This window comes from Variovorax sp. Root318D1 (assembly GCF_001424835.1).
Classification (GTDB): Bacteria; Pseudomonadota; Gammaproteobacteria; order Burkholderiales; family Burkholderiaceae_C; genus Variovorax.
Map to the genome: position 1 here is coordinate 394387 of NZ_LMCQ01000001.1, position 56194 is coordinate 450580.

54 protein-coding genes and 6 pseudogenes (1 of these 60 cut by a window edge) are annotated in these 56194 nt (G+C 63.4%); 29 read left to right on the plus strand and 31 right to left on the minus strand.

The window, feature by feature from the left end; translation table 11 throughout:
• The 5 genes from ASC78_RS01820 to ASC78_RS01840 form a co-directional block, all read right to left on the minus strand.
• Positions 1-901 carry the 5' portion of a tripartite tricarboxylate transporter substrate binding protein gene (locus tag ASC78_RS01820; protein WP_055795559.1) on the minus strand. It extends 71 nt beyond the left edge of the window, so only the first 901 of its 972 coding nucleotides appear in the window; the start codon lies at positions 899-901; its stop codon lies beyond the left edge, outside the window.
• A 247-nt stretch (positions 902-1148) separates the two neighbouring features.
• Positions 1149-1559: a nuclear transport factor 2 family protein gene (locus ASC78_RS01825; RefSeq protein ID WP_055795560.1), complete on the minus strand. Its 411-nt coding sequence runs from the start codon at positions 1557-1559 to the stop codon at positions 1149-1151.
• A 47-nt stretch (positions 1560-1606) separates the two neighbouring features.
• Positions 1607-3220, minus strand: a complete 1614-nt coding sequence (gene ggt, locus ASC78_RS01830) for a gamma-glutamyltransferase (protein WP_055795562.1) — start codon at positions 3218-3220, stop codon at positions 1607-1609.
• Positions 3221-3299: 79 nt separating this feature from the next.
• Entirely contained in the window at positions 3300-3995 is a 696-nt protein-coding gene (locus tag ASC78_RS01835) for a pyridoxamine 5'-phosphate oxidase family protein (RefSeq protein WP_082517403.1), read from the minus strand.
• Positions 3996-4147: 152 nt separating this feature from the next.
• Complete coding sequence (locus tag ASC78_RS01840) at positions 4148-5599, minus strand: amidase (RefSeq protein ID WP_235504952.1); 1452 nt, start codon at positions 5597-5599, stop codon at positions 4148-4150.
• A gap of 210 nt (positions 5600-5809) precedes the next feature.
• On the opposite strand from ASC78_RS01840, the gene pdxR reads away from it, so the two are divergent.
• The 4 genes from pdxR (at position 5810) to proC (ending at position 10824) form a co-directional block, all read left to right on the plus strand.
• A complete protein-coding gene (gene pdxR / locus ASC78_RS01845; protein ID WP_162246074.1) occupies positions 5810-7384 on the plus strand; it encodes a MocR-like pyridoxine biosynthesis transcription factor PdxR in 1575 nt (524 codons plus the stop codon).
• An 83-nt stretch (positions 7385-7467) separates the two neighbouring features.
• Positions 7468-8229 (plus strand): maleate cis-trans isomerase family protein, encoded by a 762-nt coding sequence (locus tag ASC78_RS01850; protein WP_055795566.1) that lies wholly within the window; start codon positions 7468-7470, stop codon positions 8227-8229.
• A gap of 86 nt (positions 8230-8315) precedes the next feature.
• A complete protein-coding gene (gene ilvA, locus ASC78_RS01855) occupies positions 8316-9857 on the plus strand; it encodes a threonine ammonia-lyase, biosynthetic (RefSeq protein ID WP_055795568.1) in 1542 nt (513 codons plus the stop codon).
• A gap of 88 nt (positions 9858-9945) precedes the next feature.
• Positions 9946-10824: a pyrroline-5-carboxylate reductase gene (proC, locus tag ASC78_RS26755; RefSeq protein ID WP_157634348.1), complete on the plus strand. Its 879-nt coding sequence runs from the start codon at positions 9946-9948 to the stop codon at positions 10822-10824.
• A 170-nt stretch (positions 10825-10994) separates the two neighbouring features.
• On the opposite strand, the pseudogene ASC78_RS28215 reads toward proC, so the two are convergent.
• Together ASC78_RS28215 and ASC78_RS01860 are read right to left on the minus strand one after the other, a co-directional pair.
• Positions 10995-11144: pseudogene (locus ASC78_RS28215) on the minus strand (type IV secretory system conjugative DNA transfer family protein); the annotation flags it as partial.
• A 302-nt stretch (positions 11145-11446) separates the two neighbouring features.
• A complete protein-coding gene (locus ASC78_RS01860; protein ID WP_055795570.1) occupies positions 11447-12430 on the minus strand; it encodes a LysR family transcriptional regulator in 984 nt (327 codons plus the stop codon).
• Positions 12431-12531: 101 nt separating this feature from the next.
• On the opposite strand from ASC78_RS01860, the gene ASC78_RS01865 reads away from it, so the two are divergent.
• The 5 genes and pseudogenes from ASC78_RS01865 to ASC78_RS28310 all read left to right on the plus strand — a co-directional run.
• A complete protein-coding gene (locus ASC78_RS01865; protein ID WP_055795572.1) occupies positions 12532-13761 on the plus strand; it encodes a pyridoxal phosphate-dependent aminotransferase in 1230 nt (409 codons plus the stop codon).
• On the plus strand, positions 13758-14744 hold the full coding sequence (locus ASC78_RS01870) for a Bug family tripartite tricarboxylate transporter substrate binding protein (protein WP_055795574.1): 987 nt from the start codon (positions 13758-13760) through the stop codon (positions 14742-14744). The genes ASC78_RS01865 and ASC78_RS01870 overlap by 4 nt, the downstream gene beginning before the upstream one ends.
• An 11-nt stretch (positions 14745-14755) precedes the next feature.
• On the plus strand, positions 14756-15445 hold the full coding sequence (locus ASC78_RS01875) for an RraA family protein (RefSeq protein WP_055795576.1): 690 nt from the start codon (positions 14756-14758) through the stop codon (positions 15443-15445).
• Positions 15446-15618: 173 nt separating this feature from the next.
• Positions 15619-16117: pseudogene (locus ASC78_RS27315) on the plus strand (DDE-type integrase/transposase/recombinase); the annotation flags it as partial.
• Between the two features lie 41 nt (positions 16118-16158).
• Positions 16159-16305: pseudogene (locus ASC78_RS28310) on the plus strand (uroporphyrinogen decarboxylase); the annotation flags it as partial.
• Between the two features lie 82 nt (positions 16306-16387).
• Here ASC78_RS28310 and ASC78_RS26770 read toward each other — a convergent pair.
• The 6 genes and pseudogenes from ASC78_RS26770 to ASC78_RS01900 form a co-directional block, all read right to left on the minus strand.
• Positions 16388-16709: pseudogene (locus ASC78_RS26770) on the minus strand (DUF4337 family protein).
• Between the two features lie 9 nt (positions 16710-16718).
• Complete coding sequence (locus tag ASC78_RS01880; protein ID WP_055795578.1) at positions 16719-17558, minus strand: amidohydrolase family protein; 840 nt, start codon at positions 17556-17558, stop codon at positions 16719-16721.
• Positions 17559-17682: 124 nt separating this feature from the next.
• On the minus strand, positions 17683-18642 hold the full coding sequence (locus tag ASC78_RS01885; protein ID WP_055795581.1) for a Bug family tripartite tricarboxylate transporter substrate binding protein: 960 nt from the start codon (positions 18640-18642) through the stop codon (positions 17683-17685).
• A gap of 139 nt (positions 18643-18781) precedes the next feature.
• Complete coding sequence (locus ASC78_RS01890) at positions 18782-19753, minus strand: Bug family tripartite tricarboxylate transporter substrate binding protein (protein ID WP_235504953.1); 972 nt, start codon at positions 19751-19753, stop codon at positions 18782-18784.
• A gap of 45 nt (positions 19754-19798) precedes the next feature.
• Complete coding sequence (locus ASC78_RS01895; RefSeq protein WP_055795585.1) at positions 19799-20980, minus strand: M24 family metallopeptidase; 1182 nt, start codon at positions 20978-20980, stop codon at positions 19799-19801.
• A 37-nt stretch (positions 20981-21017) separates the two neighbouring features.
• Positions 21018-22082 (minus strand): threonine aldolase family protein, encoded by a 1065-nt coding sequence (locus ASC78_RS01900; RefSeq protein WP_055795587.1) that lies wholly within the window; start codon positions 22080-22082, stop codon positions 21018-21020.
• Between the two features lie 119 nt (positions 22083-22201).
• Here ASC78_RS01900 and ASC78_RS01905 point away from each other — a divergent pair, with 119 nt between their 5' ends.
• Positions 22202-23080 (plus strand): LysR family transcriptional regulator, encoded by an 879-nt coding sequence (locus ASC78_RS01905; RefSeq protein WP_055795589.1) that lies wholly within the window; start codon positions 22202-22204, stop codon positions 23078-23080.
• A 167-nt stretch (positions 23081-23247) separates the two neighbouring features.
• Here ASC78_RS01905 and ASC78_RS01910 read toward each other — a convergent pair whose 3' ends face one another.
• A complete protein-coding gene (locus ASC78_RS01910; protein ID WP_055795591.1) occupies positions 23248-24186 on the minus strand; it encodes a LysR family transcriptional regulator in 939 nt (312 codons plus the stop codon).
• A gap of 109 nt (positions 24187-24295) precedes the next feature.
• Here ASC78_RS01910 and ASC78_RS01915 point away from each other — a divergent pair, with 109 nt between their 5' ends.
• Both ASC78_RS01915 and ASC78_RS01920 read left to right on the plus strand, forming a co-directional pair.
• On the plus strand, positions 24296-25270 hold the full coding sequence (locus ASC78_RS01915) for a Bug family tripartite tricarboxylate transporter substrate binding protein (RefSeq protein WP_055795593.1): 975 nt from the start codon (positions 24296-24298) through the stop codon (positions 25268-25270).
• Positions 25271-25272: 2 nt separating this feature from the next.
• A complete protein-coding gene (locus ASC78_RS01920; protein WP_055795595.1) occupies positions 25273-26076 on the plus strand; it encodes an alpha/beta fold hydrolase in 804 nt (267 codons plus the stop codon).
• On the opposite strand, the gene ASC78_RS26775 is transcribed toward ASC78_RS01920, so the two are convergent.
• From ASC78_RS26775 to ASC78_RS01935, 4 genes and pseudogenes are all read right to left on the minus strand, one after another.
• Positions 26051-26344 (minus strand): transposase, encoded by a 294-nt coding sequence (locus ASC78_RS26775; protein ID WP_200934239.1) that lies wholly within the window; start codon positions 26342-26344, stop codon positions 26051-26053. The two genes, ASC78_RS01920 and ASC78_RS26775, sit on opposite strands and share 26 nt — an antisense overlap.
• 111 nt (positions 26345-26455) lie before the next feature.
• Positions 26456-26627: pseudogene (locus tag ASC78_RS27830) on the minus strand (IS3 family transposase); the annotation flags it as partial.
• A 28-nt stretch (positions 26628-26655) separates the two neighbouring features.
• Positions 26656-27702: an MBL fold metallo-hydrolase gene (locus tag ASC78_RS01930; RefSeq protein ID WP_162246075.1), complete on the minus strand. Its 1047-nt coding sequence runs from the start codon at positions 27700-27702 to the stop codon at positions 26656-26658.
• A gap of 129 nt (positions 27703-27831) precedes the next feature.
• Entirely contained in the window at positions 27832-28464 is a 633-nt protein-coding gene (locus ASC78_RS01935; RefSeq protein WP_235504954.1) for a TetR/AcrR family transcriptional regulator, read from the minus strand.
• A gap of 146 nt (positions 28465-28610) precedes the next feature.
• On the opposite strand from ASC78_RS01935, the gene ASC78_RS01940 reads away from it, so the two are divergent.
• The 3 genes from ASC78_RS01940 (at position 28611) to ASC78_RS28315 (ending at position 30927) form a co-directional block, all read left to right on the plus strand.
• A complete protein-coding gene (locus ASC78_RS01940) occupies positions 28611-28931 on the plus strand; it encodes a hypothetical protein (protein ID WP_055795603.1) in 321 nt (106 codons plus the stop codon).
• 66 nt (positions 28932-28997) lie between these two features.
• Positions 28998-30419 (plus strand): coniferyl aldehyde dehydrogenase, encoded by a 1422-nt coding sequence (locus tag ASC78_RS01945; RefSeq protein ID WP_055795605.1) that lies wholly within the window; start codon positions 28998-29000, stop codon positions 30417-30419.
• A 115-nt stretch (positions 30420-30534) separates the two neighbouring features.
• Entirely contained in the window at positions 30535-30927 is a 393-nt protein-coding gene (locus tag ASC78_RS28315; RefSeq protein ID WP_082517382.1) for a fumarylacetoacetate hydrolase family protein, read from the plus strand.
• A 7-nt stretch (positions 30928-30934) separates the two neighbouring features.
• Here ASC78_RS28315 and ASC78_RS01950 read toward each other — a convergent pair whose 3' ends face one another.
• Positions 30935-31882 carry a GlxA family transcriptional regulator gene (locus tag ASC78_RS01950; protein WP_055795607.1) on the minus strand — a complete coding sequence of 316 codons (948 nt, stop codon included), beginning with the start codon at positions 31880-31882 and terminating at the stop codon, positions 30935-30937.
• Between the two features lie 108 nt (positions 31883-31990).
• On the opposite strand from ASC78_RS01950, the gene ASC78_RS01955 reads away from it, so the two are divergent.
• The 5 genes and pseudogenes from ASC78_RS01955 to ASC78_RS27840 form a co-directional block, all read left to right on the plus strand.
• Positions 31991-32791 (plus strand): SDR family NAD(P)-dependent oxidoreductase, encoded by an 801-nt coding sequence (locus tag ASC78_RS01955; RefSeq protein ID WP_055795609.1) that lies wholly within the window; start codon positions 31991-31993, stop codon positions 32789-32791.
• Between the two features lie 101 nt (positions 32792-32892).
• Positions 32893-33828, plus strand: a complete 936-nt coding sequence (locus tag ASC78_RS01960; protein ID WP_235504955.1) for an alpha/beta fold hydrolase — start codon at positions 32893-32895, stop codon at positions 33826-33828.
• A 39-nt stretch (positions 33829-33867) separates the two neighbouring features.
• On the plus strand, positions 33868-34854 hold the full coding sequence (acuI, locus tag ASC78_RS01965; RefSeq protein ID WP_055795611.1) for an acrylyl-CoA reductase (NADPH): 987 nt from the start codon (positions 33868-33870) through the stop codon (positions 34852-34854).
• Positions 34855-34936: 82 nt separating this feature from the next.
• On the plus strand, positions 34937-35941 hold the full coding sequence (locus ASC78_RS01970) for an NADP-dependent oxidoreductase (protein ID WP_055795613.1): 1005 nt from the start codon (positions 34937-34939) through the stop codon (positions 35939-35941).
• Positions 35942-36018: 77 nt separating this feature from the next.
• A pseudogene (locus tag ASC78_RS27840) lies at positions 36019-36108 on the plus strand (acetyl-CoA acetyltransferase); the annotation flags it as partial.
• A 102-nt stretch (positions 36109-36210) separates the two neighbouring features.
• On the opposite strand, the gene ASC78_RS01975 reads toward ASC78_RS27840, so the two are convergent.
• The 9 genes from ASC78_RS01975 to ASC78_RS02015 all read right to left on the minus strand — a co-directional run bounded on the left by ASC78_RS01975 (position 36211) and on the right by ASC78_RS02015 (position 44516).
• Complete coding sequence (locus tag ASC78_RS01975; protein WP_157634350.1) at positions 36211-36765, minus strand: carboxymuconolactone decarboxylase family protein; 555 nt, start codon at positions 36763-36765, stop codon at positions 36211-36213.
• Positions 36758-37747 carry a tripartite tricarboxylate transporter substrate binding protein gene (locus ASC78_RS01980; RefSeq protein ID WP_235504956.1) on the minus strand — a complete coding sequence of 330 codons (990 nt, stop codon included), beginning with the start codon at positions 37745-37747 and terminating at the stop codon, positions 36758-36760. The genes ASC78_RS01975 and ASC78_RS01980 overlap by 8 nt, the downstream gene beginning before the upstream one ends.
• A gap of 22 nt (positions 37748-37769) precedes the next feature.
• Complete coding sequence (locus tag ASC78_RS01985) at positions 37770-38873, minus strand: mandelate racemase/muconate lactonizing enzyme family protein (protein WP_055795617.1); 1104 nt, start codon at positions 38871-38873, stop codon at positions 37770-37772.
• Positions 38874-38971: 98 nt separating this feature from the next.
• Positions 38972-39400, minus strand: coding sequence for a cupin domain-containing protein (locus ASC78_RS01990; RefSeq protein ID WP_055795619.1), 429 nt, complete (start codon positions 39398-39400; stop codon positions 38972-38974).
• 57 nt (positions 39401-39457) lie between these two features.
• On the minus strand, positions 39458-40477 hold the full coding sequence (locus tag ASC78_RS01995) for a Gfo/Idh/MocA family protein (protein ID WP_055795966.1): 1020 nt from the start codon (positions 40475-40477) through the stop codon (positions 39458-39460).
• Between the two features lie 77 nt (positions 40478-40554).
• Positions 40555-41412 (minus strand): shikimate dehydrogenase family protein, encoded by an 858-nt coding sequence (locus tag ASC78_RS26785; protein ID WP_082517383.1) that lies wholly within the window; start codon positions 41410-41412, stop codon positions 40555-40557.
• Positions 41409-42731, minus strand: a complete 1323-nt coding sequence (locus ASC78_RS02005; RefSeq protein ID WP_082517384.1) for an ABC transporter substrate-binding protein — start codon at positions 42729-42731, stop codon at positions 41409-41411. Before ASC78_RS02005 ends, ASC78_RS26785 begins: the two co-directional genes overlap by 4 nt.
• Before the next feature lie 34 nt (positions 42732-42765).
• Positions 42766-43599, minus strand: a complete 834-nt coding sequence (locus ASC78_RS02010) for a carbohydrate ABC transporter permease (protein WP_082517385.1) — start codon at positions 43597-43599, stop codon at positions 42766-42768.
• 5 nt (positions 43600-43604) lie between these two features.
• The gene (locus ASC78_RS02015) at positions 43605-44516 is read right to left on the minus strand and encodes a carbohydrate ABC transporter permease (protein WP_055795627.1); all 912 of its coding nucleotides are present in this window, start codon (positions 44514-44516) and stop codon (positions 43605-43607) included.
• A 133-nt stretch (positions 44517-44649) separates the two neighbouring features.
• On the opposite strand from ASC78_RS02015, the gene ASC78_RS02020 reads away from it, so the two are divergent.
• The 9 genes from ASC78_RS02020 to ASC78_RS02055 all read left to right on the plus strand — a co-directional run bounded on the left by ASC78_RS02020 (position 44650) and on the right by ASC78_RS02055 (position 53805).
• Positions 44650-45471, plus strand: a complete 822-nt coding sequence (locus ASC78_RS02020; protein ID WP_200934240.1) for an IclR family transcriptional regulator — start codon at positions 44650-44652, stop codon at positions 45469-45471.
• Between the two features lie 131 nt (positions 45472-45602).
• Positions 45603-46280 carry a hypothetical protein gene (locus ASC78_RS02025; RefSeq protein WP_055795631.1) on the plus strand — a complete coding sequence of 226 codons (678 nt, stop codon included), beginning with the start codon at positions 45603-45605 and terminating at the stop codon, positions 46278-46280.
• Between the two features lie 96 nt (positions 46281-46376).
• On the plus strand, positions 46377-47438 hold the full coding sequence (locus ASC78_RS02030) for an ABC transporter ATP-binding protein (protein ID WP_055795633.1): 1062 nt from the start codon (positions 46377-46379) through the stop codon (positions 47436-47438).
• A gap of 54 nt (positions 47439-47492) precedes the next feature.
• Positions 47493-47633: a hypothetical protein gene (locus tag ASC78_RS27320; protein ID WP_157634351.1), complete on the plus strand. Its 141-nt coding sequence runs from the start codon at positions 47493-47495 to the stop codon at positions 47631-47633.
• Positions 47630-48409, plus strand: coding sequence for a hypothetical protein (locus ASC78_RS02035; RefSeq protein WP_055795635.1), 780 nt, complete (start codon positions 47630-47632; stop codon positions 48407-48409). The genes ASC78_RS27320 and ASC78_RS02035 overlap by 4 nt, the downstream gene beginning before the upstream one ends.
• Positions 48410-48427: 18 nt before the next feature.
• Positions 48428-49276 (plus strand): fumarylacetoacetate hydrolase family protein, encoded by an 849-nt coding sequence (locus tag ASC78_RS02040; protein WP_055795637.1) that lies wholly within the window; start codon positions 48428-48430, stop codon positions 49274-49276.
• Between the two features lie 889 nt (positions 49277-50165).
• Positions 50166-51158: a tripartite tricarboxylate transporter substrate binding protein gene (locus ASC78_RS02045; protein ID WP_055795639.1), complete on the plus strand. Its 993-nt coding sequence runs from the start codon at positions 50166-50168 to the stop codon at positions 51156-51158.
• 24 nt (positions 51159-51182) lie between these two features.
• The gene (locus ASC78_RS02050) at positions 51183-51839 is read left to right on the plus strand and encodes a flavin reductase family protein (RefSeq protein WP_055795641.1); all 657 of its coding nucleotides are present in this window, start codon (positions 51183-51185) and stop codon (positions 51837-51839) included.
• Between the two features lie 259 nt (positions 51840-52098).
• The gene (locus ASC78_RS02055) at positions 52099-53805 is read left to right on the plus strand and encodes a phage integrase family protein (RefSeq protein WP_055795642.1); all 1707 of its coding nucleotides are present in this window, start codon (positions 52099-52101) and stop codon (positions 53803-53805) included.
• 164 nt (positions 53806-53969) lie between these two features.
• Here the strand turns inward: ASC78_RS02055 and ASC78_RS02060 are convergent, their stop codons facing one another.
• The 3 genes from ASC78_RS02060 to ASC78_RS02070 all read right to left on the minus strand — a co-directional run bounded on the left by ASC78_RS02060 (position 53970) and on the right by ASC78_RS02070 (position 56048).
• Entirely contained in the window at positions 53970-54488 is a 519-nt protein-coding gene (locus ASC78_RS02060) for a M23 family metallopeptidase (protein ID WP_055795645.1), read from the minus strand.
• Positions 54489-54520: 32 nt separating this feature from the next.
• Complete coding sequence (locus ASC78_RS02065) at positions 54521-55561, minus strand: L,D-transpeptidase family protein (RefSeq protein WP_082517388.1); 1041 nt, start codon at positions 55559-55561, stop codon at positions 54521-54523.
• 121 nt (positions 55562-55682) lie between these two features.
• Positions 55683-56048, minus strand: a complete 366-nt coding sequence (locus ASC78_RS02070; protein ID WP_055795648.1) for a Bug family tripartite tricarboxylate transporter substrate binding protein — start codon at positions 56046-56048, stop codon at positions 55683-55685.
• Positions 56049-56194 lie beyond the last annotated feature (146 nt).

Sequence of the window (56194 nt, forward strand, 5' to 3'; positions counted from 1 at the left end):
GAGAGAACTCGCCGGCATTCCGGGGTTGGACCACCATGCCCCGGCCTCGCAGGTCTTGCAGCACCGCGGGGTCCTTGAGGACTTCTAGGATTTCCTTCGAAAGGTAATCCTTGATGGCAGAGGGCGTCTTGGCGGGCGCCGCGATGCCGTACCAGAGTGAAACGTCGATTCCAGGGAGGCCCTGTTCTGCAAGGGTTGGGACGTCAGGGAAAGAGTCCATCCGCTTGTCCACGGTGACTCCGAGTATCTTCACCTTGCCCGATTTTGCGAGCTCAGTGGCACTCAGCGCCGACAGGAACATGAGATCGATCTGTCCGCTGAACACTTGGGTCAGCGCAGGAGCGGTACCCGGAAAGGGAACGTGCAAGAGTTCCACGTGTGCGGCCTGCTCCATCAATGCGATAGCGGCGTGCGCGGTGCTTCCAACCCCCCAGCTTGCTGCGGAGACCGAGCCGGGCTGTTGCTTTGCCACGCGAACGAGATCCGGAACACTGGCAGCCTTCGAGCTCGGGTTGGCAACAAGCGCAAAAGGCATGATGCCCATGAATGCCACCGGGTCCAGATCCTTCGAGGTATAGCTGATGTTCTTGTACACCATCGGGTTCAGCACGTTTGTCTCCGGCAGTGCCAACATGAGGGTATAGCCGTCAGGCTGCGCACGAGCGACGGCCGTCGTGCCGACGATTCCGTTCGCGCCGGGCTTGTTGTCCACCACCACCTGTTGGTTTATTCGCTCCGAAAGCTTCAAGGCCATCAGCCGCGCAATACCGTCCGTGTTGCCCCCTGCGCTCCAAGGCACGACCAGCCTGATCGGTCGGGATGGGAACTTGTCAGGCTGTGCTGAAGCCGGCAGAAGGATGGCCGCCAGCAGGGCACCAAATGCGAGATTGCGGAAAGACATGGTAGCGTTCCTAGATGGTGAAAACCTTAATCTAGTTAGAACGATTTCTGTCTCACGTGCCACTTTGTCGGAAAGGGAAAGACCGGTTGCGGGTTTTCGGATGAACTACTCATCGCGGGGCAAAAGGTGACGCGCCGATGCGCCAGGCAGGACACGCAGGTCCGGGTTTTCTCAAACCGCAAGGTCAGGGGAGGGCAGGCGTGCGCAAGGTCACGCGGCTGCGTCGTCAGGTGCCAGGCGAAGACGCTCAACCCTCAGTGGCAGACCACGACGAACTCGCATTGTCCCAGCGTGCAATTCGGCCATCACGGACTTGAAGAATCTCGATGGCTCGAGTGTGCTGCAGCGTCGAGTGTTCAGTCGACTTCCAGCTCAATCGTGCGTCGGAGATAACGAGATCGCCGGCGACTGCGCGAACAGTCTTGCGAAGGTCGTAGTGGGTGTATCTTGAGTACCGCTCACGGACGAAGGGGCGCAGTTGCTCTTTCCCGGTCAGGACGACGGCACCGAGGTCGGCGATCACGTCGTCCGTGAAGATATCCAGAATGCGATCAGTATCCAAGCTGCTGACGGCCGCCACCACTTGATCCAGCCAAATCTGTGCGGTCTCCGCATCGAGGGCTGCACTGCCTTTTTGATAGCTCTTCCAATCGGTCATGGGGTGTATCTCCAGTAAACAAAGGTGGAATGGGGATGCCGTGGCGATCAAGCCTCGTAAGCCACACCGTCGCGGCCAGGGTCGGCGCCACCCTCGATGCGTTCGCCGTTGATGCGGATCCCGTGCACAGAAGCAATCGTGTACCCGAACGGATTGCGAACCACTTCGTAGCCCAGACTCTCAAGCGGCCGGGACACGGAGCGTGGAATCCGATTCGAAATATCGATGATGTTGCTCGTGGACGAGAAGCGCGGCGCAGACACGGCCTCTTGCATGCTCATCTCATAATCCGCGACGTTCAGGATCGCTTGCAGCACGCCCATCGCGATTTGCGTTCCGCCCGGCGCACCAAGCACAATTTCGGGCTCGTCTCCGCGGAATACGATGGTGGGACAGGCCGAAGTGAACCTTGCCTTTCCGGGGGCGATGCTGCCCGTTCTGCCTGGTCGCGGGTCGAACACGCCCATGCAACCGTTGTACATGAAGCCGAGGCCGGGCGTCATCACACCGGACGGCATCGCGAGCGAATGCGTGATGGCAACACAGTTGCGTTCACCATCCACCACGGACAGGTGCGTCGTGTCCTTTGGAACAGGGGCCCCCAATTTGAGACGGGGCACGTCGGCCTTCTCGCCGGCATTGATCGCGGCAGCAGCCTGCGCCGCGTAAGCCTTGGAGAGCAGGCGATCCAGCGGCATCTCTAGAAAAGCCGGGTCACCGAGATGCCGGTCTTTGTCGATGGTGGCGCGCTTCATGGCCTCACACACGATGCGGATGTATTCCGGCGTGTTGTGCCCGAGCGCCGTCAGGTCGAACTGCTCCAGGATGTTGAGCATCTGGAGCAGCATCGCGCCACCGCCGGGAGGCTGGTTGGTGGTGATGCGTCGGTCCCTGTAGCTTCCTACCAGCGGAGCGTTCTCGCGTGGTGCGTAGGTCGCGAGATCTTGCAAGGACAGCAGGCCGCCGTGGGCGGCCAGGTCCTCCACCATGCGATGGGCGAGTTCACCTCGGTAGAAGGACACTGCGCCATCACGCGAGATCGTTTCCAGCGTGTTCGCATAGTCCGGATTTCGCAGCGGTGTGCCGATGGTCTTGGGCGTGCCGTCCGGCCGGCAGAAAAGTTCGCGACCAGCGGCCGAGTACAGGAGCCGCTCAATGTTGCTTGCTCGACCGGCGAGCGGCTCGTCGATCCAGAACGCATACATCGCCGGCCGTACCATGAATCCGTTCCGGGCCCATGCAATGGCAGGTGCGACCACTTCTTTCCATGGGAGGCGGCCATGCCGCGCGTGCAGGCGCGCTAGCCCGCTGAGCGTTCCTGGAACGGCGATGGCTTGGTAGCCGATGTCGTTCAAGCGGCCCTTGATCCTGAACCCAAAGCCGTCGCGCGTCTCGCCCTCCAGCAAGTGCTCCCACATGTCTGATCGAGCGCTAAGCGGCGCGGGAGCGTGGAAGTCCACATACTCATGGATGCCGGCTTTTGGGCGGTATACGGCGGCCGTGCCGAAGCCGCCAATGCTGCACATCAGCGGATCCACCACGGTCTGCACAAGGGCGCAGGCGACTGCCGCGTCGACCGCGCTTCCGCCTGCGCGCAGAATCTCAACGCCGGACTCGGCCGCTTCAGGCTGCGGACAGCTCACCATTCCTTTGCTGCTCATGTCGACTCCTGTAGCAAGTTAAGCCCACGGCACCACTGGCACGCTGCCGCTAAGCCGGGCGACGTAAGCTATGGGAACGTCATGCGTCCGGAGTGTTGTTGACCTCTTGCCGTTCCACACTGGGCAGCTTCTCGTACTCCTCGATATACCGCGGCACGGGGACGTCCTGCCGACCGTGCGGATCGCGGATGGCACCCGCGAAGACCTGCTTGATCAGCAGTTCGCCGGCCCAGCAATCGCGGTCCAGATCGAACTCAAAATCCGTTGGCGGCCCCGACCGCATCTTTGCAACTGCCTCGACGATGGGAATGCGCATCACCGTCGTGCTGTTCAACTCCTTGGAGTTCGGAGGCCTCACATCGGCGAAACGGCCTTTGAGGACGTGGCGCGCGTAGGCCTCGAAAGAGGCGATTTTCTCCTGTGTATCCGTCACTTCTTCTGGCCGCCCCAACACCACGACCGAACGGTAGTTGACGGAGTGGTTGTAGAGCGCACGTGCCAGAACCAGTCCATCCACATGAGTGACGAGGACGCACACCTCCCCGCTCAGCGCCGCGCTGAGCATGGTGCTCTGGTTGGAGCCGTGAATGTAGATGTAGTCACCCATCCGGCCATAGCCGGTCGGCAGCACGCGCGGTGCTCCTTCATGGACATAGGCCACATTGCACATGAAACCCTCGTCAAGAATGGCCCGAATAGCATCCTTGTCGTAGATCCCACGGTGAGGGCGCCGGGTCAGCGTGGTCCGGTCAGTCGCTTCGTACTTGTCACTCATCTGTTTTCCTTCGGATTGCGGGCCTTTGTTGCCCTGAACGGTGCGAAAGATGCTCCCGTACCACGCCATTTTTGACGGACCTGAATTGCAGCATCAGGCCACTTCACCGCTTCGGTGCAGGCCACTTCGTACAGCGCCAGCAAGGGTCGCGCTCAAGCTTCATTCGGGGGCGTCCTGTCGGTAGGTCGCTGCGCAATGAAGTCAGCGCGGATCTGCTCGTATGCCGCTCCTGCACGCAGTACCTTGGCGTCGCCGCCGTACGGGCCGATCAGCTGGATACCCATCGGCCAACGGCCGTTCGGATGGAAGCCCGCGGGCACCACCAAGGCAGGCAAGCCGCCCAGAGTGGCATAGATTGCGGACTCCATCCAGCGGTGGTAGGTGTCCATCTCGCGTCCCGCGATCTGTTTGGGCCAGCGCTCCTTCGCGTTAAACGGCCAACACTGCGCGGAGGGCAGCACGAGCAGGTCCCACTGATCCAGCATGGTGCGCATGTGCTGGTAGTAATTCGTGCGAACCTGGCTTGCCTGACGGAAATCGGTGAAGCTCATGCCGCGCGAGCACTCGTACTCCCACTGAGCCTCCGGCTTGATCTTCTCCTTGGCACCTGGCAGTTGCATGAGCGCCCCGACACGTGGCCCCGTGCCTGCGCGGCGCCAAGTCAGCCAGCATTCCCACAGCTGCTTGGGATCGAACCCCAATGGCACCTCCTCGACCACGGCGCCCGCCGCTTCGAGGTGACGCAGCGCTTCGCGACAGGCGTCCAGCACACCGGTTTCCATAGCGAGGTGGCCGCCCAGGTCGCCCAGCCAGCCTATGCGCATGCCGCGGAGAATCCCCGGATCGACGGCCTCGTTTTCCTTCCAGCCCAAAGGCATCTGCATGGAGAGCGGCGAGCGTGGATCGAAACCGCTTTGTGTGGTCAAAAGCCGCCCGACATCGCGGATGCTACGGCCCATGGGACCCTCGTTCGAGAGCAGGTCGATCCACACGTCCGACATTCCAGCCTGGGGTACTCTTCCTTGTGACGGGCGCATACCGAAGACGTGGTTCCAGCCTGCCGGGTTCCGCAGTGAACCCATTCCATCTGAGCCGTCCGCGACCGGGAGCATGCGCTGCGCCAGGGAAACGGCCGCCCCTCCGCTGCTGCCGCCGGCGCTCACTGCCGGATCCCATGCATTGCGGGTCACACCCCACAGAGTGCTGAACGTATGCGAGCCCAGCCCGAACTCAGGCGTCGTCGTCTTGCCAATCACGATGCAGCCTGCGGCCTTCATGCGTGCGGTCAGGATGGAGTCGCTCGTCGGCATATTGCTGGCCAGTAGCTCGCAACCTTTGGTGGTGGGGAAGCCAACGACGTCTGCGAAATCCTTAACGGCCATGGGGATGCCATGCAGCCAGCCCCGCACCTTGCCGCTGGCCAGGTCGGCGTCAGCAGCATCGGCTTCAGCCAATAGCTTCTCGACCGGAGCCATGTTGACGATAGTGTTGAAGATGGGGTTGAGCGCATGAATGCGATCGACCGTGGCCTGCATCAGCTCGCGGCAAGAGAACGACCGGCGCCGCAGGCCATCGGCGAGTTCGGAAGCCGTCAGGTCGGTCAAGGCAGGCCTCACGGAGGCGGTTTCACTCATCATTTCTCCTTGGGCTGCGGCAGGGCTCGTAGCGGAATCCGCCCGCATCGAGCCACTTAGCGCCGTCTGTCATATAAGTGGCCCGCCCGAATGCATCTTCAGCGGGCCATACTCGGCTCCATGCCGAGGCTTCTTGGCGCATTCTTGACGGTGAACAGCGCGATGGACGGGCCACTTCCAATGGATGAATCGAACCACTTCGGTGCACAGCCCAAGCCCCGGCGACGGCGAGCGCGGGTGTCCAGGGCACGCCTGCTTGAGTTCCTGGTGATCAACCGGCAAAGCCCGGTGACCGTGGTGGACCAGGTTGCCACCGGGATTGAACATCTGATCGTCACCGGCGGCCTGAAATCAGGCGACCTCCTGCCGTCCACGCGCGAGCTCGCCCGAACGCTCGACATCGGCAGGGCCACTGCGCTCAGTGTCATCGCTAGGCTCAGCGCGGAAGGATTCGTCGAGACCCGCGTCGGCTCTGGCTCGAGAGTGCGCGAGCGATCAGCCGACTTGTTGACCGGGAGTGCCGCGCCCGCGCCAAGCTCGCTCAAACGCAGCCAGGTGCCGGGCGCTGTGGCCATTCAGCAGCAGGTTGCCTTGCTGGACAACTTGCCAAAGCATGTCTCGCGCAGTACCAGTTTGATGGATTTGCAGAGCCTGTCGGTGGCTACGCCTTTCGCACCAGGGATGCCGGCAATCGATCAGTTCCCCTATCACTCCTGGAGCGACTTCTGTGCAAAGTCCTGGAAGCACGCGACGGCCGCCATGCTGGAAACTCGCGACCCGGCCGGCTACAGGCCGCTTCGGGAGGCACTTGCTGGCTACCTGGCGAGTGCACGTGGGGTACGTTGCACGGCGGACCAGATCATCATTGTCTCTGGCGCTCAGCACGCGTTCGATCTCACCTTGCGCGTGCTGACGCAGCCGGGTGACCAGGTGTTAATTGAGGATCCGGGCTTCCTTGGCGCCAGGAATGCCATGCTGTCGGCGGGATTGAATCTGAGGGGGGTCCCGTTAGATGAAGAAGGTGTCGTGGTGCCGGACGACAACGGCGGCGCCAAGCTGCTCTACACCACCCCGTCGCACCAGTATCCGATGGGTAGAACCATGAGCCTGGCGCGCCGCCGGGCACTCCTGGAGTGGGCGCACCGGACATCCTGCTTCATCTTCGAAGACGACTACAGCAGCGAATTTCGGTATGACGGCAAGCCTTTGCCCTCCCTGCAGGGGTCTGACGAGTACAGCCGGGTGATCTACGCGGGAACGTTCAACAAGATCATGTTCCCGTCCTTGAGGCTGGGTTACCTCGTCGTCCCGGAAGAACTCGTTGATGTTTTCCTGAGTATCCGAACCTGGTCGGACGGCTGTCCTCCGGGCGTGATCCAGGCAGCCATGCTCCAGTTCATCGAACGGGGAGCTTTTTACTCGCACATCCGCCGGTTGCGAGAGATCTACGCAGCACGCCACTCGCTGCTGTGCGAGCTGATCTCCCAGAGGATGGGCCTGATGCTGTCGGTCATCTCGGATCCGGCTGGACTGAACCTCGCGGCGGTCGCGAAGCGCCCGATGGACGACGTGGCCCTCTCACGCCGTGCTCGCAATGCGAATATCGTCTGTCCGCCCCTGTCTCAGTACTTCGTCCATGTGGAACCGCAATGTGGGTTCCAGTTTGGCTTCGCTTCGAGCAACGAGGCTCAGATGAAGGCGGCCATCGATCGACTCGAAGTGGTCTGGGGCCAAGGCGCGTCGACTGCTACTTAACTGGTCTGAGGAACTGGCGCGAAGTGGCATGCAGCAGGAGACCTTCGATGCTTACGCTTGTCGCATCACGAAGGGAACAGCTTATGCTTCAGACTCGAATTGGCTACGAACTTGCTCAAGATGACACAGAGGCACGCCGCCTAGCGCTGATCGTGCTACGCACGGACCGCACCATCGAGGGCGAGGTGCGATCGAGCCTTCCAACCTCGCAGCCGGTCTCCCTGTACCACAGTCGCATCTTCAACGACTTCGAGATCTCCGCCGCGACCTTGGAAGCCATGTCGGACCTGCTGCAGCCGACGGCGGCCTTGATCCCTGCCGAGTTCAAGCCGCATGTGGTGGGATACGGCTGCACGTCTGCCACGATGCTCCTCGGCGAGGAGCGGATCGCAAGCATCATCCGCCAGGCACATCCCGACGTGCAAGTGACCGAACCGGTCACTGCCTGCGTTGCGGCATGCAAGTCGCTGGGGATGAAGAAAATCAGGCTGGTCACTCCCTACGAGAACGCGGTGAACCGGAAAATCGTGGACGGACTTCGTGCCCGCGGGCTGGACGTAGAGTCCGTGGTTTCGTTCGAGGAGCCCGACGACCTGAAAGTGGGCGTGATCTCCACGAACAGCGTGGTCGAGGCCGCCGTCCATGCGGGCGGTGGAGTGAAGCCGGACGTCGATGGTGTCTTCATCTCATGCACCACGCTGCCGACCTTCAGTGCCATTCCGATCATCGAGCGCCTCACGGGCAAGCCCGCGACTTCAAGCAATCATGCGCTGGCATGGCACATGCAGAAGCTTGCCGGCATCAAGAAGTTCCAGAGCTCGCTCGGACGCCTCTACGCAGACTAGCCGTGGCAGGCGTCCTCCGACGGAGTTCCCGCCTCTTGCGACATGCTTCGCCGCCGCAACTTCGTCCGTGAGAACGCCGTCACCTTATGCTCGAACTCGACGAATACCTGAAGAGGATACTCACGGCCCGTGTGTACGACGTGGCCGTGGAAACCCCTTTGCAGCCTGCCAGAGAGTTGTCGAGTCGGCTCGGCAATCAGGTTCTCCTGAAGCGCGAAGACCAGCAGGCCGTGTTCAGCTTCAAGCTCCGAGGCGCCTACAACAAGATCGCACAGTTGTCGCCCGAGGAGATGCGTCGCGGGGTGATCTGTGCTTCTGCGGGTAACCATGCTCAAGGTGTCGCACTTGCCGCGCGGCGCTTGGGCGCGACTGCAGTCATCGTCATGCCTGTTACCGCGCCACGAGTCAAGATCGAGGCGGTCAAGGGACTGGGGGGCACCGTGGTGCTGCACGGGGAGAGCTACGCCGAGGCGTACGCTCATGCCCTGGAACTACAGGAGGCAGAGGGGTTGACGTTTGTGCATCCGTTCGACGACCCCGATGTGATCGCCGGGCAAGGCACGGTAGGGATGGAGATCCTGACGCAGCATCAGGCGCCGCTGCACGCCGTGTTCGTGCCAGTCGGCGGCGGCGGGTTGATCGCTGGCGTCGCTGCGTACGTCAAGGCGGTCCGCCCGGAGGTTCAAGTGATCGGGGTGCAGACCATCGACTCGGATGCCATGGCGCGATCGGCTCTAGCTCGCAAACGCGTCACACTGGACGACGTGGGCTTGTTCTCGGATGGAACAGCCGTGAAGCAGGTGGGCGCGGAGACCTTTCGCATCGCCAGCAGCCTTGTGGACGACTATGTCACGGTGGATACGGACGCCATCTGTGCGGCGATCAAGGATGTATTCACCGACACTCGCAGCATCGTGGAACCGGCCGGGGCGCTGGCAGTGGCCGCCGTGAAGCAGTACGTCAAACAGCGAAAGACGCGCGGAGAGACGTATGTAGCCATTCTCAGCGGCGCCAACATGAACTTCGACAGGCTCCGGTTCGTTGCAGAACGGGCGGAGATCGGTGAAGAGCGGGAGGGCCTGCTCGCGGTCACGCTTCCCGAATCACCTGGAAGCCTGTTGCGCCTGTGCAAGACCATCGAAGCCCTGTCCGGCCCCGCCCGCAGCATCACGGAACTCAAGTACCGTGTATGCGACGCCGAGAATGCCTCGGTGCTGGTCGGGCTGACGATCCACTCCGCAGGGGAAACGGCACGCGTTGCGGAAGTCCTGACGCAGGCTCGCTTCTCCGCCCAAGATCTGACGCACGATGAACTGGCCAAGGAGCACATGCGGCACATGGTGGGCGGGCGCTCGCCGCTCGCTGCGGGCGAGCGTGTGATGCAGTTCGTCTTTCCGGAGCGTCCGGGTGCCTTGATGCAATTTCTCTCGTCATTGCCGCCCAACTGGAACATCACGATGTTCCACTACCGCAACCAAGGCGCCGACTATGGCCGGGTGTTGGTTGGCCTGCAGGCGCCCAGCCCGGACGAGGACGATTTCCACCGTGTTCTAGAGAGAGTTGGCTATCCGCATGAGGAGCTCACGTCCGTTCCTTCATACCGGCTTTTCCTGGGACCACGCAGCTAAAGGCACGATCAGACGTCGCCCGGTGCCCGTGCGAGCCCCGACTTGTGCGGGGGCCGAGTAACTCGGGTCAAGGTTCGGAAACGCCTCAGTGTCTCTCTTCGCCAATTTTCATCAGCGTCATAACACCTTGATCTATATGGCAAACCGTACATCTATAAAACAAGTGATCCTCTTCGTTGGCGGCGGCCAAATGGCATCAGCCTTGATTGGAGCGTTACTGAAGGATGACTGGCCTGCCGACAGCATCGTGGTGCTTGATCCTTCGGTTGCGCAACGTGCGACTATTTCTGAGACTTTTGGAGTTCGCACGCTGCCAGAACCTCATGAGGAATTGGGAGCGGCAACGACAGTTATATGGGCCGTCAAGCCGCAGGTGTTGGCTGACGCTATGCGGCAGGTTCTTCCACACTTGTCGGATCCGCTGCATATCAGCATTGCAGCAGGTGTCAGATCAGACACTCTGGCGCAACACGCCCGTTCCGATCGGATCATTCGAGTAATGCCCAACACCTCCGTCCTGGTCGGCGCAGGCGTTTGTGGCATGTGTGCTGGCCGGAACGCGAAATCTGAAGACAAAGCTCTTGCTGAAGCAATACTTACCCCGACGGGGTATTACTTCTGGGTCCAATGCGACGACCAGCTGGACGCCGTCACAGCCGTCAGTGGCAGTGGTCCGGCATACGTATTCCACTTCATGTCCGCCTTTCAAAAGGCGGCGCAAGCAATCGGCTTCGATGAAAGCACGTCGCGTGAGCTTGTGCTACAGGTCGTTGGTGGTGCAGTGAAACAAGCCAGTTCAAGCCAACATTCTTTTGATACGCTTCAACAAAACGTGACGTCAAAAAGAGGAACAACCGAAGCCGCGATTGCCGTGCTAAACGAGTCTGGCACAGCTTCCGCCTTAAATTGCGCTGTTCGGGCCGCGAAAGAAAGGGCGACAGCGCTCGCTGATGAGCTGTCCCGCTAACAGCTCACGCGAACACAGAGAAGCATTTAAGGCATCACGCGATCACGCCACGCGGCCGCCGTCCACTGGCATTGCCACGCTTGTGGTAAAGGCGGCGGCGTCGTTGAGAAGATAGGGCAGGGCCACGACGATCCCTCGGGCTCACCGAGGCGGTCATGGGTGGCTCCGGCGTGGACCACGGCCGAGCCGGGCCACGACAGCAGCGTGGGCACCACGAGGCCCACGGCCTTGCCAGATCGTGTCGGGACGAAGCCCATCACGTGTCCTGGTCCGTCGTGGCGCACATAGCCGTCACGGGCCGGCCGTCTATTTGCAGAAATGTGTTCGTTAGGACCCGGCGCTAAGTCGTTGACCTAGAACGAACCGGTATTTCCGAGTGAACAGTTTCGTCGCGCATTTCTTGTCACAAATCCGTTCGTCGGATGTCGCTCTCGCAAATTGTGTTCGCGAGATACCGCATGGGACTTGTCGCGACGTCTTCACGCTTCACTTGCGGGCGCTGATTAGGGCACGATGCCGCGCGGAATGGGCAGATACCTGCCGCCGGGACGGCCTTCAACGAAGTTTTGATGACCCAGTGGCCCGGTGGATGGGGGGCACTCCGAATAACAACCAGCAGTAGTTATCCGCGGGTTATCCCGGCGGGTTTCTTCGCCCTTTTCGCGGCGCGCTGCCGCTGCAAGGCGCGTGCCGGGGCTACGTCGTGCTGGCTCGCCCGCAGGGTGAAATCGCACGTCTTGACCGCCAGCTCGACGATGCGCGCCAGCGCGGGGCTGACGTTGTCGCGCCGGTAGACCGCGCTGTACACCAGCGGCGGCGGCATCGGATCGCTCTTCACAACGCGCAGCAGGCCGCTCCGGATGTCTGGTCGCACATAGTCGAGCGCCTGCTGGCTCAGGCCGAAGCCGCTGATGGTCAGTTCACGCAGGACGGTCGTGCTGTTCGTCAGCATGACCTTGCCGAAGCGAAAGCCGTGCTCCGCGCGCCAGGCTTCGTAAAACCTGTTCTTCGAGGCGCCCACGGGCTGCTCGATCACGGGGTAGTCGGCAAACTCGTGCGGCTTCAGTGCGCGGGCGGGAATCTGCAGGCGCGGGCTCGCGATCCAGACCTGCTCGACCTCTGCGACCTTGATCGATTCGAAGGCCTGGCCCCAGAAGGTGCCGGGCATGACGGTCAGGTCGAGTTTGTTGGCTTCGAGGCGCTCGAAGAGCGTGAGCCCCGCGTCCACCACGGGCTCGATCGTCACCTGGGGATGCAGCTTCTGCAGCAGCTGGATCAGGCGCGTGAGCCAGGTCATCGCGATGAGCTCCGTCACGCCGACGCGGAAGGTGCCGCGCAGCGTTTTGTCGACGCTGATGTCGTGCGCGATGCGCTGCCAGAGGCGCTGGGCCTCTTCCGCGAGCGGCAGCAATTCGCGGCCGACCTGGGTCAGCTCCAGGCCGTGCGAGGTGCGATGCAGCAGGGGGCCGCCCAGCGACTCTTCCAGTTCCGCCAGGCGCTTGGAGATCGCCGATTGCGTGGTGTGCAGCTTCACCGCCGCGGCGCTGAAGCTCTGGAGCCTGGCGCTGAAGAGAAAGGCCTCCAGCTGCTTGAAGGTGAAGTTCATCCGGCGGAATGTACATCCATGGCTGCCCAGGAAAAAAAGGAATGGCGTGCCTCGCCGATTTCTCGTTTGTCCCGCGGCAAACAGACTTCGATACTGCGTGCATGCTTCACATCGCACCACGCCTGAACCGAATCAAACCGTCCCCCAGTTCCATGGCGGGCCAGAGGGCGCGCGAGCTGCGCGCGACAGGGCGGGACATCCTCAGCCTGACCGCCGGCGAGCCCGACTTCGAGACGCCCGCACACGTCAAGGAAGCGGCCATCCGCGCCATGGCGGCCGGCCAGACGCGCTACACGGACGTAGGCGGCACGCCGGCGCTGAAGGAGGCCATCGCCGGCAAGTTCCTGGGCGAGAACCAGCTGGCCTACGCCTCGAACGAAATCATCGTCGGCACCGGGGCCAAGCAGGTGATCTTCAACGCGCTCATGTGCACGGTCGCGGCGGGCGACGAGGTGATCGTGCCGGCGCCGTACTGGGTGTCCTACCCGGACATCGCGTTGCTGGCCGGCGGCGTTCCGGTCCGCGTCGACTGCCCGGCGGCCATGGGCTTCAAGCTCCAGCCCGAGGACCTGGAACGCGCCATCACCGGCAGGACGCGCTGGCTGATGCTGAATTCGCCGAACAACCCGAGCGGGGCGACCTACACGCGGGCAGAGTTGCAGGCGCTGGCCGAGGTGCTGCGCCGCCATCCGCATGTCTGGATACTCACCGACGACATCTACGAGCACCTTATCTATGGCGACGCCGGGTTCGCCACCATGGCGCAGGTGGCTCCCGACCTCAAGGACCGCACGCTGACGGTGAACGGCGTTTCCAAGGCTTACGCGATGACGGGTTGGCGCATCGGCTACGGCGCGGGGCCGTCGGCGCTCATCAAGGCGATGGTCAAGCTCCAGTCGCAGAGCACCTCGGGGCCGAATTCGATCGCACAGGCGGCGGCCGTCGCGGCGCTCACGGGCCCGCAAGACTCCATTGTCACGAACCGGCGCGAATACGCGCAACGGCGCGACACGGTGGTTGCGGCGCTCAATGCCATCGAGGGCATCGATTGCGCCGTGCCCGATGGCGCGTTCTACGTCTTCGCTTCATGCAGCGCGCTGTTCGGTCTTCGCACGCAGCAAGGCGTTGCGATCGAGACCTCCGACGACTGGGTGATGCACCTGCTCGATGCGCAGAACCTCGCGGCACTACAGGGCAGCGCTTACGGCGTGCCGACGCATTTCCGCCTCTCGTTTGCCGCCGGCACCGACGAACTGCTGGAGGGTTGCCGCCGCATTGCGCGCGCGCGCGACGAACTCTCGGGCCAAGTCATCAACCAGGAACCGCAATGAAACTCCGACCACTCCTGAAGCTCCTGCCGGCTCTTGCCGCAGGCACCGTCTGGCTCGGCGCCGCCCAGGCGCAGGGTACAGATACTTTTCCGTCGAAACCGGTGAAGATCCTGGTCGGCTTCTCGCCCGGTGGATCCAACGACGTCGTGGCACGCCTGATCGCTCCGAAACTGGCGGAAGGCCTCGGCCAGCAGGTGCTGATCGAAAACCGACCCGGTGCGGGCGGCAACATCGCCGCGTCGGCCATGCTCGGCGCGCCTGCGGACGGGCACACACTGCTGATGTGCACCACCGGAACCCTGTCTATTCAGCCGCACGTCCTGAAGAGCATGCCGTTCGATTCCGAGAAGGACATCGTGCCGGTGACGCAGGTCATCTACGCACCCTACATGCTGATGGTCAATGCGACCCTTCCGGTGAAAAGCGTCAAGGAACTGGTCGCCTACGCCAAACAGAAGCCGGGCGAGATCAACTTCGCTTCATCGGGCACGGCCACGGGTGGGCATCTTGCGGGCGAGATGCTGAAGAGCCGCGCCGGCATCGACATCGTTCACGTGGCCTACAAGGGCACCGGACAGGCCATGACCGACCTCATTGCTGGCCAAGTCTCGATGATCTTCGACCAGCCCGTGAGCTCGATGCAGTACGCACGTGCCGGCAAGCTGCGTGCTCTGGCGGTGGCCAGCCCGCGTCGGCTGGCCGCCTTTCCCGACATTCCGACCGTGACGGAGGCCGGCGTGCCCGACTTCGAACCTGTGACCTGGGCGGGCATCTGCGCGGCGAAGAACACGCCTCCGGCTGTGGTCGAGCGCGTCCAGCGCGAAGTTGCCAAGGTGCTCGCGATGCCCGAGATCGCCAAGCGGCTCGCCGCCGACGGCCTGGAGCCCGTGGGAAGCACCCCCGAGCAGTTCCGAGCCTTCCTGGCTGAGGACAAGCGCAAGTGGGGCCGCGTGGTGAAAGACGCCGACGTCAAGGCCGAATAGGAAAGAGACAGATGATGAACCAGCTACCCGACATCATTCGCGACTTCGAGCGCGTCTCTCCCGATCTGGTCCGGCAGGCCTCGGCCTTCCAGCCTGCCATCCTTGCCGACGTCGCAGGCCGCCGCGGTGCGTTGCACGGGCGCATCCAGGCTCTGCGCCACCGGATGAAGCTGGCCGGCAGCGCGCTCACGGTCGAAGTGCGGCCGGGCGACAACTTGATGATCCACGCGGCCATCGCACTGGCCAAGCCTGGTGACGTGCTGGTGATCGATGGCAAGGGGGACCAGAGCGCCGCGCTGATGGGCACGATCATGATGAACGCCTGTCGGCAGGTCGGCATCGCCGGTGTGGTGATCGACGGTGCGGTGCGCGACAGCGCCGAGATCGACGAGATGGACTTTCCCGTCTTCTCGGTCGGCACCAATCCCAATGGTCCGACGAAGCTGGCCTCGGGGCGGATCGGGCATCCGGTCTCGGCGGGCGGTGTGACGGTTCGTTCCGGCGATCTCGTTATTGGTGATGCCGATGGCGTAGTGATCGTCGAGCGGGAGAGAGTGGAGGCGCTTCTTCAGGCCGCAGTGCAGAAGGTCGCCGACGAAGCCGCGCGCATCGAGGCCATCAAGAAAGGCAACACAGCGGCCAAATGGTTGGACGCCGCACTGCGCAATGCCGGTGTACTCAAAGAGAACGAGAGACTCTAGGACCCCCAGCGACTGTTCGCTTCTACACCCTCGGTAGGGGTGATAGCGCTACATGGAGTTCTGAAGCCGTGCCACGCTCGGAAAAAGCGCACATTCTTAGATAGCTGAAGAATTTGTCTCCACTACAGCATTGCTGACCAGCAAGATGTCGACGTCGACAACATCCAGCGGCGATGAAGGCACAGTATCCGCGCTACGGCTATCGCCGCATTCGCGTGTTCCTGCGTCGCAGCGGCTTCGAGCTGAGTTGGTCACGCACACATCGCCTGTGGCCAGAGGCAGGCCTGCTGGTGCCCCGGAAACGGCCGCGCAAGCGCATCGCCTCGGCGCGTCCGCGCAGCCACACGCCGTTCAGGGCCAACATGGTCTGGGCCTACGACGTTCGTCTTCGTCACCACGGCCAGCGGCCAGCAGGTCAAGTGCCTGACCGTGGTGGACGCGTACACCCGCGAGTGCCTGCCATTGATGTGGCCGGGGCCGTCCGGCCCAAACGGGTGATCGAGGTGCTGTCGCGCCTGGTGAGCCTCACGGGGCGCCGCTGTTCATGCGCTCGGAAAACGGGGCCGAGTTCGTCAGCCAGGCCATCCTGTAGGGATCGCGCACGCCGGCATCGCCACTGTGCTCAACGACCCGGGCAAGCGTTGGAACGGCACCGACGAGAGCTTCAACGGCATGTGAGCTTGCTGGCGGCACAACCGAACGCAGGCTGACCGGAGATCCACAGTTTCCCGATCGACGAGTACACGATGCGCCCGTTGGTTGTGGAAAACCACCGTGCAGTTGCACCGGACGAGCCGGGGATTGGCGTGAACTTCGACTGGGAGAAACTTGCTCCGTATTTGGTCGAGCCGCTGCGCTAGCTGCGACCGCAGTTTCTTGGGGACAAACTCAAACTCCTGCCATCGGACAAGGGGCACGCACTCCCGCGCGCGCAGAGCTTCGCTAGATGTGAAGCGCGGCCAGTCCGCCCACCACAAGCCCCGCAGCCGCAACGCCGAACATCGCGCGCTCAAGCCACTTCTTTTTTGTCAGCAACGCAATGGCCGCAAGCGCAATCGACACCTCGTGTTCGCTCGCGTGGCCCTGCCCATGTACGCGAAGATCGCGCCGACGGTGACGATCACGGCGGTACACACCGCGATCTTGCTCGTCATGCTCATGCCGTCGGAACGTGAGGTTGTCCCACCGTACGCATGACCCTGGCCGTCGCCATGGCCACTGCCGGATGCGCGTGTTCAAGTTCGTGGTCGTGCGGGCCGTGCACGAAAAATCTTCAAGCCGCGCCCCAATAGAGACGTGCGGGATTCGATACAAGGATTCGGTCTAGCGAAGCCTGATCCTCGACCCAAGAAAAGAGCTTCTCCATTAAGAGAGCTGTGTCTGGTGGTTGTTTCAACGAGGTATGGGGCCAGTCGCTCCCCCAGACCACACGCTCGGGCGCGACCTTGATCCAATGTCTGGCTACGCGATCCACATCCGCGTAAGCCCTATCGCCGCCAACGAGCGAATCCAAGTACGGAGCCGAAAGTTTCATCCATGCGCGACCGTCGCGCAACAACCTTTCGATGATCGCCGCGGCAGGGTGATCGAGCCCACGTGCAACAGGCAGCCGGCCCAGATGATCAAACACGATGTCCACTGGGAGCCGGTGAAGCAGTTCCTCATGCGCAACAACCTGATCGGCGGTCCAATGGAGCTGCACGTGCCAGCCAAGATCTTTGATCCGCGCCGCGATTGGCTCGATCATGTCGAACGAGGTCGGTGCGTGCTCTGGCGTGTAGAGGGTGAAACGAACGCCACGAATGCCCTGCGCGTTGAGTCGGACAAGCGTGGAATCATCTACATCGGGACGCAACACCGCGACACCCCTCGCGCGGTCAACGCCGATTTGGGCGATTGCGTCCAGGGTGACGGCGTTGTCCGTGTCGTAATTTCTGGGCGTGACCACTACGGCGCGATCGACCTTCAGTGCCTGTTGCACCCTTGCATAAGCAGACGCGGTGCACGACATCGCGCCCATGTCGTCTGCAGGCAGGATTTCTCGGAACCGAGGATCGAAGACGTGAAGATGTGAATCGCAGGCGTGAGGCGGAACCAGCAACTGAGTGGCCATGGTTGAGTTGATGTCAAGTGACTGCTTGTTATGAAAGACGCCTCGCACTCGGGATCGCCAAGGTCGGCAATCGTTCGCGCGCGAGGGGCTTGGGTGAATGCATCGCCAGTCCGTTGCAACGCACTCAATCTACTTTGATGTTCCGCGCCTTCACCAGAGCATTGGCCCGACTTGTTTCGTCCTGCACGAACTTGGAGAACTCTTCGGGCGTAGTGCTGCCTGGCTGCAGGCCGAGTTGCAACAGCTTTTCTTTGACCTTCGGGTCCGTCAACGCCGATTGAAGAGCCTTGGCCAAGCGTTCCACGACGTCAGGCGGCGTTCCCTTGGGCAAGAACACGCCGTTCCACTCCGACGTGTTGAAGCCCGGCAGACCCTGTTCAGCCAGAGTGGGAACCTCGGGTAGCAACGCCAGACGCTTGGGAGAAGTGACGCCAATGGCCCTCACCCTGCCGCCCTTGATGTAGCTCAGGCTGAAGGCCACATTGCTGAAGTACATCGACACCCGTTCGCCCATCAGGTCGGTGATCGCCGGCGCGCCCCCTTTGTACGGCACGTGCATCACGTTGAGCTTGACTTGCTGGTTGAACGCTTCTGCGGCCAAGTGCGAGCCGGAGCCGGATCCGGCCGATGCGTAGTTGAACGCGCCGGGATTCTTGCGCGCGAAATCAAGCATTTCAGGCACTGTCTTGTATGGCGCAGCGGCCGGCACCAACAGGACTTGTGGTGCCGTGGCAACCAGTGACACCGGGATGAAATCCTTGGCGGCGTCGAACGGCAGCTTGTAAAGCGACGGGTTGACCGAGAAGGCTGACGCGTCGTACAGCACGGTGTAGCCGTCCGCGGCCGATTTGGCAACAGCGTCGGCGCCGATCACTCCTCCGGCGCCCGGCTTGTAGTCGAGGACGATCGGTTGGCCCAGCACAGCGCTCATCTCCTGCGTCACGATGCGCGCGGTGATGTCGGCGCCCCCGCCGGCGGCGTAGGGTATCACCATGCGTATTGGCTTCTCCGGCCATGCGGCCCAACCGCAAAGAGGAAGGCTGACGGCCAGCGCCGCAATGGTTCCAAGGACTTGTTTGTTCATGGGTATGGCTCGATCGGTGGGTTGAGGACGTTGCTCTTCTCGTGTGGGATTTGTCTAGTGAGGGAGGCAGACTGCGTTGGATGGCGGAACCCAAATGGCTCCAAGTCCTTCCGATGCGGCGACCGCTCCTTCCACGGTTCTATTTGGTGATGCGTTCGATCTCACTCATTTCAGAACTGAACACTTTCTCGAACTGCTCACCCGGAAGACCGAGGGACATGTCCGTGAGATTGTTCTTCTGTATGTAATCCGTCATCACCGGCCCGCTCCTGGCTTTGAGGAATGCCTGCTGCAGTGCCTGGTAGCCGTTCGGATCCTTCTTCACGAACTCGGCGGAAACGACGTAAACACCGTAGCGCGAGAGGAAGTTGGGCGACGGCATGGTGTGGCCCAGCTTTGCGAGCTGGCTTTGCAGGGTCTGTGCCTCGTCCCATCGAGGGCTTTTGCGGTCCGATCCGATGAAAAGCGCCGTTGTCTTCGGGCGCAGCACCGAGCGCACGAAGTCATCGCCCAAATTGGCGGTGACGTCGCCTGCCAGAAGGGCGTTGGCACCTTCAGCGCCGCCCTTGTAGCTGACGACGATAGCGTCGATCTTCAACGTATCGATGAGCCACTTGGCCAGGACCTCCTGGGCCGTACCGCCTGTCACCGAGATGGAAAGCTTTCCGGGGTTGGCCTTCGCCTGGTTGACAAAGTCCACGAAGTCGCGGATTCCAGAGTCGTTCTTGACGAGGAAGACCCGCGGCTCGTGCAGGTCAGCCATCATGACCCGAAAGTCGGTTCCCTTGAACCCTGCGTTTCCGCGCGCAATGGCAAGATTCAAGTCCGGCTGGTTGATCGCCAACACCGCCGAGCCGTCGCGGCCTTCGCGAAGCATTGCACTGGCACCCAACTGACCACCGGCGCCCGGTTGATTGCGCACCACGACACTGCGGTTCATCACCTGCTGCAGCGGAACCGAGATCAGCCGTGCGAAGGCATCGGTGCTGCCTCCAGGCGGATAGCCGACGATGATCTGCAATGGCTTGTCGCCCTGGGCAATGGCGATGCGAGGCAGTGCCACGCTTGCAGCCGTCATTCCGAGGGCACGGGAGAACAGGCGGCGGGACATTTGAGGACAGGGCATGTTCAGAACTCCAGGGTTGCTTGAAGGGGATCAGCCCAGCAGACGTGCGTCGTAGGGTGTGGTGTTGAGTTGCTCGCAGCCGGTTGCGGTCACCACCACCACGTCTTCCAAGTGGGCGCCGCCCACGTGCGGCTGGTCGGGCAGAACGATGCGTGGCTCCAGGCACATCACCATGTTCTCCTCGACGACAAAGTCGACACGGCGGTCCACAAGCGGCTCGCCGTGCAGCCCGTAGCCGAGTTGGTGGCCCGTATTGCCGGTGTAGGTGTAGTCGCCCCAGCCGCTGTCCGCGATGACCTCACGCGCGCGCGCATCGATGGCCTTGCCCGTCACACCAGGGCGAATCATCTTCTTGGCCTCCTGCAGCGCAAGGTAAGTAGCCTTGTAGATGGACCGCTGCGTTTCCGTCGGCTCGTCGCCGCACAGGACAGTGCGGCCAAGGTCGGCCGTGTAGCCTTTGACCACCGCGCCAAGGTCCACGATGACCATCTCGCCGGAGTTGATGACCTTCTCGGTTGCGATGCGCTCGAACATCGAGGCGTTCGCGCCGGAGGCGATCAGCGGGATGAAGGGCTCGAACTCGGATCCTGCGCGGCGCATTGCGGTCACCGCGGCCGCAGAGACCGACTGCTCGGTCACGCCGGGCCGGATGGCGTCAATGGCGGCCAACGCTCCCAGGTCGGCCACACGCAGCGAATTGCGGATGAGCTCGATTTCGATGGGGTGCTTGACCGCCGTCAGCTGAAGCCACATCGGCGTGACGTCGCCGATCTGCAGCGCCGGGCAGCGCTTCGTGAGCCCCTGGAACACCATGTGCGGCATGATGTCCGTGGCAATGCGTCCTTCGCTCACGCCGTAGTCCGCGAGCATCTTTTCGATGACCTCATGCCACTTGGATACGTGGGGCAGCCGGCGAGCGTCCTCGATGTCCGACTTGAAGCGAATGCGCAGGTCGTCGCTGCCCGAGATGTAGCCAACGACAGGCGGCCGGCCTTTGACGACCAAAGCGACGTACTCTGGCTCCAGGAAGGGGCGAAAGCCTTTGACGTAGAAGTCGGTTGCCCATCGCACCGCTTCGGCCTTGAAGAATAGGAATGCGTCGAAGCCGGACTTCTCCAGTGCGATCTGCAGCTTTTGCTGCTTGATGGCGTGCAGTTCGTCGCCTGCGTAGTAGCTGGGTGGCTGTTTGGCGAAGTTGATGTCTTTGTTCATGGCTGAGTGGTCCGTTTGGTGGTGGGGGCGCGTGCTTTCAGGAGCCGCGTACGTGGGTGCCGTGTTCGGCGGCAACAGCTTGGAAGACTTCCACGGCAGTTCTGATGCCGCTTTCCAAGACATGCCGATGGGTGACACACCGCATCAAGGTGGGCCCCCACGGGCGGACCAGGACACCTTGACTGCGAAGGGAGGTCTCCCATTGCTGGGCAGTGCGCCCCGTCGCCAGCACGTCCACCTGGACGATGTTGGTCTGCGGGTGCTTGATGCGCAAAGTTGCAACGCTGGCCAGTCCGTCAGCCAACAGCCGTGCGCAGGCATGGTCTTGCGACAAGCGGTCCACCATCGACTGCAGTGCTTCCAGGCCTGCTGCCGCGGCAATGCCAACCTGGCGCTGGCTTCCGCCCAGCAGCTTGCGCAGCCAGCGCGCACGCTGGATGGTCTCGACAGGGCCGACAAGAACGGCGCCCATGGGTGCGCTCAGTCCTTTGGATAGACAGACAGAGACCGTGTCGGCCTGCGCGGCAATGCTCGATGCAGGAACGCTCAGCGTGAGAGCCGCGTTGAACAGGCGCGCTCCGTCCAAATGGACGCGAGCGTCCGCAGCGCGCGCCAACTCGAAGACCTGGCGCATGTGGTCCAGGGAAGCCACCGCGCCACCTTCGTTGTTGTGCGATGTTTCAACACACACGAGGCGTACCTTCAGGCCTCCCTTCGTGGACGCAAGCGTTGCCTGCAGCGCGGCAAGGTCAAGCGCGCCATTGGGGTCGGGGATTGGCTGGTAGAACGCCCCCGTGATGGCTGCTGCGCCGCGTTCGGCGGTGTAAATGTGGGAGCCGCTGCCTGCGATGACAACGTCCTGCCGGCTGGCTTGCGCCAGGATGGCCAGCAGGTTGGCCATGGTGGCGCTCGGCGCATAGAGTCCCGCGGGCTTGCCCAAGAGCTTGGCGGTGTACTGCTCAAGCTCAACGGCAGTCGGGTCCCCGTCCAGCCCATCGTCGCCCAATGGCGCTTGGCGCATGCGGTCGTACATCGACTCGGTCGGCAGCGTGACGGTGTCGCTACGCAGATCGACTGTGTTGGAAAAAGGGTTGATGCTCATGGACTTATTGGTTGCGTTGGTGACTGGCTCGTGAACGCCGCGTCGCCGTGGAAGTAATTTATGGAGTTCACGCTTTGAAGGGAATTGATAAGATGCGATTTCAGTTTTGAGAAATCCTCGTGAATCTTTCGGCTCTGAATACCCTTCGCGCGATCCTGGTGCACGGAAATTTCACGGCAGCGGGTGTGGCGGTCGGGTGTACGCCTAGCGCCGTGAGCCTGCAGATCAAGCAGTTGGAGCAGTTCTTCGGACAGCCACTGTTCGACCGCAGCACACGTTCCGTAAGACCCACGCCGTTCGCGTTGGAGATCGCGGGAGCGGCCACGGACTTCATCGACAAGGTGGAGTCGCTGCGGTCGCGGCCGTCGATGACAGTGGAGGGCCTGTTCCGCCTCGGCGTCATCACGAGCATGCAAAGCGATGTTCTGCCGGCCGTCCTTCGCACGCTGCGCACCCGTCACCCTTTGCTGAGCGTGCGCATCCCGCCGCTGAACGATTCCGACGAGCTGCTGACTGAATTGCGGGCGGGACGCATCAATGCCGCGCTGCTCGTGCGCCCTGACAACGGGGGCTCCACTCGGATGGTCTGGCGCGAGGTCTATCGGCAGCCCTACGTGATGCTTGCGCCTGCAGAAGCAAAATCGTCAGACCCTAAGGTGCTGCTGCGCACCTACGGCTGGATTGCCTACGACATGAGCCTGGCTGGTGGCAGGACGGCAGCCAGACAGGTGCGCGGCTTAGAGCCCAAAATTCAAAGCACCATGGAACTGCGTTCGGTCGATGCCATCGTCTCGATGGTCTCCGAAGGGATGGGCGTCACGGTCTTGCCGCTGCCGCGCCGCCCCATGCTGCAGGCGTACGAATTGAAGGAAATCGGGCTGGGCCGCACCACGCCCTTCCGCCGCATTTCACTGGTCTGGCGGCGTGCTGATGATGACAACAGAAAAGTCGCAGCGGTAGCGGATGCGTTCAACAGCCATCAGTCGCCGCAGCGTTGAGCCATGGCATCCAAGCCGCACGTTTTTGGCGTACGCGCACCAAAGTCGTTCCCGGCAGTGACCAGCGGCGCTGTGGGGCATGCGACGCTTCTGAGCATGTCAATCCAGGGTCAACGCGTGCAATTCGATACGTGAGCGGTCAGATAGGAGAAGGAGCACGCCTGGGCTCATGGAGCCTGTGAAAAGTTCCTGAGAAAATTGCTCAAGCGGTACGTTGCTTCTCCCGTATCTGTCTGGGGTTGGAGTACGCCGATTGGTTCCATGCCGGCTGTGTGTCCAACTCGGAGCTCGACGAGCTCGCCAGCGGAGAGCAATGGGGTCGCCAGGTTTCGCGGGAGCAATGCCAGCAGCGGGTGGCTCAGAAGTAGCCGCCAGAGCAGCGGAAGCGATCGGGTAACCACTGGGTAAGCCCGTGGCGTCGTGGGTAAGCGCGTGGAGAATTCGTCGAAATGTGTGCGAGCCGCCAGGCCCGCAGGCATTAACAGCCAAGTCTGCTCGGCCAGCTCTGAAGTGCTCACCATGTCTGAGCAAGCGAGGGGATGGCTCGCGCGGCAGACCACCACCAGCTGGTCTTCGCGAACAGGATGGAATTCCCATCCTTCCGGGATGACGGCCGGACGCCGACAGACCACCAAGTCCACCTCGCCCCGCGCGATCGCAAGGAGCTGGTCTTCGCCTTCGGCTTCCCGCAAGTGGATCTGGATTGTCGGGTGCCTGTCGCCGAACTCCGGAAGAGCGCTGACCAGCAAGCCATTGATGGCTGCTGCCGAACCGATCAAGCGAACCGACCCTTCTCCTTGTCGTCGGCGCGCGGCTATGACCTCGGCTCCATTGGCGACCCCTAGCATCAGCTGGCGCGCTATCGGGAGCAGGTCTCGGCAGGCGGGGGTTGGCCGCACCCCGCGTGCGTGCCTCTCGAATAGCGGAACCTCCAGGAGCTCTTCCAAGTAAGCCAGCGTCTGTGTGACGGAAGACTGCGTCATTCCGATCGCGGCAGCAGTACGCTGAATGCTGCCGAACTCGGTGAGCTGCAGCAGGATCTGTACGTGTCGGAACTTTCCGCGTGCAAGCAGCCGGTTGAGGAGGGCGGAAGCGGAGAGCTGCAAGGTATCGGCAAGTCTAATCTCATCGGGCGGAATTTAATTTGCCGCTGATAGCTGTCCACCGGAAGATCGTCGGCAAACCGCGCCAGGAGCGCGGCAATCAGGAGACACCGTGAAACTGCTTCGTTACCTGCTGGCGCTCGGCGCCGTCGGCCTAACCTTGGCGTCGCCGTCCCAGGCGCAATCCGTGGATTGGCCCACGCGTGCAGTCCGCATTATCGTTCCGGCGCCAGCGGGCGGCCCGTACGACCGCATCATCCGTCCGGTGGCGCAGCACATGTCCCAGATGCTGAAGCAGCCGGTGGTCGTGGATAACCGGCCAAGCGCGGGAAACATCGTTGGTACCCAAGTGGGCGCCACCGCTGCGCCTGACGGATACACGCTGACGATGACAGGCATGCTCAACACGATCGCCCAGAGCATGTATGACAACGTGCCGTTCGACATCGCCAAGGACTTCGAGCACATCGGCAGCATTGGTGAAGGCCCGCAATGGCTCGTGGTCCGTCCGGACGCAAACATCAACAGCTTCCAGGACCTGGTGCAGCAGGCCAAGCGTGAACCGGGAAAACTCAACTACGCGACCTCCGGCGCGGGCAGCAGCGGGCACCTCGTCATGGAACTGCTGCAACGCGCCGCGGGCATCCAGCTGACGCACGTACCGTACAAGGGCGGCGCGCCTGCCTTGCAGGATGTGCTGGCTGGCGTGGTGCCTGCGACGGTGCTGCCGATCAGCGCGGCGGTGACCCACGTGCAATCCGGCAAGCTGAAGGTTCTTGCCGTGACGAGCCCGCAGCGCAGCCCGCTGGTGCCGACTGTTCCCACGTTCGCCGAGCTGGGCTATAAGCAGCTGACCGTGAATTCGTGGGTCGGCCTGTCGGCGCCAAAGGGCACACCTGCTCCGGTAGTCCGCAAGCTCAGTGCGGCGCTTCAGGGCGCAGTGAACGACCCTGCGATCTTGAAGCAGCTCGACGTGGAAGGGCTTATCCCCCTGGTGTCCAGTCCCGAGCAGTACACACAACTGGTCCGCAGCGACACCGAGCGTTGGGGGCAGTTGGTGCGCAGCCTTCACATCAAGGCAAACTGACGATGCCCTTCGTGGACTCCCATCACCGGCGAATCTATTACGAACGCCACGGGCAAGGCCCCGCAGTCCTTTTGTGCCACGGCGCCGGGTCCAATGCCGCAACCTGGTGGCAGCAGTTGCCCACGTTTGCGGCGCAGCACACCTGCATCACCATGGACATCCGGTGCTTCGGCCGGTCTGCTGCCCCACTGAAAGAGTTCTCGTTGGACAACTTCGTCGCCGATGTCCTGGCCATCCTGGACCGTGAAGAGGTTCAGCGGGTCACCCACGTGGGTCAGTCGCTCGGCGGGTTCATCGGACTCCAACTTGCTCTGAGGCATCCAGATCGCGTGGCGGCCTTCGTCGCATGTGACAGTTCAATGGCGCTCGACCATCCCGTGCTCCTGGATACGCTCGCCAAGCGGCAGATATCCCACCAGGCCGTGAGTATCGAGCAGCGCTCGTTGGGCCGCTGGTTCCTCGAGAACCGTCCCGAGCAGGCGGCGCTCTACGCGCAAATCAACCATTTCAATCCCAGTGCGCACGCCTTTGCCGCGAAGGAGTGGGGCAGTGCATTGGCAGGACTGATGGCGCCTTCCAGTTTGATTCCGATGCGTTCCCTGCGCGATGTCGCGTGCCCAACGCTTCTTCTCGTGGGAAACGAGGATCCGATCGTGCCTGTGTCGGTGATGGAAGAGGTGCAAGCTCTTATCCACGGCAGCGAAGTCGTGGTCATCCAGGAGGCCGGCCACTCGGCGTACTTTGAGAAACCGCATGAATTCAACAGCACCGTGCTCGATTTCATTGCGCGCCGCGCACGGTATTGAAGGCTCGCACGCAGCTCTTACGCGCTTCCCTGCTGGCATTGACCATCATCTCGGTGGTGGTCGCGCTGACGACGGTGGTTGCCGAGTTCATCTCTGCGTCGCGAACCCATCGGCGCAGCAGATTCGCATTGACGCCTTGGACCATCGCCACCGCCGCCATCGACATGCCCGGCTGCATGCAACTGGCTACAGCGTTTGCCTTGAATTCGTCGCTGTGAATGCGACGTCGCCGGCGTGTGCCGCCTTGTTGATCGGGGATAGTGCTCACGTGTCCTGCTTCTTGGACACTTAAAGCTTGAGTCGTCCGTACGATGGCATCGAGGTGTCAGGCGACACGACAAACTGACCCCCTGGAGGTGCGGCAGAAATCTTGGACTGGTTAAGCAGCAAGACCGAGGCTCCTTCGGCGCCGATCGGGCTGCGGAAGCTCAGCGAGAGCCTGATCCGCTTCTCGTTGTACCAGCGGATGTAGGAGTCCAGCGCCTCGCTAACTGCTCGCTGGTTGTAGACAGCCAGTTCCGCTGGTAGAACATCTCGTGCTTCAGACGGCCGACACAGGGCACGGCAGCATCGAGGCATTCACTCCGAATCAGTCGCGCCCTGGGCTCCCTTGGCAGTTGCAGGAACCAGAGCCGACGGCTGAAGAAGAACGGAGTCCGCACCGCTCACAGGAGCCACGTCGAGAACCGCGCCGATCGGCATGAGTCCGAACCGATCGCCAGCGCGCCGTTTCGTCGCTGCCGAGAGGTCGCGAGCCGGCGCGAACGGCTCCTCGTCGCCAAGCTGGAAAGTTCCCCAGTGCACACCAAAGGAGCGCGCAGCGCCCAGGTCCTCATGGGCTCGCACTGCATCGTCAGGGTCCATGTGCTCGAAACGCATCAGGGCCCGCGGCTGGTAGGCACCGATCGGCAGTGCTGCCAGGTCGATGGAGCCGATGCGATGACGGATGTCCTGGAACATCGCCTGCACGTAGGCGGTGTCGCCGGCGAAGTAGAAGCGCCGAAGTGAGCCCGCGACTTCGTGTTCCACGACCCAGCCACCCCACAGAGTGGTGTTGCGGTTCCGCGGCCCACGCCCGCTGCTGTGCTGTGCGGGTACGAACCGGAAGGTCACGGCTCCCACTGTCGCAGTCTGCCACCAGTCAAATGGCTGCGCCCGGACTTGCACGTGGTCCTCGAACCAGGACTGCAAGCCCTGACCCACAAAGAAGCGTGGCGGCCCACCCCGTTGCCGGGCCAGATGGCGCACGGTGGGCAGGTCCAGATGGTCGTAATGGTCGTGCGACGTCAACACCACATCGATGTGGGGAAGTCCCTCCAGTGCCACTGGCAGTAAAGTCAGCCGCGCCGGCCCAAAGCCAGCCACCGGCCCAGCGGTGTCGGTGAGCACCGGGTCGAGCAGCACCCACAGACCACTCACCCGCATCAGCATCGCTGAGTGGCCCAGCCAAGCCACCGCGAAGGGTCGCTGCGCCATGGCTTCGATGTCAAGCGGCACGGTGGGTGGCACCTCGGTGCGGCTGAGATCGCGGGTGATCTGCACCCAGGCACGGCGCAGGAAGTAGGTCGCGGACGCCCGGGCGCCTGTGTCTTCGGGCAGTACATAGGGGTTGGTAAAAGTCTGCATTGGCGGCTGCTTCGTGTCATCCAAAGCGGTCGAACAGGCGACGAGCAGACCGCTGTACAGCAAGGCGGCTGCGGCACCTACGAACGGCAACGAGCGGAGGCGATGGCACATGTTCCAGGCGCAGCCGGCTCAGCCCACGACGCCGTCCAGCAGCGTATCCAGCGCAGTCTGGACCGGCGCGCTTCCGACCTTCTCGGGCATGAGAAGACCCTCGATGCTGAGCATGGTGATGCCGTGCACCTGCGCCCAGCAGGCCGCGGCCTGGCCTTGCAAGGGCCGTCGCCTGAAGGCGCCGGACTCCTGCCCGCGCGCCAGCAGATCCAGCAACACCCCCAGCGCCGACAAGGCACGCTCGCTGAGGTGCGCGACGTGAGGGTCACCCGCGTCGCTGCTGAACATGAGGCGGTACAGCGATGGGTTGTCCACGCCGAAGGCGATGTACGTGCCGGCGACTGCCAAGAACTCCTTGCGGGCGGTTCGCGGCCGGGGAGCTATCGCCGCTTTCATCTCTTGGCCCAATTGGTCGAAGCCTCGCAACGCCAGTTCGAGCAGCAGAGCCGCCTTGTCAGGGAAGTGCTTGTAGGGAGCGGCATGGCTGACGCCTGCCCGGCGCGCCACCTCACGCATCGTGAACTGCCAGCCCTTGTCCTCGCGCAGCATCGCTGAGGCGGTCTCGACGATCGTGCGTCGCAGGTCGCCGTGGTGATAGGGCCTATCGACGGGGTCCAGCGTCGTGGTCAGTGTCTCTCTTGATTGCGGCAAGGGGCGCATCCGCGGTTTCCCGGGGCCTCATGGGTGGATCGAGGTTGCATTCTAAGTTAGATGTAGACAAAGACCACATTGTTGTCAATGTAAACATTACCCTGTACAGTTCGCTCATGTTGTCATCGTCTACATGGAGATCGAAAATGAACGCCTCTCAGCCCAGCCAAGCTTTCCGCACCACGATCCGCGCTGCCGTGACGGCTGTCGCCCTCGCCAGCACGGCGCTCGCCGCATTCGGCTCGACGCTGGACACTCGAACCGTCCACCAAGCAGAAACCGCGGGCCTGTACGAAACCTTCCATGACGTGCCGACGGGCTTCGTGTTCGTGAAGCTGCCCAGCGGATGGCACTTCGTGGATCGTGATCTCGAGGGCAGTTCGCACAAGGTCTTTGTCGATGCGCCGACCGGCTTCGTCTTCGTCAAGACCTCGGACGGCTGGCGCTTCATCAACCGGGACCACTGAAGGCCGCGCGACCTGCCTCTGCACAGCCGCCGCGCAACCGATCCTCACTGCTAACGGAGCCCCCTCATGACTACCGCATCTTTAATGGCCGAGCGCCTGCCCGCCACGCTCGCCGCTCAGCGCGCTGCCTTCCTGCGCGACGGCCCTCCCACGCTGGCTCAGCGTAAGGCCGATCTCGCAAAGCTTCGGGCTGCTGTCCTGGCCCGAAAGGCAGACATCGATCGCGCCTTGTGCGCTGACTTCGGACACCGCTCGTCGCACGAAACGGCCATCATGGAAGTCTTGCCCCTCATCCAGGGGATCGACTACCAGATCCGCCATCTGCGCAAGTGGATTCGCCCCGAGCGCAGGCACGTACCAATGCACTTCCAGCCGGCACGGGCCTGGGTGTCCTATCAACCACTGGGCGTGGTGGGCATCATGGCACCGTGGAACTTCCCGATCTCGTTAGCCCTCATGCCACTGGCCACAGCGCTCGCCGCGGGCAATCGCGCCATCATCAAGCCTTCGGAGTTCGCTCCGGCGGCGAGCGCGCTGCTCGTCGAGCTGATTGGCGAGACGTTCAGCCCCGAGCAGGTGGCGGTGGTGACCGGCGACGTCACCGTAGGGCAGGCGTTCTCGGCGCTGCCATTCGACCACTTGATATTCACCGGCAGCACGCCGGTCGGGCGGGCCGTCATGAAGGCAGCCAGCGAGAACCTGGTTCCTGTAACGCTGGAACTCGGCGGCAAGTCACCCGTGATCGTGGACAAGGGACACTCACTGCAGCATGCGGCCGCCGGAATCGCGTTCGGCAAGCTTTCCAACGGGGGGCAGACGTGCATCGCCCCAGACTACGCCCTCGTCCACGAGGACGACATGCGGTCCTTCCTCGACGTCTTCGACCAGGCTGTGCGCTCGATGTACCCCGAAGGCCCTTCCTCAGACCAGTACACCTCTATCGTCAATCAGCGTCAGTATGAACGCCTGACCGCTCTGCTGACTGATGCGCAAACGAAGGGAGCAACGGTGCGCGAGGTCGGCGCGAACCCCGACGCGGCCAGGCGCCGCGCCCACACGATGGCACCCACCTTGGTGATCGGCGCGACCGACCAGATGCGCATCATGAAGGAGGAGATTTTCGGCCCCGTGCTGCCAGTGATTCCCTATCGGGACCTCGACGAAGCGATCTCTTACGTCAACGCCCGTCCGCGCCCGCTGGCCTTGTACTACTTCGGCACCAACGGCGACCATCAGCGCAAGGTACTGACCCGAACCACATCCGGCAACGTGACCGTCAACAACACGCTGATGCACTACGCGCAAGAAGATCTGCCCTTCGGCGGCGTGGGGCCGAGCGGCATTGGCGCGTATCACGGCATCGAAGGATTCAAGGCACTCAGCCACGCCAAGGGCATCGTGGAGCAAGGCGCCTGGAATATGAGCGGGATGTTGCGACCGCCTTTCGGTTCAGCCGCCAACATGATCCTGAAGTTCATGCTGCGCTGAAAACGGTAAGGCGGCTAAACACCCGCGGTGCCCCACGAGCGACATTCACGGGCCAACACTTTCGCCCGAGAGCCTTGCAAGGCTGCGTGCCCTCGACACATCGAGCTTGCCCGCAATGCCCGCCGATACACGGCTCGGACCCTGCGTAGGCCAGGTTCCGAATGTGGTTTGCATCGGCCTCAACTCCCGCACGCAGATTTTCGGCGTTGCAACCATCGTGTCTTATCTCAGCCGCTTCATGGCGCTTCGGCCCGGCGACGTGATCCCGACCGGTACGCCGCCRGCAAACCATTGCCTACAGCGACGCCATGGGCGCCGCCTGGCGCGCTGGCCACTTGCCTGCGCTTTAAGGGGACACCAAAAGACGAGCTCCGCATTGGGGCGGGGTAGGAGCCTGCCCGCTCGTCACGCTTCTGCCACCCACGGTTGCGGCTCTGGCAAAGCCATTGCGGGACTGATGTCCGGGTGCATTCCAGAGGACACGACGTGCGGGACGCCGAAGATCTAGGTGCGCGTCAGGACCCCAGGCGGGCATCGCGCCTGAGTGACTGAGGCGGCTTGCCGAAGCCGCGCATGAACGCTTCTCGAAGGTGGCGTCGGTCGCGGAAGCCCGTTTCGCGTGCAACCACCTCCAGCGGGTGGCGGCTGCGCTCGATCATCAAGCGTGCCGCCTCCACGCGCAGACGCTCTACCGCCTTGGCCGGCGACTGCCCGGTCTCGGCGGTAAAGACACGGCTGAACTGGCGCGGGCTGAGGTTCGCAGCCGCAGCGAGTTCTTCCACGCCCAGCGACTGCGCCAGGTGGCGGCGGGCATGCTCCAGCGCCCGCGCGATGCGGTCCGAGCGCGGCGCGAGATTCAGGATTTCCGAATGCTGCGACTGGCCGCCCGAACGGCGCTGATGCATGACCAGCCGGTGCGCCACCGATCGCGCCACCTCGTCGCCCAGGTCCTTCTCGACGAGGCCGAGCGCCAGATCCAGTTCCGCCGTCATGCCGGCGGAGGTCCAGATCGGGTCATCGGCGATGAAGATGCGGTCCGGCTCGACCTGGACATCGGGATGCCGCTGTTGCAATGCGGCCGCATAGGCCCAGTGCGTCGTGGCACGTCGCCCTGCTAGCAAGCCGGCTTCGGCCAGCACGAAGGCTCCGGTGCACAGCCCCACGGTCCGACGCGCACGAGCACTGCACTTTCGCAGCGCATGCAGCAGTTCGGGTGGCGAGGGAGTCGCCAATGGGTCGAGCACGCCGACCACCATCCAGGTGTCGACCGTGCTGCGTGCGGTGAAGGGGCTCGTCTGCAGGGCCGTGCCCAGCGAAGCCTTCACGGTGCCGCCGGGCATCGAGTGGCAAGTCACCTCGTAGAAGGGCTCGCCCGCCAAAAGGTTGGCGAACTCGAAGACTGCCTGCGTGGCCAGCGCCATCACCTGGAAGCCGGCCGGCAGGACGTAGCCTATTTTGTGCATGTGCGGTCTCGCAGAAGATGGCATAAAACACGACTATAAGCGTCATTTACGCCAAACGCCAGACGGCGCAACATTGGCTCCATCGCAACCCCGAAACGGAGCATCACCATGACGCAGACGAACCTGGGCACCGCCCTCATCACCGGAGCCTCCTCCGGCATAGGCGCCCTCTACGCCGATCGCCTGGCGCGACTCGGCTACGACCTGATCCTTGTCGCCCGAAACCGCGAGCGCTTGAACCCGTTGGCTGAGGAAATCACCAGCCGCCACGGCCGCGCGGTGGAGGTCTTTCCCGCCGACCTGAACAACCCGGTGGCGTTGCGCAGCGTGGAGAACAAGCTCAAGCAAGATGCCAGCATCACCCTGCTGGTCAACAACGCCGGCATCGGTACGCACACGCCGCTGCTGGAGAGCGACGTGGACCAGATGGGGCGCATGATCGACCTCAACGTCACGGCGCTGACCCGGCTGAGCTACGCGGCGGTGCCAGGCTTCGTGGCACGCGGCAACGGTGCGTTGATCAACATCGCCTCCATCGTGGCGGTCTCGCCGGAATCCTTGAACGGCGTGTATGGCGGCAGCAAGGCCTTCGTGTTGGCCTTCAGTCAATCGCTGCAGCACGAGCTGGCCGGCAAAGGCGTGCGGGTGCAAGCCGTGCTGCCGGGTGCGACGGCCACCGAGTTCTGGGCACGCGGCGGCCTTCCCGTGGAGCACCTGCCGGCGCAGATCGTGATGCGTGCCGAAGACCTGGTGGACGCCGCCTTGCAGGGCTTCGAGCGCGGCGAGTCGGTGACGCTTCCTTCGCTGCACGACGTGGCCCTCTGGGATGCCTACGAAGGCGCGCGCAAGGCGATGGCGCCCCACCTCTCGAGCAACGAAGTGGCATCGCGCTACCAGCCCTTGCGCTGAGTGGCTGTATCGCATTTGGCCTGCGCACCGCTCTGAAATCCGCATGAAGGCGCATGGAGTGCGCCAGCAAGCATCCCTCAAAAAATACAAGGAAGCCCCCCGTGTCACCCACCAGCATGGATTCACATTCCTCCATCAAGATTCCCGGGACCGAGGAACACTTTCTCGATCCGCTCGGATCAAACGAGGGAAGCCTGGGGCGATTGCGCTATCTCTCGGGAGGAATGGGGCCACCGTTGGTCTTGTTGCACACCGTGCGCACACAGGCCGAGCACTTCCGTCACCTCATCCCGCTGGTCCGCGAGCGGTACACGGTGTATGCCCTCGATCTCCCTGGAATGGGCTACTCGCAGATCGTGCCGGGCGCCTCGTATGAGGAGCCGGCCATGCGCGAGGCGGTCAAGAGCCTCATCACCCGACTCGACTTGCGCGATGTGACGCTGCTCGGCGAGTCGATGGGCGCGACGCTCGCCCTCACCACCGCGGCCGATCTGCCCGAGCGGGTGCGGCGTGTCGTGGCGATCAATGCCTATGATTACGCGGGCGGCATCGCGCGGTCCAGCCTGCTGGCCCGGTTCGTCGTGACCGGCGCGCTTGCGCCGGGTATCGGCCGGACCATCGCGGGCGTCCAACCCAAGCCGATCGTGCGCGCCGTGCTCCGTGGGGGCCTCGGCAACACAGCCGCCCTGCGCGATGACTACCTCGATGAACTGTTGAACGTGGGGCGCCGGCCCGGCTATCCGGTCGTCGCCCGCGCGGTGTACGGCAACCTGCCCAGCCTCATCGCGGCACGCGCCCGTTACCCCGAGGTCAGCGCACCCGTCCACCTCATCTACGGAGAGAAGGATTGGTCAAGACCCTCGGACCGGCAAGCCAACAAGCAGCTTCTCTCCGCGGCCGAGTTTGTCCAGGTGCCTGGCGCCGGCCACTTCATCGTCCTCGAGCGGCCGGACGTGCCTGCCAAGGTGTTGAACGACGCGCTGCGACTCGCGAATGTTCCGACACCTGCCGCACACGTCGCCTGCGCGCGCAGTTGAATACTCTCGAACAAACCGCTATCGCAAAGGAGCAGCGCAATGACATTCAAAGCACTACTGAGCACCAAGTCTGGTGAGGCGATTTCGACCGACCTGGTCGATTTCTCCGAGGCTGATCTGATGCCCGGCGACGTCACCGTCGCGATCGACTACTCGACGGTGAACTACAAGGACGCGGCGGCGATCAGCGGCCGCGCGCCGGTCATCCGCCAGTTCCCACTGATTCCAGGCATCGATTTCGCCGGCGTGGTGGAAACGTCCTCACACCCGGCGTTCGTGCCGGGGGACCGCGTGGTTGCCAACGGCTGGGGCCTGAGCCAGACGCATCACGGCGGCTTCGCGCAGAAGGCTCGCGTCAGCGGCGACTGGTTGATCAAGCTGCCAGAAGTGTTCTCGACGCGAGACGCCATGGCCATCGGCACGGCGGGCTACACGGCAATGCTTGCTGTGCTGGCGCTGGAGCACGCTGGCCTGACACCGGACAAGGGCGAGGTGCTGGTGACCGGCGCCGGCGGTGGGTCCGGATCCGTCGCCATCGCGCTGCTGTCCAAGCTCGGCTACCGCGTCGTCGCCTCGACCGGGCGCGCGGAGGAGACGGCCTATCTGCGTGACCTGGGCGCCGTGGAGGTGATTGATCGCCGCACGCTGTCCGAACCGGGCGCGCCGATCGGCAACGAGCGCTGGGCTGGAGCCGTCGACTCGGTGGGTAGCCACACACTGGCCAATGTGCTGGCCCAGACCCGCTACCGCGGCGCCGTGGCCGCGTTTGGCCTGGCACAGGGTATGGACCTTCTCGGCTCGGTCCTTCCCTTCATCTTGCGCAATGTCACGCTGGCCGGCATCGATTCGGTCAACGCACCGCAGGACGTGCGCCTGGCAGCGTGGTCTCGCCTGGCGACAGACCTCGATCTGGGCAAGCTTGCGCGTGCCACCCAGGTGGTCGGCCTCGCGGATGTCCCCGGCCTCGCGGAGCCCGTGCTGCGAGGGCAGGTGCGTGGGCGCACGGTGGTGGACGTGAGCGCCTGAGCTGCGGCAAGGCATCGATGATTTCGAATCCTGGGTCGCGCGGCTGCCGCCGGACCTTCCATTTCAAGAGAAAGAGATCCCCATGAAAGCCTTCATCATCGACCGCTACGGCAAGAAGGAAGTCGGTCGCATCGCCGACATGCCTGAACCGGGCATGCATGACGACGACGTGCTGATCCAGGTCCACGCCGCCAGCGTGAACGTGCTGGACATCAAGATCAGAACCGGCGAGTTCAAGCGCGGCGTCCTTCCCTACCGCATGCCGCTCATCCTCGGCAACGACGTGGCCGGCACCGTCGTGCGGGTCGGCCGTCTCGTTCGAGACTTCAATGTGGGTGACGAGGTCTATGCCCGGCCCGACGACGACCGCATTGGCACGTTCGCAGAGCTGATCGCGGTCAAGGCCACGTCGGTGGCTCGCAAGCCCGCCAACATCGGCATGGGCGAAGCGGCTTCGCTGCCGCTCGTGGCGCTGACGGCCTGGCAGGTCTTGGTCGAGACGGCCAAGCTGAAGAAGGGGCAGAAGGTGTTCATTCAGGCGGGCTCAGGTGGCGTCGGCACCATCGCGATCCAGTTGGCCAAGCACCTTGGCGCCTGGGTCGCCACCAATACGAGCACAGCGAACGTGGATTGGGTCAAGGCCTTGGGCGCCGATGTGGTCATCGACTACAAGAAGCAGGACTTCGCCATCGAACTGCGTGACTACGACGTGGTGCTGAACAGCCTCGGCAGCGATGAACTGCACAAGTCGCTGCAGGTGCTCAAGCCCGGCGGGCACCTCATCTCGATCTCCGGGCCGCCCACGCCCGCCTTCGCTGCCGAGCGGGGATTCCCCTGGCCGGTGAAGCAGGTGCTGCGCCTGCTGAGCTTCGGCATTCGAAGAAAGGCCAAGGCGCGCGGCGTCAACTATGCGTTCGTCTTCATGCGCGCAGAAGGCAAGCAGTTGAGCCAGATCACGGCGCTGGTGGAGAAGGGTGCGATCCGTCCCGTCGTCGACCGATCGTTCACGCTGGACCAGACCGCAGAGGCTCTGGCCTATGTCGAGCAGGGGCGTGCCAAAGGCAAGGTCGTGGTGAAGGTCCGCTGAGAGCGGCCCTGAGCTGCCCTCGAACCAGCGCATCGAGATCAACGAGGCATTCGCCGCGATCACGCTGGCGATGCGATGCGATGCGACGCGACGGCTTGAGGCGGGGCATCGTGACCTTGTGCATCGGCGGCGGTCAGGGCATCGCGCTGGCGCTCGAAACGCTCTGATAGAAAGGATGGCAATGGGCCTGTACTAGCTGGACGGCCTCGTGGCGGTGGCACGAGAACAAGCAGTTCGAGCGGGAACATCCAGATGTCAGGTAGTGAGGGTCAACTGTCGGCCGTCTGCGGCAGCTGCACATTCAGGAGCAGGGCCACAGTTCCAGCCAGTCCGCAGAACGCCACCAGTTCGGCCACGCCGTGTTCGCCGAAGTACCCCTGTACTTGCTCGAACAACTCGTCCGGGACGCTGTGGCACTCGGTGAGCGCCAGGAAGAAGCGGCCAGCCGCTTCCACCGATCCGCCATCCTCTGGAATCTTGCCGGCCGCAATCGCTTCAACCATCTCCAACGAAAGTCCCGCCGACAGTGCCTTGGCTGCGTGAGTCTCCCATTGATGGCGGCATTGCTGCCGGTGTGCCGTCATGAGAAAGACGGCCTCCAGCACTCGCTGCGGCAGCGTGCCGGTCCAAAGCTCGGTCGACAGTTGCTCCAGAAGATCGGCAACTCGGGGGCTCCCGAGCAATGGCAGATAGGGGGCAGGCACACGGCCGCGCCGCCGTTCGATCAGGTCGTAGGCCGCGCGCTGTTCTGCGGAGCGCAAGGCGTCGGCCGTCGCAGGGAAACGAGTGGCTGCATGTGGGCTTGCGGGCGTCGTCTCAGGCATTGGGCTTGATGTTCCCGGCTTTCACGACCGCGGTCCATTTCTCGATCTCCTGCCGTATGCGAGTCCTGAACTCCTCGGCGGTGCTGCCGACCGGCACGAAGCCGAGCTCGATGAGTTTCTGATGTAGCGGACCTGTGCGCACGGCCTGTGCCGCGGTGGATGACAGCCGGGACACGGTGTCCGGCGCCAATTTGGCCGGCCCGATCAAGCCGAAGATCGGCGTGGCGTCGACGCTGGGCAGCCCGGCTTCCTGCATCGTCGGCGTGTCGGGCAGTTGCGCGGTCCGCTGCGCTCCGGTGACTGCCAAGGCACGGACGGTTCCCGCGCGGATGTGATCGATCATCGTGGGGACCGTGGTGAACCCGAACTGGACGTGACCCGCGAGCAGGTCGTTCAGTACGGTGCCGCCGCCGCGATACGGCACATGGTTGATGTCGATCGCGGCGGCCCCGCGCAACTGTTCGCCGGCCAGGTGCGGCGCACTGCCCACGCCCGCCGATCCGTAGCTGAGGCTGCCCGGCTTCGCCTTGGCCAGGGCCACGAATTCATTCAGCGTCGCTGCGGGTACCGCGCGGTGCACGATCAGCACGAGTGGCGCCGATGCCATGAGCGAAATTGGCGCGAAGTCCTTCTCCGTGTCGTACGGCAACGCGCTGCCGAAAAGCCCAGGATTGATCACGAATGCTGTGTCGACGAAGCCGAGCGTACGGCCGTCCGGCGCCGCCGTGGCGACCGCGCGCGTGCCGATCTGCGTGCCGGCGCCTCCTCGGTTGTCGACAATCACCGGGGCCGCGGCGGTGGGCTCCAATGCCTGCGCCATCAGGCGGCCGAGCGTGTCCGTGGCCGCACCCGGAGGGTAGGGCACGATGAGGCGGACCGCCGCCTTCGTGTCTGCGAGCGCGAGGCGCCCCGCGCCGAGCGACGCCGCCAAAGCGAGCGCAGCGCCCCCGCGGATCAGCGATCGCCTGTTGTGCATGGGCATTTCTGTCTCCTGAAAATAAGTTCTAGATGCGGCGTACGAAGCCGCTGTCGAGCAGCGCTGGTTCTGGGTCGGCACCCAGCCCGGGCCGGTCTGTCAGCTGAAAGGCGCCGTCGATGCAGGGCACGGTGTCGCCGTAGGGCGTGAAGCCGAGATCGCAGAAGAGTCGCTCCACATGCACTTCGTCCTCCTGCGCGGCCAACACGTGCAGTGTGGCCAGCAACCCCGGGCCAAAGAAGGCCGACTGCGGTGCGCAGTGCACGGCGCTGCCTGCGCATTCGCGCGAGAGCCGCAGCAGCGTCGTGACGCCGCCCGATTTGATCGCGCTCGGCTGCAGATAGTTGATGGCCTGGGCTCTCGCCGCGAGGCTCAGCTCATGCACGCTGCTGGCGTTCTCGCCGGCTGCGGTCGGCACGCCGGTTCGAACGCGCAGTGCGCGAAGTGCTTCCATGTCCTCCGGCGGCCAGAGAGGCTCTTCGATCCAGTGCAGGTCGAAGGCCGCCATCTTGGTCACGACCTCGACGGCCTCGTCGGCCGTCCAGGCGCAGTTCGCATCGACCATCAGCGGCGTGTCCGAGCCCATCACACCGCGCGCAGCGGCCACGGCCTCGGGTGTTTTCTCGTGCAGCTTCACCTGTCCGAAGCCGGCCGCCAGCGCACGCTCCACATTCCTTGCCACCAGCGCCGTGTCGCCGTAGTACTGGAGCAGCGACGCGTACGCGGGCAGGCGGGTGCGTCTCGCTCCGCCAAGCAGGACATGCAGCGGTACGCCGGCGAGCTTCGCTTTCAGATCCCAGATCGCAATGTCGAGGCCGCTCAACGCATGCAGTACCGGCCCCGAGCGGCCCATGTTGTGCAACGTGCGTTCAAGCGAAGCCATGAGCGTGGGATCCGCGGCGTCCCGGCCTGTCGCGAGGGGAGCGACCCGACTGCGAAAGATCGCCGAGAGCGCGTCGAGTTCGGCGCCATACGACTCGCCCCAGCCGACCAGGCCGTTGTCGAGTTCGACGCGGACGAGGCCGCTGTCCAACGTGGTCCTCGGGCGCCCGGCGAACAGGGGTGCCGGCGCACCGTGGTTGAAGGGCAGTCGAAGCTGAAGGCAGTCGATCGATCGGATGGTGGTGGGCATCTGATTTTTGAATTTCTGGTAGCGCTACAAAAGCATCGTACGACCCTACGTGGGCCAGCTTGTGGAGGTTTTATCTAGGCGCTCTCGCGCCAAACGGCTCAGAGAGAACATTCGACCGTCACATAGTCCGCGGGCGTGTTGATCTCTATCAGCTCGAGGTCGTCAGACTGGCGAATGACGTTGTGCGCCACTCCGGCGGGCTGACTGAGGCAGGAGCCGGCAACGACGGTCACCGGTTCGGGCATGCCGTCAAACTTGAATTCGACCCAACCTTTCAGCACGTACACGAAGTGCGCGGTCATGTCATGCCAATGCCAACCGGTCTCCCTACCGAACGGCTGGACAGCGCGGATGTGCTTGGCGCTGATTCGGCCACGTGAAGCATCCGCCATTCCGAGATCCCGGTACTCAACATTGGCGCGGGGACCGTCCCGATGAAAGCGGTTGTCCTCGAGAGGGGTGAGAACAAATTTGGATTTCGCCTGGTCAAGCGGCAATGGACCTTGGTATCGCGCAGTCTTGCTCATCGAATTCCCTTTCAGTTGATTGGTCAGCGAGTGCTATAGAGATGCGCGTTGGTCGGATCACACAGCAATCGGCGCAAGAGTCTGGAGCGCACCCCCTTGCCGAGCCGAAGCGTAGGCCGCATCCATGACCTGCATCATTGCCTCGGCGTCGCGCAATGACGCGATCGGTCTTGCACCCGTGCGACATTCAGAAAGCACCCGCTTGACGAACAACGGGTAGTAGGCGTCGGTTTCCAACTGGAGACGTAGGCTCCGAGTGCCGGCGGCAAGATTGGTTCGGTCGCGGATCTCAATCCGGTCGGGTCCCGATTTCGCGTACATGCGATTGGACGAAAGGGTGAACGAAAATTCGCGCTGTTCGTCTGAAGTGCTGGGGAAGCTGTATCCGGTCTCCACGAGTCCGATCACGCCATCCTCGGTTTGCATCGTCAGCAACGAGTAGTCCTCAACCGCGCCCCGGTGCGTCCGCGAGTTCATGGTGGCAGAGACGCGCGCGATCTCCTTGCCGGTCAGCAATCTGAAGAAGTCTATGAAGTGCGTTGCGACATTGATCGTGGACCCACCACCTGAGAACGCGGGATCGAGCGCCCAGCCTGCGCCCGCGGCTTCATAACGGCCGGGCGGACCTACGATGAAACGAAAAGACATGTAGTTGAAGTCCGACGGGACACGGCCCTCGGCACCGTTGACCGCGCTGAGCAGGTCGCTCATGCGAAAGATGAGCGGTACCGCGCAATAAAGATCGGCTTCCTCGGTCAGTTTCCGCAGCCGGGTAACCTGCGACATGTTGACACCGCAGGGCTTCTCCAGCGCAAACGGAATTCGCCGCGCGATCACCGCTTCCGCGAGCGTCGGCATTTCGGAATGCCGACCGAACACAAACGCGAAATCGACTTCCTCGCGCTCGAGCAGCTCATAGGCCGACGAGTACAGCCTGCTCCCGAATCGCGCGGCAATTGCCTCTCCCTTGACGTGCTCCGCATCCGAAACGGCAACCACCTCGATCCCAGGCGTCTCGAGCGCATCAAGATAGAGCGGGACATGCCAATGGCTGGCTTCCAGCAATGCGACTTTCATGCGTGTTTTCCCCTCGTGCAGCCAGCTGCACAGCATGCTGCGGCAACCCTGGCAAGCCTATTCATGACATCTTCCTTTCATTCAGATGGCCACAACTGCGTGGTTTCGGACCCGTCCGGTAGTGACTTACCGTCAGGTCGGTAATCGAATCCAAGAAAGCGAAGGGCATGCAGTGCCTGCCCTTCATGCATCGGGCGTCCGCCTTGGGTACGACAACCGCGTGCATCGGCGGCGCGGCAAAGCGGCGTCGGCTCGGGCGCATTGATGATGTCTACGACGATGCTGCCGGGATCCAATCGCTCGGGATTCACGGGCAAGGGGTCGTGCGTGCGCATACCCAGCGGCGTGGCATTGATGACGATCTCGAATCCGCGTGGATCGGCTGAACCGGAATTTGTGGTGCAACCGGTTGCGGCGGCGACGGATGTGGCGAGTTCGTCGGCGCGGCGCTCGTCGACATCGAAGATGGTCAACGCCCGAGCGCCCGCGGAAGCGACTGCAAAAGCGATAGCTCTGCCTGCACCTCCGGCGCCGACGAGAAGAACGGACTTGTTCGCCGGGTCATTGCCTTCCCACTGCATGCCAAGTACACAACCGACGCCATCGAATATGGCACCGACCCAACGCCCATCCTTATCGCAGCGGATGACGTTGAGTGCGCCAACCTGACGAGCAGTCGGATGCAGTTCGTCGACAAAGGACAGCATCCGTTGCTTATGGGGCATTGTGACCAGTACGCCAGAGAGATTCCCCAACGCCCGTGCACCGGTGACGAATGCGGCCAGGTCATCGTCCTTGACCGCGAACGGGACGCAAACCGCGTCTGCGCGCTTTTCGATGAAGAGTCGGTTCAATAATTCGGGCGACTTGGCTGTCGTCAGCGGATCGCCCACCAACCCATAGAGTCGGGTTGTTCCGGTGACATGCGGCATCATGCTTTGGCCAGCGCTTCGGTGTAGCGGGTGCGCACCTCGAGCACCACGGCTGCGGGCGCCAGGTCACGCAGGATCATGCGCTGGAAGGCTTCGCCGCAGATCTGGTTGAAGGTCGACTGGATCATGGAGTAGTTCACCATGCGGCCGCGTTTTTCCACCAGTGCCTTCCAGCCCAGCTGGTCTTCGGCTTCCGGCGTCTTGAAGTAGGCGTCCTTGTAGGCGCTGGCGCGCGCCACCACTTCGCCGCCTCGCGCGGCGATCGCCTGAGCTGCCGGGCTGGCCATGAACTTGACGAACTCCCACGCGCCACCCTGGCGTGGCGAATGGCGATTGATGCACATCTGGAAGCCATACACCGCGTGCTTGTCGTCGGGCTCCACCGAAGGCGCTGGCGCCCAGGCCAGATCGTCGGCCACGGCTGCCTTCAGGCCTCGATAGCGGTACAACCCGAAGGTGGCGGATGCCACGGTGCCCGCCCGCATCCCATCTTGGAGCTCGTTGTACGCGAACTGCAAGCTCACAGGCGTCGCAGCTTTCTTTTGGAAGAGGTCCTTGACGATGGTGGCGGCCAACAGCAGCCGCTTGTCGCTGAAGCCGATCTCGCGGCCGTTGGGCGCGAAGAAGGGGTCGCTGTTGCCCGCAACGATGGAGCTCACGATGAATTCCATGAACGCCTGCGCGCCGCCGATCCCGCCGCTCAGGCCGATAGGGACGCCGTAGGCCATCTGGTTCTGCTTGGTCAGCAGCGGGCCGAGCGCGCTCACTTCCGCGTACGAGCGCGGCGGCGTCGCGATCTTCGCCTCCTCGAACTTGCTCTTTCGGTAGACGTAGATCGGGATGCGATAGTCCTGCTGCAAGCCCCAGATCTTGCCGTTGACGCGGGTCTGGTCCATGCCGATCAGCCAGTCCGTGGTGTCCACCTTGTCGCGCGCGATCAGCTCGTCGATGGCCAGCACCGAGCCGGTAGACACGAACTCGGGCATCTGAAAGTTGTTCACGCGGATCACGTCGGGGCTGTCCGACTTGGCGCGCGCCGCGCGTACGCCGTTCTGCCCGGCGGGGTCCACCACCACGCGTACCTTCACACGCGGCTGGCTGGCCTCGAAAGCCGCGATCATCTGCGTCTGCGCCGCCGCGCGCGGGTCTTTGGTGTTGGCCGGGTCGAGAAAGGTGTCGTAGGCGATGGTCTCGGTGGTCTGGGCGAAGGCCCGGCCTGCGGGTGCGCCCAGAATGGCAGCCATGCCTCCCAGGAAGATGCGCCGGCTCGTACGGGGCGCTGATTTCTGTTCGTTCATGCTTGCTGGTTTTTGCTCGTTCATGTTTGTCTCCTGGTTTAAGTGCACGTGTGGCGAACTAGCCTTTGACGGCGCCGGCGGTCAGGCCGCTGATGAACCATCGCTGCGCGAGCACGAAGATGGCGACGATGGGAAGGGAGGACACCACGGCGTAGGCCATGACGTACGACCAGGTGATGCCGATGCTGTCGAACACCTGGTTGACCAGGGCCACTTGCAGCGTGCGGTGCGCTACCTCGGGCGCGAACGCGGCCACGGTGATGTAGTCATTCCAGGTAGTGACCATGCCGATGACGGCGCTTGCGGCGATACCGGGCCGCACCAACGGCAAGATGACCTTTGTGAAGGTTTGCCAGTGATTGGCGCCGTCCACTTGGGTCGCCTCGTCCAGCTCGCGCGGCACCGCGTCCACGAAGTTCTGCATGAACCACACCGTCTGCGGCACAAGGCGCGCGGCCTGCACCACGATGATGACCGCCGCGTTGTTCAAGAGGCCCAGCGCGTCCAGCAGGAAGTACGTCGGCACCAGCAGCGCAACGCCGGGAATCATGGACGTGGACAGGATGAGCATCATCACGGTGCGCTTGCCGCGGAACTCGAAGCGTGAAGCCGCGTAGCCGGCAGGCGCGGACAGCAGTACGGCGAGCACAACCGCGCCGACCGCGTACAGCACCGAGTTGAACAGGTCGGAGCCGAAGGTCTCGTTCCGGAACACCGCCTTGTACGCCGAGAGGCTCGGCTCGCTAGGGAAGAAGGTAGGCGGGTAGGCCATGACATTGGCCTCGCTCTTGAGTGAGGTGAGCACCGCCCAGGACAGCGGGATCAGCACGACCAGTACCAGGGCCGTCAGCACGGCCCAGGACAGCATTTTTTCGGAACGTCGGATATGCATGATGTTCAGCCCGAGACGCGGCCGGTGAGCCGCGTGTATAGGTAACCAAGGAAGAGGTTGACCCCCAGCACCACGACGGAGATGACCGACGAGGGCGAGAGGTCCACCGAGCGGAAAGCGCTGGAGAACACTTCGAAGCTCCAGGTTGCGGTCGAGCCCAGCGGCCCGCCGCCGGTGAGCACCAGGATCAGCGTGATGAGCGTGAGATAGAGGATGCCCAGCGCCAGCGCGGTGCTGCCCAGCGTGGGCGCGATGTGCGGCCACACCGCGTGGCGCAGGCGCGCGCGCAGGCCACCCCCGTCGATGTCGATCGCCTCGTACAGCTCTGCCGGGATGCTTTGCAGCGAGGCGCTCATCATCACCATCACGTAGGGGAAGGACCACCACGCGGTGACCAAGATGACGAGAACGAGCGCCAGCGAAGGATCGCCCAGCATCAGGCCGGGCTCCATGCCCAGGGACCGCATCAGGTAGCTCATGGGCCCGTACGAGGGATTGAGCAGCCACAGCCAGAAGCAGCCCACCACGCCCATGGACAGCGTCCAGGGCAGCAACAGCAGGGTGCGCACATATGCAGCGCCGCGCGCAATGTTCTGCAGTGCAAGGGCGCTGGCCAGCCCCAGAGGCAGCACCACTGCGAGCGCGCCGAACACGTACAGCAGGGAGTTGAGGCTGAGTTCGAGGAAGGCCGGAGAGGAGATCACCGAGACATAGTTCGCCAGGCCCACGCCTTGCACCACTTCATAGAGGCGCGTGCGGTGAACGCTCAGCCAAAGCACCACGACCGTGGGATAGAGCGTGACGGCGAGCAGCACGGCGACGGCTGGCGCAAACCAGGCGAAACGCGCCCAGAAGCCCGGCGGTCGGGGGTCCGCCTGCATCACAGTCGCGGCTGCCGCGTAGGGAATGGCATTCATAAAGACGACCTCACATAGAACGACGTTCCAATGTAGTGACTTGACTATGCCCCGTCATGCGGGATATCCCTTGATATTGGCTTGGGCCTCAGTGCTACATTGGAACCCTGTTCTAAATAGATGGAGATTTTTTGTGGCCACTGGCGACATGATCGAGCGCGTGCTGGACATCCTCACGCTGCTGGCCGACTACCCCCAAGGGCTGCCAATCAGCGAGGTCGCGCGGCGACTGGAACTGCCCAAGAGCGCCGTGCACCGACTGCTGTCCATATTGGTGAGGCGGGGGCTGGCGGTGCAGGATGAGTACAGCCAGCGCTACCGCATGACGGTGAAACTGGCCGCCATCGGCTTTCGCTTTCTCGCGGCCTCCGGCATCACGGAGATTTGCCAGCCCTCCCTTGACAGGCTCGCCGCGCGCACCGGCGAACTGGTTCGCCTGGCGTTGGTGGAAGACGACGCGCTGATCTGGATCGCCAAGGCCCAGGGTGCGCTCTCCGGCCTGCGTTACGACCCCGATATGGGTCAGCCCGTGGTGCTGCACGCCACGTCGACCGGCAAAGCCTGGCTCGCAACCCTGGACGACGCGCAGGCAGTGGCCCTGGTGAAGGCGCGCGGCTTCGTCGTGCCTTCCCGGTTCGGTCGGCCACTCGTGCGCGACGAGGCCAGTCTGCTTGCCGAACTTGCGCTGACGCGCGAGCGCGGCTATGGCACATCCATCGAGGAAGGGGAGCCGGGCACGTGTGCGGTGGGCTGCGCCATCGTGGATCCGCAAACCCGCCGCGCCATCGGCACCGTCAGCGTGGCCGGTCCCGTGGCGCGACTCCCACCGGAGCGCATCGCCGCCATCGCGCCCGACGTGCAGGCCACCGCGGCGGAGATTGCCGACCTGTGGCCTAGCCGCAAGGTGATGGAGGCAATGATGGGGATTACGCCGCTGAAAGTCTCGAATGGGTAAAGGACTTCCCCAGCGGAAGCGGCGTCCATCGTGCGCGGCCGGGCGAGCGGCTGCTCCGTGTTTCCGAACGGTCGGCCAAGTCGCGCTCAACCTGCGCGAGGCCGTGCCCACCACATTCAAGGAGGAAATCCATGCTGGCAGGTGAAGGTGCAGTGGCTATCTGGAACGACATCGCCGAGGCCGGGCGCGCAGAGTTTTACGCTTGGCATCTGCACGAGCACATGCCCGAGCGCGTGGGCATTCCCGGTTTTGTGCGGGGGCGCCGCTATCGCGCTGCCGATGCAGCGACCCAGCCAGAGTTCTTCACCCTGTATGAAACCGCGAGCTTCCAGGTCATCCAGAGCAGTGACTACCTGTCGCGCTTGAACGAGCCTACGGAGTGGACGCGTGCGACCACCGCGCATTTCCAGACGACCACGCGATCACTCACGCGCGTGGTGGCCAGCCACGGCGTGGGCTCGGGTGGCGCGATGCTGACTGTGCGCTTCGACATTGCGGACGACGCGGTGCGCGACGTGGTGCCGCGTCTCGGTTCGGCTCTGGAAGCCGCTGCGCGGCTGCCGCGCATCAGCGGTGCGCACCTGCTGGGCTCGGACGCCGGCATGTCGGGCCAGCGCACCGCCGAAAGCAAGGACCGCAAGGACCTGCAGGCCCCGGCTCGCTGGGTGCTATTGCTGGAGGCATGTGACCCCGGCGCCTTTGACGCGGCCCTTGCGCTGTTGCAACAGTCCGCCGAACTACGTGAGGCTGCCGTGGGCCGCTATCTGCATGAATACACGCGGCTGAAAACTGCCTGGCAAGCGGGATGAGGGATCTCAACTCCCCTTCGAACCGGAAGTGCGCGCAGCGGGACGCGGCCGGCTTTGCGCGACAACAGGCTTCACTTTTGATGAGGAGACACCAAGATGGCAACAGTTGAGATCCAGGACGTAGCCAAGTCCTTCGGCAGCACGCAGATCATCCGCGGCGTGAGCATCGACATCCGCGACGGGGAATTCGTCGTGCTGGTCGGCCCGTCGGGCTGCGGCAAGTCCACGCTATTGCGCATGGTCGCAGGCCTGGAAGGCATCGACGGCGGCGAGATCCGCATCGGCGGGCGCCGCGTGAACGGCCTGCTGCCCAAGGATCGCGACATCGCCATGGTGTTTCAGAACTATGCGCTGTACCCGCATCTCACGGTGGCGGACAACCTCGCGTTCTCGCTGAAGCTGCGCCATGCGCCGCAGCAGGAGACAGAAGAGCGCGTGGCCCGGGCCGCCAAGATCCTCGGGCTGGAGCCACTGCTCACGCGGCTGCCCAAGCAGCTCTCTGGCGGCCAGCGCCAGCGCGTCGCAATGGGCCGAGCCATCGTGCGCGATCCGCAGGTCTTCCTATTCGACGAGCCGCTGTCCAATCTGGACGCCAAGCTGCGCGTGGCAATGCGCGCGGAGATTCGCGAGCTGCACCAGCGCCTGAAGGCCACCACCGTCTACGTGACGCACGACCAGATCGAGGCCATGACCATGGCAGACAAGATCGTCGCCATGCACGACGGCATCGTGGAACAGGTAGGCACGCCGCTCGACTTGTTCGACCGTCCGCGAAACGTCTTCGTCGCGGCCTTCATCGGCTCGCCGTCGATGAACCTGCTGCCCGTCAAGGTGAACGGCAAGGGTGTTGTGGACAACGCGGGCAACCACTGGACTGTGCCGGGCGTGCCGGCCACCAGCGGGCAGGCCCTCACGCTGGGCGTGCGGCCCGAGCATCTGCGGCTGGACGCCGAGGGCGTGGAGGCGCGCGTGCTGGTGGTGGAATCCACCGGCTCGGAGACGCACCTCATCGTCGATGCGGGCGGCACCAAGCTCACCTGCGTGCTGCGCGAACGGGTCAGTGTGCGCCCCGGCGACCAGGTGCGCCTGGGTGCGGACAGCGCGCATGTTCATCTTTTCCGCGCGGACTCCGGCGAACGGCTCGAGACGTTGCACTGATCCCTGCAAGGATCGCCAGACAGGTCATTTCGATCGACACAAGGAAACAGACAAATGAAGGGTATCCAGATCGAGGGCGTCGAAAGCGCGACCAGAGCGTTTTCGACTTGCGACGAGATCGGCGAGATTTTTTTCAGCCGAGCTGTGCTGCGCCGCTCTGGCAAAGCGGCAGTGCCCCTGAGGCTGGTCGCATGACCAACATGGAGCCGAGCGCTGTCGAGGCCGCCGCGCGCTACCTGCACGCGCTTCAGTCGTCGGGTCGCTTCGGTGCAAGGCTGGAAGCCGGCTTGCGGCCTGCCACGCCGGAAGACGGTTGGCGCATCCAGCGGCGAATCAGCGAACTGCGCGGCAGCCCCGTCATCGGCTGGAAATGCGGGTTGCCCTCGAGCGATCGCTGGGTCGCCGCCGCACTGCATGATGCAAGGCCATCGGGCGGCATGGCTGCTGCGCCTGCCGGACCGACGGGCGCAGCGCGCATCGAACCCGAACTGGCATTCGAGCTCAAGCAAAGCCTGCCGCCACGGTCCACCCCCTACACACCTGCCGATGTCAACGCCGCCATCGGCAGAGTGCGGCTGGCGGTCGAGGTGCTCGGTTGTCGCTATGACGATGCTGCAGACGCCAGTGGCCCTGAACTGATGGCCGACAGCCTGTGGCACCAAAGCGTGGTCCTGGGGCCGACTGCCGCCGTGGATTTTGCGCAGGAGCCATTTCCTGGTCCCTTCGAGATTGCACTCTCGGTACAGGGCCATGACGTCGTCACATTTGCAGCCAGCCATCCCAACGGCGACCCGCGCTTGCCTCTTTACTGGCTTGCCGAGTTTCTGCGCAGCCAGGGCACGGGTCTAGAGGCCGGGCAGGCAGTCATCACCGGCTCATTTGCGGGGGCGATCGATCTGCCGTTCAGGCGTCCCGCCGTGCTTCGCTATGGCAACTTCGGCGAGCTTGCGCTGACGCTCGAGCAGCTTTGACAACCAAAAGGATTCCCCATGCGTCTCGTTCGATTCGGCCCCCGTGGCTCTGAAAAACCCGGCCTCATTGATACACAAGGCACCTTGCGCGATTTGTCTTCCATCGTGAGCGACATTCACGGACCAACACTTTCGCCCGAGAGCCTTGCAAGGCTGCGTGCCCTCGATACATCGAGCTTGCCCGCAATGCCCGCCGATACACGGCTCGGACCCTGCGTAGGCCAGGTTCCGAATGTGGTTTGCATCGGCCTCAACTACTCCGACCATGCGGCAGAAACCAACACGCCGATTCCCACACAGCCGATTGTCTTTAACAAGCACACCAGCGCGCTGGCTGGCCCCAACGATCCGGTCATCGTCGCTCCCGGCTCAGGCAAGCTTGATTGGGAGGTCGAACTCGCCATCGTGATCGGTCGTCCGGCCTGGCATGTCAGTGAAGCAGAAGCGCTGGAATATGTAGCTGGCTACTGCCTTTGCAACGATGTGTCAGAGCGTGCCTGGCAAATCGAAATGGAAGGCCAGTGGACCAAAGGCAAGAGCTACCTTGGCTATGCGCCGATAGGACCCTGGTTGCTGACGGCTGACGAAGTGCCGGACCCGCAGAATATCGACCTTTGGCTCGACGTGAACGGAACTCGCCGACAGACTGGCAACACCCGCACGCAGATTTTCGGCGTTGCAACCATCGTGTCTTATCTCAGCCGCTTCATGGCGCTTCGGCCCGGCGACGTGATCCCGACCGGTACGCCGCCGGGCGATGTGATGACCTTGGGCAGTGACCTGCTCGGCACGCAGCGCCAGCAAACCATTGCATACAGCGACGCCATGGGTGCCGCCTGGCGCGCTGGCAAATTGCCTGCGCTTTAAAGCGACAGCAGAAGCCGAGTTCTACGAATGCATAGCCGGTAGCGTATGCGCGAGCGCGCCGGCGATACCGGTCGCCGGCCACGCCAACATTGCAACAGCGATCATCCGGTCCAATTCGCTCCTGGTAGCACCCGCCTGCGGTAAATCCAAGATCGCTTGCATCATCCCGAGAAAATACCAAGCCAGCGCGGCGACATCTGTTCCACGGGGCAGTTACCCAACTGCAATTGCTTCCCCAAGCGGACCTTCGAGCAGCTTGCGCGGCTGACTCATCCCCGAGATCGCTGCTTTCCGTCCTTCCGGCGGCAGATCCACCAGCTCGGCACAACTTCTTGCGAGCAGGCAACCCGGCGGTCGACGTGACCCCATCGGCAGCAGCCCGCGCAGCAGTGCCTCGAACCGCGCACGTGCACTGCCGCCCTCCCGGAACATAGCCGTTGCTGATTGCAGCGCGGCGCCACCACTTGCTTGGACTTGCCACGACGTGGGTTCCTGCGCTCAGTGCTTCACCGATTTCATGCAGGAAATCCATGTTGACGCAAGGCAGACGATGACATAGCCTTCGTTTAATAAACGATCGTTCGGCTATACGGACGATACCCACGCTGCATCGCGAAATTGGAGACTACTTGATGGTTTGAAGACTGATCCTCACAAATGTGCACCCAGGCTCGAAGCTGACGCAGCTGACCAAGCCCCAACGATTGATTCTTCAGAGCACCTTGCCGTTCTTGGCCCGTGCCGTAGCGTCCGGCGACACGGGCCGGAGTAGCCGTTGCGGTGATTGCTCGCGACCAGGATCCCCGCCTCAGGATTGACTGTCCAGCATCCATGACATGACTGATCACAACACTTTGCCGGCCTTTTCGACTGGCGCACGGAGACAAACATGAAAACACTGATTCGCAGACTCTTTGATACCGCCCTTGTTGCGGTCGCGCTTTGTGGTGCCGTAGCCGCCGCCAACGCGCAGTCCTATCCGAACAAGCCCATCCTGATCAAGGTCGCCTATCCTGCCGGGTTTGGCGTTGACGCCTCAGTGCGGCCATCCGTACCCGTGTTGCAGCGCGCCCTTGGACAGTCTCTTCTGGTTGACAACATGCCTGGCGCGAACGGCTCCATCGCGGCGATGAACGTGCTGAACGCGTCGCCCGACGGATACACCTTGCTCGCAACCGCCGGTCCGGACTTCGTGGTGGCTCCGCTCACGGTCGCTTCGGCCAAGTACACGTTCGACAGCTTCAAGCTCATTGGTTCGTTCGGGATTGCGGACATGGTCCTCGTCAGCCATCCCGACCGAACTTTCAACAGCCTCAACGCACTCGTCGAACAATTGCAAAAGCCTGGCGCGAAGGAGCTTTCCGTTGCCCATTGGGGTCAAGGTACGCTCGCTCATCTCGCGGCCGCTGAATTCCAGGGGCGTGTCCGCGCCAAGTTGCTGGAGGTGCCGTACAAAGGCATCGCTCCAATTGCCACGGCGGTCGGCGGTGGAGAGGTGGACCTCGCCTTTGTCCCGCTTGCGGGACCAATTCTGGGAATGATTCAGACCGGGCGCATTAAGGCCATCGCCATCGCGAGCCCTAAGCGGCATCCGCTCCTGCCGAACTTGGCGACGCTGAGCGAGGACGCTCGGTTCAAGAACTTCGAGTTCGGCATCTGGACCGGCCTGTTCGCGCCCGCACGCACACCCGATTCCGTCACTGCGCGCCTGAGCACTGCCTTTCGAGAATGGAATGACAGTCCGGAATTCCTGGCGCTCGCAACCGCGCAGGGTCTGCGCAAACTGGATTCAATGACACCCCCGCAGGCGGCTACCTTCTTGCGTGCAGAGAACGAAAAATTCATCAACATCGCCAAGACTCTTCATCTGGTGGCGCAATAACGCCGCCACAGAAAAGGCCCTTAGATGACCGTTCGAGACTTCCACTACTACGAGCCCGCCAAGGGTCACGGGCTGAGCCACAACCCGCTCAATGCGCTGGTGGCGCCGCGGCCTATCGGCTGGATCTCGTCACGCGACGCCCAAGGGCGCATCAATCTCGCACCCTACAGTTTCTTCAACGCGTTCAACTACGATCCACCGATCATCGGATTTTCTTCGATCGCCTGGAAAGATAGCGTTCAAAACGCATCGGAAACGGGCGAGTTCACTTGGAATCTGGTCACGCGCGAACTGGGCGATCAGATGAACCAGACCTCGGCACCACTTCCGCATGGAGAGGACGAATTCCCATTCGCCGGCCTCACAGCGGTGGCGGGCCGCATGGTCAACGTCCCGCGTGTGGGCGAAAGCCGCGCAGCCATGGAATGCAAGGTGATCGATATCGTGCAATTCCGAAACACCGCAGGCGAAAAAGTAGGTGGCTGGCTGGTACTGGGCGAAGTGGTGGGCGTGTACATAGACACGGCACTTCTGAAAGACGGCGTTTATCAGACGGCGGAGGCGTATCCGATCATGCGTTCCGGGGGGCTGAATGACTATGTTCAGGTTTCGCCAGAGAATGTTTTCCAGATCGCGCGGCTCGCAGGTGCCAGCGGTCCGTCGTCGCATGGCAAGGGATAGCAACATCCGCTGGATGTCAGGTGTCAGGAGCAAGCGCAGCGTGTGTTGCGCTTGCTTTGGCCCTCCAGAACTTGCTATTCGAGTGGGGCGGGACGCGGTGGAAATGCAGTTCTTCCGTATGCGTAATCCCGAGAAGACGGTGCAGTTCGAAAAACTCGGCGCGACTGTGCTGCCGGCGGTGTAGCACGGCCACATGATGCTTCTATTGAGATAAGTCTTCTTATCACAATAGTAGGTTCGTCCGACTAAACTGACGGGCATGAAAGTACGCACCGTCAGCAGGGCAGGGGCCGGAAATGGCGATTTCCCCAGCGCTTCGCAGCTGGCGGCGCTGCGCGCCTGGTACGCGGGCCTGTCGGCGCGCGCTGCGGTCGCGCAATATCTCGGGGACAACAAAGCGTCGGGACAGTCCTCTCGCGCCATGCTGGGCGATATCCGGCGCCAGCTGGCGAGCTACGCGCGGCTGCGGCACCGCGACGACCTGGCGTCGCTGATCGCGCACCCGGCGGCCGAGCGCGAGCAACGCGCCCGCGCGGTCGGGGATGCCATCGAGAAGCTGCGGCAGTTGCCCTTGCCAGCGCCGATGGTGACGGACACCGTCGATCGGTGGCTGCCGACGCGCGCCGCGCGGGCCCTGCAAACCGCCGGCATCCGGACGCTGGCCGATCTGACGGTGCGGGTGCCGCGCCGACGCCGATGGTGGGCCGCCGTGCCCGGCCTGGGGGCACGCAGTGCGCGTCAGATCGAGGCGTTCTTTGCCGCCCAACCGGCGTTGACCGAACGGGCGAGGGCGCTGGTGGTCGTGCCGAGGACCGAGACCGCGCCGTGGGAGCATCTGGTTGTGCCGCAGGAGGTCGATGGCACACGGGGCACCTTCCGGGCGCCGCAGGCCACCTGCACCCTGTCGGCGAGCAATGACTACGAGGCCGTCCAGGCCTGGCTGGGTCTGCAGGACGCCGCGGCGACCCAGCGCGCCTACCGCAAGGAAGCCGAGCGGCTCATGCTGTGGGCGATCCTCGAGCGCGGCAAGGCGCTGTCGTCGCTGACGACCGAGGATGCCGTGGCGTACCGCGCCTTCCTGCGGCGCCCATCGCCGCGGGAGCGCTGGGTCGGACCCGCGCGGCCGCGCACGTCCGCGGAATGGCGCCCCTTCCAGGGACCACTGGCGCCGCGCTCCGTGGCGTACGCACTGTCCGTGATCGGCGCGCTGTATCGCTGGTTGATCGAGCAGCGTTATGTGCTGGCCAATCCGTTTGCTGGCGTGAAGGTCAAGGGAACGGGCCGTGGCAGTGCCTTCGACGGATCCCGGGTTTTCACGGAGCACGAATGGGCGCTGATTCGCTCCACCGCCGACGGCATCGAGTGGATCGGTGGATGGAGCGAGGAGGGCGCCCAGCGCCTGCGCTTCGTGCTGGATTTCTGGTACGCGACGGGCCTGCGACCCAGCGAGATGGTCGACGCCCGGCTGGGTGGCATCGAGCACGATGCGCAGGGCGACGACTGGCTGAACGTGGTCGGCAAGGGCAGCAAGCACGGCAAGGTCGCCTTGCCGCTGCTGGCGCGGGGCGCGCTCGACCAGTATCTGGCGCAACGCGGCCTGCCCGTGACGCGGTCGCGCTGGAATCCGAAGACCGCGCTGGTCCCCGGCCTGGCAGAAGACGGGACCGGGATCAGCGCGTCGCGCCTGTGGTCGGTCATGCGCCGCTTCTTCCTCCATGCCGCGCATACCTTGGAAAGCGTGAGTCCGTCCACTGCGGACAAGCTCAAGCGCGCCACGCCACACTGGATGCGGCATACCCATGCCACCCATGCGCTCGCGCGCGGCGTCGAGCTGACGACCGTGCGGGACAACCTGCGGCATGCCTCTGTCGCGACGACCTCGGTCTACCTCCATACCGACGAGGTCAAGCGGGCGAGGCAGATCGGGGACGCTTTTCCGGCTCGGTCTTTCGTGAGATCGACATGACCTCGCGTCGTCCCGTGTCATAGGGTGCAACCGACCAGAGGCATCCACTATCGATAACCAGTCGGATCGTCTTTGTCAGTATTGCTAACACGGGTGTCTCTTCCATAGGCGCCTTGAGTCTCCGGCCATTGGCGGTCAGGCGATCGCGTCCACGCGATGCCTGGTCATCGGGCGGCGCGCCATGCGCAATACGGGTTCAGCGCTTCGCCCTTCCACCATTGCCTTTCCGGACCGAGCACAAATACCGCGAAATGCAAGTGTGGCGCGTCGGGCGCGGCGTTGCCGGTCGTGCCGACATATCCGATCAGATCGCCACGCCGAAGCTGCATGCCTTCATGCAGGCCTTCCGCATAGCGGTCCAGGTGCGCGTAGTAATAGACAAGTTGGCCTGCCGGGTCGAATTGATAGACGGTGAGTCCGCCTGGCTTGCTTTCGAACAGTTTGACCAGCTTGCCGTCTTCCACGGCGCGCACGGGCGTCCCGCGCGGGGCCATGATGTCGAGCGCCTCATGGCGGCGGCCGAGGCGTCCGTCCAAGAACGTGTCCTGGACAGTTTCGGGCCGGATGCCGTCGACTGGAAACTGCAGCGCGCGGGCGGCGAGTGTCGCTGGCCAGGCACTGTCGTCACAAGCCTCTGCAATCGCCCAGCCTGGCACGGCGAGGCAAGCCACAGTCATCGCCATTTGCCTTCGAGACACGTGCATCGGCAGCCTTTTCAGGCTTTCACGTCGACTGCGAAGCCCGCCTTTGCCAGCTGCGACAGGCGCGCCGCATCCCAGTTGGTCAGGTGGACGCAGCCATTGGTTGTCGTAGTACCCACGCGTTCAGGCGCCGGGGTGCCGTGGATGCCCCAGTGCGGCTTCGACAGCCCCATCCAGACGTTGCCGATCGGGTTGTTCGGACCAGCAGGGATATCGACCTTCGCCGCGCCGGCCGGCGCCTTCTTCAGGATCACCGGATCGTACGTGAAGGTGGGATCCTTCACTTCGTTGATGATTTTCATCTTGCCCAAGGGCAGCGGGTCCAGAGGCCCGCCGATGCTGATAGGAAAGCCGGCGAGCGGCTTGCCCGACCCGTCGAGCACGAACAGCATGCGATCGCTCTTGTCGATCTCGATCGACGCAGCGGCCTTGACGACACTGGCATCTGCCGTGCTCGTGATATTGACAACCACGATTTCCTCACGCGCCTCGAATTTGGCACCGGCATTCAGGGCGAGCAAGGCCTTGGGAGACATGTGGTGCTTCTCCGAAAGGGCTTCCTTCAGGTTCTCATAGCCGGACGTTTTCATCTTGGCTCGCTCGGCCATCGCCTGCGGCGTCGCTGCAAAGGGACCCGCCGCGTCCTTCTCGGTGATTGCATAGATGGCGAACAATGGCGCAGTGTCGGCCTTCAGCGAGGTCCACGTCGCAGCATCGACCTTGCCGCTCTGCTCAAGACCATTTGCCTGCTGGTAGGCCTTCACCACGCGGCGCATGTTGGCGCCGAAACCGCCGTCGATTTCGCCGGGCGAGAACCAGGCGCGATCGAGCAGGATCTGCGCTCGCATGACCGCGGCCCCGCGCGAGCCTTGCGCGAGCACCGGTGTTTCCTCGGCTGCATTGAGCCTGTCGAGCGCAGCGGGGCCCGATACGCCGGACCGATTCTTCGGGTCGTTTTTCGCTCCCGCATGGGCAAGCCACGATGTGGCGCCTATGACGCTGACAGCAAGGCAGGCCGCATTGCGGAACAAGATTCGACGGGAAGAAATCATCATTGGAGCGCGCGGCACGGAGTGAAGTCCGCCGGACCGTAGGATTGTCGACGCTTGCGACCTGTAGTCTCAAACAGACATCAAGCCTCGGACTGCGCCGCGTTCATCCGAGCCGCGCGCCATCTCAGTCCAGCGTGGCCCCCGTCAGCTTCACCAGGCGCGCGTAGCGGTCGAGTTCCGACGTCCAGAAGGCCGCGAAGCTGGCCGCATCGCCGGGGCGCAGCTCCCCACCGATGTCGGTCAGGCGCTCGCCGAGCTCGCCCGACTTGAAGGCCGACTGGACGGCGCCGTTCACCTTGTCCACCACGGCCGCGGGCGTGCCGGCGGGCGCGGCAACCCCATACCAGGCGTCGTCCATGGTCATCCCCTTGATGCCGAGTTCATCAAAGGTCGGAACCGCCGGCAGCATGGGAGGGCGCTTGTCTGAAGCCACCGCGATCGCGCGAATCTTTCCGCCCTTGACCTGGCCGTAGGCGCCTGTGTCGAGCATGAAGTCGAGCTGAGCACTACGACAAGATGCTCGAACTCATCCCGGCTGTCGTCCCACATGCAACAGCGGCCTAGCCGCATTTCTGCATCATGATGGCCGAGATCAGCTGTACTTAACTCGCAACCGGCTCGACGGCGACCACTCAG

What these genes read in the sequence shown, in the direction of transcription:
- ASC78_RS26785 (WP_082517383.1), bottom strand. Translation starts at nt 41,412, where the DNA reads ATGATGCCGCATGTCACCGGAACAACCCGACTCTATGGGTTGGTGGGC.
- ASC78_RS01885 (WP_055795581.1), bottom strand. Translation starts at nt 18,642, where the DNA reads ATGAACAAACAAGTCCTTGGAACCATTGCGGCGCTGGCCGTCAGCCTT.
- ASC78_RS01970 (WP_055795613.1), top strand. Translation starts at nt 34,937, where the DNA reads ATGAAAGCCTTCATCATCGACCGCTACGGCAAGAAGGAAGTCGGTCGC.
- ASC78_RS01940 (WP_055795603.1), top strand. Translation starts at nt 28,611, where the DNA reads ATGAACGCCTCTCAGCCCAGCCAAGCTTTCCGCACCACGATCCGCGCT.
- ASC78_RS01890 (WP_235504953.1), bottom strand. Translation starts at nt 19,753, where the DNA reads ATGTCCCGCCGCCTGTTCTCCCGTGCCCTCGGAATGACGGCTGCAAGC.
- ASC78_RS01975 (WP_157634350.1), bottom strand. Translation starts at nt 36,765, where the DNA reads ATGCCTGAGACGACGCCCGCAAGCCCACATGCAGCCACTCGTTTCCCT.
- ASC78_RS02060 (WP_055795645.1), bottom strand. Translation starts at nt 54,488, where the DNA reads ATGGCGATGACTGTGGCTTGCCTCGCCGTGCCAGGCTGGGCGATTGCA.
- ASC78_RS01985 (WP_055795617.1), bottom strand. Translation starts at nt 38,873, where the DNA reads ATGCCCACCACCATCCGATCGATCGACTGCCTTCAGCTTCGACTGCCC.
- ASC78_RS02025 (WP_055795631.1), top strand. Translation starts at nt 45,603, where the DNA reads ATGCTGGCAGGTGAAGGTGCAGTGGCTATCTGGAACGACATCGCCGAG.
- ASC78_RS01990 (WP_055795619.1), bottom strand. Translation starts at nt 39,400, where the DNA reads ATGAGCAAGACTGCGCGATACCAAGGTCCATTGCCGCTTGACCAGGCG.
- ASC78_RS02015 (WP_055795627.1), bottom strand. Translation starts at nt 44,516, where the DNA reads ATGAATGCCATTCCCTACGCGGCAGCCGCGACTGTGATGCAGGCGGAC.
- ASC78_RS01930 (WP_162246075.1), bottom strand. Translation starts at nt 27,702, where the DNA reads ATGCAGACTTTTACCAACCCCTATGTACTGCCCGAAGACACAGGCGCC.
- ASC78_RS01955 (WP_055795609.1), top strand. Translation starts at nt 31,991, where the DNA reads ATGACGCAGACGAACCTGGGCACCGCCCTCATCACCGGAGCCTCCTCC.
- ASC78_RS01870 (WP_055795574.1), top strand. Translation starts at nt 13,758, where the DNA reads ATGAAACTCCGACCACTCCTGAAGCTCCTGCCGGCTCTTGCCGCAGGC.
- ASC78_RS01860 (WP_055795570.1), bottom strand. Translation starts at nt 12,430, where the DNA reads ATGAACTTCACCTTCAAGCAGCTGGAGGCCTTTCTCTTCAGCGCCAGG.
- ilvA (WP_055795568.1), top strand. Translation starts at nt 8,316, where the DNA reads ATGCTCGAACTCGACGAATACCTGAAGAGGATACTCACGGCCCGTGTG.
- ASC78_RS02050 (WP_055795641.1), top strand. Translation starts at nt 51,183, where the DNA reads ATGACCGTTCGAGACTTCCACTACTACGAGCCCGCCAAGGGTCACGGG.
- ASC78_RS01880 (WP_055795578.1), bottom strand. Translation starts at nt 17,558, where the DNA reads ATGGCCACTCAGTTGCTGGTTCCGCCTCACGCCTGCGATTCACATCTT.
- ASC78_RS02065 (WP_082517388.1), bottom strand. Translation starts at nt 55,561, where the DNA reads ATGATGATTTCTTCCCGTCGAATCTTGTTCCGCAATGCGGCCTGCCTT.
- ASC78_RS01895 (WP_055795585.1), bottom strand. Translation starts at nt 20,980, where the DNA reads ATGAACAAAGACATCAACTTCGCCAAACAGCCACCCAGCTACTACGCA.
- ASC78_RS01900 (WP_055795587.1), bottom strand. Translation starts at nt 22,082, where the DNA reads ATGAGCATCAACCCTTTTTCCAACACAGTCGATCTGCGTAGCGACACC.
- ASC78_RS02035 (WP_055795635.1), top strand. Translation starts at nt 47,630, where the DNA reads ATGACCAACATGGAGCCGAGCGCTGTCGAGGCCGCCGCGCGCTACCTG.
- acuI (WP_055795611.1), top strand. Translation starts at nt 33,868, where the DNA reads ATGACATTCAAAGCACTACTGAGCACCAAGTCTGGTGAGGCGATTTCG.
- ASC78_RS27320 (WP_157634351.1), top strand. Translation starts at nt 47,493, where the DNA reads ATGAAGGGTATCCAGATCGAGGGCGTCGAAAGCGCGACCAGAGCGTTT.
- ASC78_RS01835 (WP_082517403.1), bottom strand. Translation starts at nt 3,995, where the DNA reads ATGAGTGACAAGTACGAAGCGACTGACCGGACCACGCTGACCCGGCGC.
- ASC78_RS01945 (WP_055795605.1), top strand. Translation starts at nt 28,998, where the DNA reads ATGACTACCGCATCTTTAATGGCCGAGCGCCTGCCCGCCACGCTCGCC.
- ASC78_RS02030 (WP_055795633.1), top strand. Translation starts at nt 46,377, where the DNA reads ATGGCAACAGTTGAGATCCAGGACGTAGCCAAGTCCTTCGGCAGCACG.
- ASC78_RS02070 (WP_055795648.1), bottom strand. Translation starts at nt 56,048, where the DNA reads ATGCTCGACACAGGCGCCTACGGCCAGGTCAAGGGCGGAAAGATTCGC.
- ASC78_RS01825 (WP_055795560.1), bottom strand. Translation starts at nt 1,559, where the DNA reads ATGACCGATTGGAAGAGCTATCAAAAAGGCAGTGCAGCCCTCGATGCG.
- ASC78_RS02005 (WP_082517384.1), bottom strand. Translation starts at nt 42,731, where the DNA reads ATGAACGAGCAAAAACCAGCAAGCATGAACGAACAGAAATCAGCGCCC.
- ASC78_RS02010 (WP_082517385.1), bottom strand. Translation starts at nt 43,599, where the DNA reads ATGCATATCCGACGTTCCGAAAAAATGCTGTCCTGGGCCGTGCTGACG.
- ggt (WP_055795562.1), bottom strand. Translation starts at nt 3,220, where the DNA reads ATGAGCAGCAAAGGAATGGTGAGCTGTCCGCAGCCTGAAGCGGCCGAG.
- ASC78_RS02045 (WP_055795639.1), top strand. Translation starts at nt 50,166, where the DNA reads ATGAAAACACTGATTCGCAGACTCTTTGATACCGCCCTTGTTGCGGTC.
- ASC78_RS01865 (WP_055795572.1), top strand. Translation starts at nt 12,532, where the DNA reads ATGCTTCACATCGCACCACGCCTGAACCGAATCAAACCGTCCCCCAGT.
- ASC78_RS01920 (WP_055795595.1), top strand. Translation starts at nt 25,273, where the DNA reads ATGCCCTTCGTGGACTCCCATCACCGGCGAATCTATTACGAACGCCAC.
- ASC78_RS01875 (WP_055795576.1), top strand. Translation starts at nt 14,756, where the DNA reads ATGATGAACCAGCTACCCGACATCATTCGCGACTTCGAGCGCGTCTCT.
- pdxR (WP_162246074.1), top strand. Translation starts at nt 5,810, where the DNA reads ATGGATGAATCGAACCACTTCGGTGCACAGCCCAAGCCCCGGCGACGG.
- ASC78_RS02040 (WP_055795637.1), top strand. Translation starts at nt 48,428, where the DNA reads ATGCGTCTCGTTCGATTCGGCCCCCGTGGCTCTGAAAAACCCGGCCTC.
- ASC78_RS01995 (WP_055795966.1), bottom strand. Translation starts at nt 40,477, where the DNA reads ATGAAAGTCGCATTGCTGGAAGCCAGCCATTGGCATGTCCCGCTCTAT.
- ASC78_RS02055 (WP_055795642.1), top strand. Translation starts at nt 52,099, where the DNA reads ATGAAAGTACGCACCGTCAGCAGGGCAGGGGCCGGAAATGGCGATTTC.
- ASC78_RS01850 (WP_055795566.1), top strand. Translation starts at nt 7,468, where the DNA reads ATGCTTCAGACTCGAATTGGCTACGAACTTGCTCAAGATGACACAGAG.
- ASC78_RS01980 (WP_235504956.1), bottom strand. Translation starts at nt 37,747, where the DNA reads ATGCCCATGCACAACAGGCGATCGCTGATCCGCGGGGGCGCTGCGCTC.
- ASC78_RS01950 (WP_055795607.1), bottom strand. Translation starts at nt 31,882, where the DNA reads ATGCACAAAATAGGCTACGTCCTGCCGGCCGGCTTCCAGGTGATGGCG.